At 42.7% G+C, this 56,699-nt stretch carries 59 protein-coding genes and 1 pseudogene (1 of these 60 running past the window's edge); 24 read left to right on the plus strand and 36 right to left on the minus strand.

Annotation, left to right across the window (positions count from 1 at the left end):
* Window positions 1-250: 250 nt before the first annotated feature.
* The gene (locus BMX56_RS27810) at window positions 251-880 is read right to left on the minus strand and encodes a hypothetical protein (protein ID WP_090652989.1); all 630 of its coding nucleotides are present in this window, start codon (window positions 878-880) and stop codon (window positions 251-253) included.
* A 93-nt stretch (window positions 881-973) separates the two neighbouring features.
* Between BMX56_RS27810 and BMX56_RS27815 the strand changes: the two genes are divergently transcribed.
* Window positions 974-1,480, plus strand: coding sequence for a hypothetical protein (locus BMX56_RS27815; protein ID WP_090652990.1), 507 nt, complete (start codon window positions 974-976; stop codon window positions 1,478-1,480).
* On the plus strand, window positions 1,480-2,013 hold the full coding sequence (locus BMX56_RS27820; RefSeq protein WP_090652991.1) for a GNAT family N-acetyltransferase: 534 nt from the start codon (window positions 1,480-1,482) through the stop codon (window positions 2,011-2,013). The genes BMX56_RS27815 and BMX56_RS27820 overlap by 1 nt, the downstream gene beginning before the upstream one ends.
* Window positions 2,014-2,128: 115 nt before the next feature.
* Here the strand turns inward: BMX56_RS27820 and BMX56_RS27825 are convergent, their stop codons facing one another.
* On the minus strand, window positions 2,129-2,707 hold the full coding sequence (locus BMX56_RS27825) for a fasciclin domain-containing protein (protein ID WP_177183947.1): 579 nt from the start codon (window positions 2,705-2,707) through the stop codon (window positions 2,129-2,131).
* A gap of 431 nt (window positions 2,708-3,138) precedes the next feature.
* On the opposite strand from BMX56_RS27825, the gene BMX56_RS27830 reads away from it, so the two are divergent.
* The 8 genes from BMX56_RS27830 to BMX56_RS27865 all read left to right on the plus strand — a co-directional run bounded on the left by BMX56_RS27830 (window position 3,139) and on the right by BMX56_RS27865 (window position 10,540).
* Window positions 3,139-3,534, plus strand: a complete 396-nt coding sequence (locus BMX56_RS27830; RefSeq protein ID WP_090652993.1) for a hypothetical protein — start codon at window positions 3,139-3,141, stop codon at window positions 3,532-3,534.
* 117 nt (window positions 3,535-3,651) lie between these two features.
* The gene (locus BMX56_RS27835) at window positions 3,652-4,032 is read left to right on the plus strand and encodes a hypothetical protein (protein ID WP_143065548.1); all 381 of its coding nucleotides are present in this window, start codon (window positions 3,652-3,654) and stop codon (window positions 4,030-4,032) included.
* A 63-nt stretch (window positions 4,033-4,095) separates the two neighbouring features.
* Window positions 4,096-5,235 carry a 5-(carboxyamino)imidazole ribonucleotide synthase gene (locus tag BMX56_RS27840; RefSeq protein ID WP_090652995.1) on the plus strand — a complete coding sequence of 380 codons (1,140 nt, stop codon included), beginning with the start codon at window positions 4,096-4,098 and terminating at the stop codon, window positions 5,233-5,235.
* Between the two features lie 129 nt (window positions 5,236-5,364).
* Window positions 5,365-5,715: a four helix bundle protein gene (locus tag BMX56_RS27845; RefSeq protein WP_090652996.1), complete on the plus strand. Its 351-nt coding sequence runs from the start codon at window positions 5,365-5,367 to the stop codon at window positions 5,713-5,715.
* A 33-nt stretch (window positions 5,716-5,748) separates the two neighbouring features.
* The gene (purE, locus tag BMX56_RS27850; protein ID WP_090652997.1) at window positions 5,749-6,246 is read left to right on the plus strand and encodes a 5-(carboxyamino)imidazole ribonucleotide mutase; all 498 of its coding nucleotides are present in this window, start codon (window positions 5,749-5,751) and stop codon (window positions 6,244-6,246) included.
* A 318-nt stretch (window positions 6,247-6,564) separates the two neighbouring features.
* Window positions 6,565-7,254 carry an ABC transporter ATP-binding protein gene (locus BMX56_RS27855; RefSeq protein WP_090653074.1) on the plus strand — a complete coding sequence of 230 codons (690 nt, stop codon included), beginning with the start codon at window positions 6,565-6,567 and terminating at the stop codon, window positions 7,252-7,254.
* A gap of 3 nt (window positions 7,255-7,257) precedes the next feature.
* On the plus strand, window positions 7,258-9,816 hold the full coding sequence (locus tag BMX56_RS27860; RefSeq protein ID WP_218152504.1) for an ABC transporter permease: 2,559 nt from the start codon (window positions 7,258-7,260) through the stop codon (window positions 9,814-9,816).
* 19 nt (window positions 9,817-9,835) lie between these two features.
* Entirely contained in the window at window positions 9,836-10,540 is a 705-nt protein-coding gene (locus tag BMX56_RS27865) for an arylesterase (protein WP_090652998.1), read from the plus strand.
* A 55-nt stretch (window positions 10,541-10,595) separates the two neighbouring features.
* On the opposite strand, the gene BMX56_RS27870 is transcribed toward BMX56_RS27865, so the two are convergent.
* From BMX56_RS27870 to BMX56_RS27880, 3 genes are all read right to left on the minus strand, one after another.
* The gene (locus BMX56_RS27870; protein ID WP_090652999.1) at window positions 10,596-11,693 is read right to left on the minus strand and encodes an IPT/TIG domain-containing protein; all 1,098 of its coding nucleotides are present in this window, start codon (window positions 11,691-11,693) and stop codon (window positions 10,596-10,598) included.
* A 173-nt stretch (window positions 11,694-11,866) separates the two neighbouring features.
* Window positions 11,867-13,147 (minus strand): serine hydrolase domain-containing protein, encoded by a 1,281-nt coding sequence (locus BMX56_RS27875; protein ID WP_090653000.1) that lies wholly within the window; start codon window positions 13,145-13,147, stop codon window positions 11,867-11,869.
* A 215-nt stretch (window positions 13,148-13,362) separates the two neighbouring features.
* Window positions 13,363-14,145, minus strand: coding sequence for a hypothetical protein (locus tag BMX56_RS27880; protein WP_090653001.1), 783 nt, complete (start codon window positions 14,143-14,145; stop codon window positions 13,363-13,365).
* 265 nt (window positions 14,146-14,410) lie between these two features.
* Here BMX56_RS27880 and BMX56_RS27885 point away from each other — a divergent pair, with 265 nt between their 5' ends.
* On the plus strand, window positions 14,411-15,718 hold the full coding sequence (locus BMX56_RS27885) for a PQQ-dependent sugar dehydrogenase (RefSeq protein ID WP_090653002.1): 1,308 nt from the start codon (window positions 14,411-14,413) through the stop codon (window positions 15,716-15,718).
* A 2-nt stretch (window positions 15,719-15,720) separates the two neighbouring features.
* Complete coding sequence (locus BMX56_RS27890; protein WP_090653003.1) at window positions 15,721-16,173, plus strand: c-type cytochrome; 453 nt, start codon at window positions 15,721-15,723, stop codon at window positions 16,171-16,173.
* A gap of 149 nt (window positions 16,174-16,322) precedes the next feature.
* Here the strand turns inward: BMX56_RS27890 and BMX56_RS27895 are convergent, their stop codons facing one another.
* The 6 genes and pseudogenes from BMX56_RS27895 to BMX56_RS27920 form a co-directional block, all read right to left on the minus strand.
* On the minus strand, window positions 16,323-16,844 hold the full coding sequence (locus tag BMX56_RS27895; protein ID WP_090653004.1) for a tetratricopeptide repeat protein: 522 nt from the start codon (window positions 16,842-16,844) through the stop codon (window positions 16,323-16,325).
* Window positions 16,845-17,419: 575 nt separating this feature from the next.
* On the minus strand, window positions 17,420-17,728 hold the full coding sequence (locus tag BMX56_RS27900) for a hypothetical protein (RefSeq protein WP_090653005.1): 309 nt from the start codon (window positions 17,726-17,728) through the stop codon (window positions 17,420-17,422).
* Between the two features lie 205 nt (window positions 17,729-17,933).
* Window positions 17,934-18,452 (minus strand): annotated as a pseudogene (locus BMX56_RS27905) (ATP-binding cassette domain-containing protein); the annotation flags it as partial.
* Window positions 18,449-19,318, minus strand: coding sequence for an ABC transporter permease (locus BMX56_RS27910; protein WP_090653007.1), 870 nt, complete (start codon window positions 19,316-19,318; stop codon window positions 18,449-18,451). The gene BMX56_RS27910 and the pseudogene BMX56_RS27905, both read right to left, overlap by 4 nt.
* Window positions 19,319-19,374: 56 nt before the next feature.
* A complete protein-coding gene (locus tag BMX56_RS27915) occupies window positions 19,375-20,349 on the minus strand; it encodes an ABC transporter substrate-binding protein (RefSeq protein WP_090653008.1) in 975 nt (324 codons plus the stop codon).
* 329 nt (window positions 20,350-20,678) lie between these two features.
* On the minus strand, window positions 20,679-21,125 hold the full coding sequence (locus tag BMX56_RS27920; protein WP_090653009.1) for an NUDIX hydrolase: 447 nt from the start codon (window positions 21,123-21,125) through the stop codon (window positions 20,679-20,681).
* 117 nt (window positions 21,126-21,242) lie between these two features.
* Between BMX56_RS27920 and BMX56_RS27925 the strand changes: the two genes are divergently transcribed.
* Together BMX56_RS27925 and BMX56_RS27930 are read left to right on the plus strand one after the other, a co-directional pair.
* Complete coding sequence (locus BMX56_RS27925; protein ID WP_090653010.1) at window positions 21,243-21,740, plus strand: SRPBCC family protein; 498 nt, start codon at window positions 21,243-21,245, stop codon at window positions 21,738-21,740.
* Window positions 21,741-21,829: 89 nt separating this feature from the next.
* Window positions 21,830-22,414, plus strand: coding sequence for a riboflavin synthase (locus BMX56_RS27930; RefSeq protein ID WP_090653011.1), 585 nt, complete (start codon window positions 21,830-21,832; stop codon window positions 22,412-22,414).
* Between the two features lie 197 nt (window positions 22,415-22,611).
* Here the strand turns inward: BMX56_RS27930 and BMX56_RS27935 are convergent, their stop codons facing one another.
* Complete coding sequence (locus tag BMX56_RS27935) at window positions 22,612-23,727, minus strand: tetratricopeptide repeat protein (RefSeq protein ID WP_090653012.1); 1,116 nt, start codon at window positions 23,725-23,727, stop codon at window positions 22,612-22,614.
* A gap of 148 nt (window positions 23,728-23,875) precedes the next feature.
* Here BMX56_RS27935 and BMX56_RS27940 point away from each other — a divergent pair, with 148 nt between their 5' ends.
* The gene (locus tag BMX56_RS27940) at window positions 23,876-24,166 is read left to right on the plus strand and encodes a hypothetical protein (RefSeq protein WP_090653013.1); all 291 of its coding nucleotides are present in this window, start codon (window positions 23,876-23,878) and stop codon (window positions 24,164-24,166) included.
* A gap of 409 nt (window positions 24,167-24,575) precedes the next feature.
* Here the strand turns inward: BMX56_RS27940 and BMX56_RS27945 are convergent, their stop codons facing one another.
* From BMX56_RS27945 to BMX56_RS27965, 6 genes are all read right to left on the minus strand, one after another.
* Window positions 24,576-25,589 carry a hypothetical protein gene (locus tag BMX56_RS27945; protein WP_090653014.1) on the minus strand — a complete coding sequence of 338 codons (1,014 nt, stop codon included), beginning with the start codon at window positions 25,587-25,589 and terminating at the stop codon, window positions 24,576-24,578.
* Window positions 25,590-25,611: 22 nt separating this feature from the next.
* A complete protein-coding gene (gene hscA, locus BMX56_RS27950; RefSeq protein WP_090653015.1) occupies window positions 25,612-27,468 on the minus strand; it encodes a Fe-S protein assembly chaperone HscA in 1,857 nt (618 codons plus the stop codon).
* Between the two features lie 238 nt (window positions 27,469-27,706).
* The gene (locus BMX56_RS27955) at window positions 27,707-28,075 is read right to left on the minus strand and encodes a hypothetical protein (protein WP_090653016.1); all 369 of its coding nucleotides are present in this window, start codon (window positions 28,073-28,075) and stop codon (window positions 27,707-27,709) included.
* A gap of 17 nt (window positions 28,076-28,092) precedes the next feature.
* Window positions 28,093-28,224 (minus strand): hypothetical protein, encoded by a 132-nt coding sequence (locus tag BMX56_RS30605; RefSeq protein ID WP_255369945.1) that lies wholly within the window; start codon window positions 28,222-28,224, stop codon window positions 28,093-28,095.
* A 430-nt stretch (window positions 28,225-28,654) separates the two neighbouring features.
* Complete coding sequence (locus BMX56_RS27960; RefSeq protein WP_090653017.1) at window positions 28,655-29,989, minus strand: dihydroorotase; 1,335 nt, start codon at window positions 29,987-29,989, stop codon at window positions 28,655-28,657.
* Window positions 29,990-30,128: 139 nt separating this feature from the next.
* Complete coding sequence (locus BMX56_RS27965) at window positions 30,129-30,545, minus strand: winged helix-turn-helix transcriptional regulator (protein WP_090653018.1); 417 nt, start codon at window positions 30,543-30,545, stop codon at window positions 30,129-30,131.
* An 84-nt stretch (window positions 30,546-30,629) separates the two neighbouring features.
* On the opposite strand from BMX56_RS27965, the gene BMX56_RS27970 reads away from it, so the two are divergent.
* Window positions 30,630-31,514, plus strand: a complete 885-nt coding sequence (locus tag BMX56_RS27970; protein WP_090653076.1) for an NmrA family NAD(P)-binding protein — start codon at window positions 30,630-30,632, stop codon at window positions 31,512-31,514.
* Window positions 31,515-31,653: 139 nt separating this feature from the next.
* The gene (locus tag BMX56_RS27975; RefSeq protein WP_090653019.1) at window positions 31,654-32,178 is read left to right on the plus strand and encodes a hypothetical protein; all 525 of its coding nucleotides are present in this window, start codon (window positions 31,654-31,656) and stop codon (window positions 32,176-32,178) included.
* Between the two features lie 273 nt (window positions 32,179-32,451).
* Here the strand turns inward: BMX56_RS27975 and BMX56_RS27980 are convergent, their stop codons facing one another.
* The 5 genes from BMX56_RS27980 to BMX56_RS28000 form a co-directional block, all read right to left on the minus strand.
* Window positions 32,452-33,825 carry a di-heme oxidoreductase family protein gene (locus tag BMX56_RS27980; RefSeq protein ID WP_177183948.1) on the minus strand — a complete coding sequence of 458 codons (1,374 nt, stop codon included), beginning with the start codon at window positions 33,823-33,825 and terminating at the stop codon, window positions 32,452-32,454.
* A gap of 8 nt (window positions 33,826-33,833) precedes the next feature.
* Complete coding sequence (locus tag BMX56_RS27985) at window positions 33,834-34,907, minus strand: imelysin family protein (protein ID WP_090653021.1); 1,074 nt, start codon at window positions 34,905-34,907, stop codon at window positions 33,834-33,836.
* Window positions 34,908-34,914: 7 nt separating this feature from the next.
* Window positions 34,915-35,337: a QcrA and Rieske domain-containing protein gene (locus tag BMX56_RS27990; RefSeq protein WP_090653022.1), complete on the minus strand. Its 423-nt coding sequence runs from the start codon at window positions 35,335-35,337 to the stop codon at window positions 34,915-34,917.
* 12 nt (window positions 35,338-35,349) lie between these two features.
* On the minus strand, window positions 35,350-36,615 hold the full coding sequence (locus BMX56_RS27995; RefSeq protein ID WP_143065550.1) for a hypothetical protein: 1,266 nt from the start codon (window positions 36,613-36,615) through the stop codon (window positions 35,350-35,352).
* Window positions 36,616-36,757: 142 nt separating this feature from the next.
* Window positions 36,758-37,441 carry a heme exporter protein CcmB gene (locus BMX56_RS28000; protein WP_090653024.1) on the minus strand — a complete coding sequence of 228 codons (684 nt, stop codon included), beginning with the start codon at window positions 37,439-37,441 and terminating at the stop codon, window positions 36,758-36,760.
* A 90-nt stretch (window positions 37,442-37,531) separates the two neighbouring features.
* Here BMX56_RS28000 and BMX56_RS28005 point away from each other — a divergent pair, with 90 nt between their 5' ends.
* Entirely contained in the window at window positions 37,532-38,017 is a 486-nt protein-coding gene (locus BMX56_RS28005) for a methylated-DNA--[protein]-cysteine S-methyltransferase (RefSeq protein WP_090653025.1), read from the plus strand.
* Here the strand turns inward: BMX56_RS28005 and BMX56_RS28010 are convergent.
* The 8 genes from BMX56_RS28010 to BMX56_RS28045 all read right to left on the minus strand — a co-directional run bounded on the left by BMX56_RS28010 (window position 38,006) and on the right by BMX56_RS28045 (window position 47,598).
* Window positions 38,006-39,949 (minus strand): hybrid sensor histidine kinase/response regulator, encoded by a 1,944-nt coding sequence (locus tag BMX56_RS28010; RefSeq protein ID WP_090653026.1) that lies wholly within the window; start codon window positions 39,947-39,949, stop codon window positions 38,006-38,008. The genes BMX56_RS28005 and BMX56_RS28010 overlap by 12 nt on opposite strands.
* A gap of 28 nt (window positions 39,950-39,977) precedes the next feature.
* The gene (locus BMX56_RS28015) at window positions 39,978-40,565 is read right to left on the minus strand and encodes a chemotaxis protein CheB (RefSeq protein ID WP_177183949.1); all 588 of its coding nucleotides are present in this window, start codon (window positions 40,563-40,565) and stop codon (window positions 39,978-39,980) included.
* On the minus strand, window positions 40,555-41,385 hold the full coding sequence (locus BMX56_RS28020; protein WP_090653028.1) for a CheR family methyltransferase: 831 nt from the start codon (window positions 41,383-41,385) through the stop codon (window positions 40,555-40,557). Before BMX56_RS28020 ends, BMX56_RS28015 begins: the two co-directional genes overlap by 11 nt.
* 3 nt (window positions 41,386-41,388) lie before the next feature.
* Complete coding sequence (locus BMX56_RS28025) at window positions 41,389-44,832, minus strand: response regulator (RefSeq protein ID WP_090653029.1); 3,444 nt, start codon at window positions 44,830-44,832, stop codon at window positions 41,389-41,391.
* A 97-nt stretch (window positions 44,833-44,929) separates the two neighbouring features.
* Window positions 44,930-45,355, minus strand: coding sequence for a hypothetical protein (locus BMX56_RS28030; RefSeq protein ID WP_090653030.1), 426 nt, complete (start codon window positions 45,353-45,355; stop codon window positions 44,930-44,932).
* A 135-nt stretch (window positions 45,356-45,490) separates the two neighbouring features.
* Complete coding sequence (gene gldC / locus BMX56_RS28035; protein WP_090653031.1) at window positions 45,491-45,820, minus strand: gliding motility protein GldC; 330 nt, start codon at window positions 45,818-45,820, stop codon at window positions 45,491-45,493.
* 123 nt (window positions 45,821-45,943) lie between these two features.
* Window positions 45,944-46,210: a hypothetical protein gene (locus BMX56_RS28040; protein ID WP_090653032.1), complete on the minus strand. Its 267-nt coding sequence runs from the start codon at window positions 46,208-46,210 to the stop codon at window positions 45,944-45,946.
* 32 nt (window positions 46,211-46,242) lie between these two features.
* The gene (locus tag BMX56_RS28045; protein WP_090653077.1) at window positions 46,243-47,598 is read right to left on the minus strand and encodes a DEAD/DEAH box helicase; all 1,356 of its coding nucleotides are present in this window, start codon (window positions 47,596-47,598) and stop codon (window positions 46,243-46,245) included.
* A gap of 196 nt (window positions 47,599-47,794) precedes the next feature.
* Here BMX56_RS28045 and BMX56_RS28050 point away from each other — a divergent pair, with 196 nt between their 5' ends.
* Together BMX56_RS28050 and BMX56_RS28055 are read left to right on the plus strand one after the other, a co-directional pair.
* A complete protein-coding gene (locus BMX56_RS28050; RefSeq protein ID WP_090653033.1) occupies window positions 47,795-48,436 on the plus strand; it encodes a hypothetical protein in 642 nt (213 codons plus the stop codon).
* Window positions 48,437-48,738: 302 nt separating this feature from the next.
* Entirely contained in the window at window positions 48,739-49,929 is a 1,191-nt protein-coding gene (locus BMX56_RS28055) for a carboxypeptidase-like regulatory domain-containing protein (protein ID WP_090653034.1), read from the plus strand.
* Between the two features lie 119 nt (window positions 49,930-50,048).
* On the opposite strand, the gene BMX56_RS28060 is transcribed toward BMX56_RS28055, so the two are convergent.
* The gene (locus BMX56_RS28060) at window positions 50,049-51,551 is read right to left on the minus strand and encodes an ATP-binding cassette domain-containing protein (protein WP_090653035.1); all 1,503 of its coding nucleotides are present in this window, start codon (window positions 51,549-51,551) and stop codon (window positions 50,049-50,051) included.
* A gap of 90 nt (window positions 51,552-51,641) precedes the next feature.
* Window positions 51,642-51,863 (minus strand): hypothetical protein, encoded by a 222-nt coding sequence (locus tag BMX56_RS28065; protein WP_090653036.1) that lies wholly within the window; start codon window positions 51,861-51,863, stop codon window positions 51,642-51,644.
* Window positions 51,864-52,779: 916 nt separating this feature from the next.
* Here BMX56_RS28065 and BMX56_RS29935 point away from each other — a divergent pair.
* On the plus strand, window positions 52,780-52,941 hold the full coding sequence (locus BMX56_RS29935; RefSeq protein WP_143065551.1) for a phosphatidate cytidylyltransferase: 162 nt from the start codon (window positions 52,780-52,782) through the stop codon (window positions 52,939-52,941).
* A 90-nt stretch (window positions 52,942-53,031) separates the two neighbouring features.
* Entirely contained in the window at window positions 53,032-53,487 is a 456-nt protein-coding gene (locus tag BMX56_RS28070; protein WP_090653037.1) for a PA2169 family four-helix-bundle protein, read from the plus strand.
* A 193-nt stretch (window positions 53,488-53,680) separates the two neighbouring features.
* Here BMX56_RS28070 and BMX56_RS28075 read toward each other — a convergent pair whose 3' ends face one another.
* The 3 genes from BMX56_RS28075 to BMX56_RS28085 form a co-directional block, all read right to left on the minus strand.
* Window positions 53,681-53,881 (minus strand): hypothetical protein, encoded by a 201-nt coding sequence (locus BMX56_RS28075; protein WP_090653078.1) that lies wholly within the window; start codon window positions 53,879-53,881, stop codon window positions 53,681-53,683.
* Window positions 53,882-54,055: 174 nt separating this feature from the next.
* Window positions 54,056-54,274: a hypothetical protein gene (locus BMX56_RS28080; protein WP_090653038.1), complete on the minus strand. Its 219-nt coding sequence runs from the start codon at window positions 54,272-54,274 to the stop codon at window positions 54,056-54,058.
* 185 nt (window positions 54,275-54,459) lie between these two features.
* Complete coding sequence (locus BMX56_RS28085) at window positions 54,460-54,651, minus strand: hypothetical protein (protein WP_090653039.1); 192 nt, start codon at window positions 54,649-54,651, stop codon at window positions 54,460-54,462.
* Between the two features lie 418 nt (window positions 54,652-55,069).
* Between BMX56_RS28085 and BMX56_RS28090 the strand changes: the two genes are divergently transcribed.
* Together BMX56_RS28090 and BMX56_RS28095 are read left to right on the plus strand one after the other, a co-directional pair.
* A complete protein-coding gene (locus tag BMX56_RS28090; protein ID WP_090653040.1) occupies window positions 55,070-55,639 on the plus strand; it encodes an RNA polymerase sigma factor in 570 nt (189 codons plus the stop codon).
* Between the two features lie 15 nt (window positions 55,640-55,654).
* Window positions 55,655-56,699 carry the 5' portion of a S1C family serine protease gene (locus tag BMX56_RS28095; RefSeq protein ID WP_090653041.1) on the plus strand. Its footprint extends 65 nt past the window's final position, so the window shows 1,045 of its 1,110 coding nt (coding positions 1-1,045); it begins with the start codon at window positions 55,655-55,657; its stop codon lies beyond the right edge, outside the window.

Consider the following 56,699-nt stretch of genomic DNA (forward strand, 5'->3'; position numbering starts at 1 on the left):
ATAGTTTTATTAGCCGCAAAAACTGCCGGCGAATTGATTATTGTACCCAACGCCCCGCGCTATGGGGTAATGTTTGATGCCGAAGATGTAAGGAATAAAGTGTTTGCCTGGCTGGATGAGTATTTGAAGTAAGATTGCTTCTGTAGAGGCGCTTAATTGCGTCTCCCACAGGACATTCAAGATTTGCAATATCGATTTGCATGTTCGATTTGCAAACGGTAGACTCAATTATGCGTCTCTACCTTTTTGCTTATGACAACATCACATTGCGCTCTTTAACAATCTCTTTCAGCAATACCTGTAGTATCACCGCGTTCCAGTCATTGGCGAAGTTTTTGCTTTTGCACTGCTTTTTGTTTTGGCAGTTGTAAATCATAAAATAGGTACTGTAACTGCTAATGGCTATGGTGTGCCAGGGTAAAATATCCTGCTGGTCCCAGCATATGCCTGCAAAATGGAAGCTGATGCCGCAAAGCTCAAAAGTCTGGTGAATTTTGTACAGGTCGTGGTAATAGTTAAACAGGTTTACAAAGTAGTTTTGCCATAATTGCTGGATAATATCATTCCAAAGCTTGCCATAAACTTCTTTACGGATGCCGTAATAACTGCCCAGCTTAATACGCGAAATTTTACGGTCGTCGGCTTGCACCTCCACAAAATACTGGCGGCCAAAAACAAACCGATAGCCCCTTACCCAGCTAACCCCATACCTGAAAGCTGCGATATTGGCGGCAGGCAAAAAAGCAGAAGAAGCTAACGGCGAAGCTTTTTGTATAGTAATGCCATCTGTGTTAAATACCAGCTTTTGGGTTATTTTTTGCGTAATAAGGCCCGGTATTTCAATTGTGTTAGCAGCATTCATCCGCATAAAAATAAGCATCAGTTTTAATATTTTTTTACAGATAAAAAATAAAAGGTCCGATACGTTTGGTTTTTATAAAAAGTATAACTTTATGCTATAAAATACACCGCCATGGCAGCACAAAACCAATCATCAAAGTTCAAAGATGCTTTGCCTACTATTTTCTGGCTTGGTTTTTTAACCGGCACGCTGGATGGCATGGCTGCCATTATCTGGAGCTTTATTACCAACCCAAAGGTGGGTGCCGATGTTATTTTTGAATTTATTGCAAGCGCCGTATTTGGCAAGGCGGCTTTTACCAGCGGCACTCAAATGGTAGTGGCGGGCGTGTTTTTTCATTACCTTATAGCATTTTTGTTTACCACCGCCTTTTACCTGCTTTACCCGTTTTTTGATAAGCTTATCCGTAATAAATATATTATTGCCGTTGTTTACGGCATTATAGTTTGGCTGGTAATGAACCTGGTTGTAGTGCCATTAAGCAAAATTGGTTACCATCACATTAAGGTGCATGTAGCTTTAACCGGGTTGGTTATCCTTATCATTTGTATTGGTATACCCGTTGCGCTTATTGCCGATAATAAATACTGGAAAGCTAAATTTTCTCCAAAAAAATAATGGGTATTGTTTTTCCATCAGCCGTTTTCCCGCAATTAAAAACTGACAGATTGGTTTTAAGGGAACTTGTAACCGCAGATAGCGGACAGCTTTTAGTTATCCGCAGCAATGAAGCTATAAACCGTTTTATAGGGCGCAGTAACGACCAAACTATGGAGGCCATTAATCAATTCATCGAGGCCCGCAAACAGGATAGGCTCGAAGGGAAAGGTGTGTATTGGGCTATCCAATTAAAAAACACTCCCGGCGTTATTGGCACCATTTGCTGCTGGAATTTTGATTACGACGCGGCAACGGCCGAAATTGGCTACGAACTGCTGCCATCATACCAGGGCAAAGGCCTGATGGGCGAGGCCATCAAAAAAGTTATCGCGTTTGGGTTTAACAATATGATGCTTAAAACTATAACCGCCTGGCCAATGCCGCAAAATGAGCCGTCGGTTAAACTATTGGAACGCAGCGGGTTTACTTATTCGGAAACGATAGACGGCCAACTGGTTTATAAATTGAACCATACCGGGTTGGTTGTTTAATAACACCAATAAAAAAGGGCCTGGCTTTTTATTGCCAAACCCTTTGGATTTAAAATTGATCATTAATCCTGGTAATTATACCGGGATGCCTTGCTTTAGGTGCAGCCCGGCTAAATTATTGCGGCATCAGCACGCCATTTAAGCCGTGGATAACGCCGTTTGAAGCCATAGTATCAAACGAGACAACTAATGCTGCATTCCCTTTGGCATCTACAATTTGTAAATTGCTTTTATCATTTACCGATAAGGTAAGGTTATCACCGTCCACGGTTTTTAACACGGCTTTTCCTTTACCGGCAGTTAAAGCTTTAATGATATCGGCTTTCGTGTATTTACCGGCAACTACATGGTAGTTTAGTACTTTAGCCAGTTTGCCATGGTCTTTAGTCAAATCGTCCATAGTAGGCTTTGGTACTTTGCTGAAAGCTACATCATTTGGTGCAAATACGGTGAATGGGCCGGGGCCTTTTAATTCAGGTTCCAGGTCGGCAGTTTTAACGGCCAGTGCCAATGGGGCAAAATCTGTAGTACTGCTTAAAACGCCAACTACATCGCCCGATGCGGCAGCAGGAGCGGCGGGTGTAGTTGCAGGGGCTGTTTTAGTTGTATCGGTTTGTTGGGTTTGCGCCATTACGTTGTTCGATAAAAATCCGATGCCTAACGCGGCCACAGCAATTAAAACTGACTTTTTCATGTTCATCTTTCTTTTTGATTTTGTTCGTAAATTGAAATGTAAATGAGTAGTAGTTTTCCTGATAGTTTTTTCTTTTAAGTTATATAATTAATAAATAAACACAGGTGTTATAACTAATAATTACATAAAAGGTTTTAGATTGACACGAATTGCACGAATTGAGGCGAATTTCACGAATTGGAAAAGAGCGTGAATTTCTTGAATTTGAGGAGGTTAAACCAGTGTAGATGTTGTGATTATTTTTTTAAAGAAATTTAAGCCGAGAGCACAATTGACTGTTGAATAAGGGGATGACAGGACGGAAAAGCTGCCCGAAAACGTGTTTATTCCGGGGTGGACACCGCGGTCTTTAATCAGTATTTCTATTTCGGCAATAAAAATGTAGTTTTAAAAAATTGCCGCTCAGCCTTCCGGGGGTTGTTATATAAGTTATGAAAATCTGGAAATTACTTTTGTTGCTGTACCTGTTTTCGGTGCTATTATCCATCGTACTCAGTTTTGTATTTATTCTGTTCACGGTTAAGGGCCAGTGGGATAATCACCTGGTGCCATCAACCCTGGTTGGCGCTTTAGTGCTTAATATCCCTATAACGCTTATTGAGATTCCGGGCCTTTTTATGTCCATCAACTTTAAAAATGCAAAAAGCAGGGCGTTTATCTCCTGTTTACTTACACCGGTGGCTATTTTGCTGTACGTGCTGTTAGGCACAAAGCTGCAAAATGACGATAAGCAATTTTATGCGCTCCATTTTGTAGCACAAATAATTGTACTTTGTTTCATGTTTTTCAGGAAGTTAACGCCCGATAATATTGTTGAGGAAGATTGAAAATAGTGCAGTGTAGTAATTTGTGACATTTATATTAAAGCTTTAAGCAAGCTATTGCATTATTTTGCACCTGCATACAAAACATGGCCTGCGGGCTATGCCCAAAAACATTCAACTATGAAAGTACTCGCCAGGCAACTATTTAAAACGGTTATATTTTCTGTAATTTTATCAATAGCTGTTAACAGCATTTACTACGCCATTACCCAAAAAGGGGCCGACTACTCCACCGCCCTGCCTAAAATTTGTGAAGGGATAGTGTTGCTCAACATTATCGTTTTTATAATGTCGTTGCCATCATTATTCCTGGTAAACCCGGCTTACTGGAATAACCTGCCGGTACGGTTGCCGTTGTATTTTGGCGGGCCGGTAGCGTTTATAGTAACTATATTTACCATGCCCCTGCCCCCGCAATATAAAGTAATTTACCTGGTAACCGGGTTCATATTTTTAATAGTGCACAGCGTTTTTTACTACCTGAGAGTAAAAAAAGGATAACAACCCAGATATAAAAGCAGGTTATGGGTTTTTGAAAGATTTCAGGTAAACTTGCAACATCAAATGAAAGCATTTTACGGAGATTTGAAATTAGGTATTTTAGGCGGCGGCCAGTTAGGGCGCATGCTGATACAACAGGCTATAAATTATAATGTTACGGTTAAAATCCTCGATCCCGACAGGGAAGCCCCCTGCCGCAAACTTTGCGACGAATTTACCGTAGGATCGTTAGGCGATTACGAAACCGTATACAACTTTGGCAAAACTGTTGATTTGCTTACCATCGAAATTGAGAAGGTAAATGTGGATGCGCTGGAGCAGCTGGAGAAAGAAGGTGTGCTGGTTTATCCCCAATCGCGCATCATCAGGCTGATACAGGATAAAGGTTTGCAAAAGCAATTTTTTAGAGAAAACGATATCCCTACCGCCGATTTCCAGATCATATCATCGCCCCGGGAATTACAGCAAAGCGTCATTCCTTTTCCTTATATCCAAAAACTCCGCAGGGATGGCTATGATGGTAAAGGCGTTTACAAGGTAGTTGATGAAAGTTACCTTACCAAGGCTTTTAAAGAACCAAGCCTGATAGAGCAATGGGTTGATTTTGAAAAAGAAATAGGCGTAATAGTAGCACGCAACGAAAATGGTGAGGTAAGCACCTTCCCACTGGTCGAGATGGAATTTAACCCCGAGGCCAACCTGGTTGAGTTTTTAATTTCGCCGTCGACCCTGCCATTTGAAATACAGCAACAGGCAGAACAGATTGCAAAAAAAATAGCCGAAAGCCTGAAAATTGTAGGACTATTGGCTGTTGAGATGTTTTTAGATAAAAACGGCAAAATATTGGTTAATGAACTGGCCCCCCGGCCGCATAACAGCGGTCACCAGACTATTGAGGGCAACGTGGTATCGCAATTTGAGCAGCATTTAAGGGCCATATTTAACCAGCCTTTAGGCGATACTGCCTGCCTTAACAATGCCATTATGGTGAACGTATTGGGCGAAGCAGGTTACGAAGGCCCGGCGGTTTACCAGGGTATTGAGAAGATACTGAAGGTGCCGGGGGTATATATTCACCTATATGGTAAAGCGTTAACTAAACCGTTCCGCAAAATGGGGCATGTGACGATAGTAGATGCCGATAGGGAGAAAGCTATTGAGAAAGCAAGATTTGTACAGAAGATGCTGAAGGTAGTAAGTTAAGAAATTGTTCATGGATCATAGTTGATGGTTCATGGATCATAGTTGATGGTTCATGGCAGCTGCGGATTGGTTATGGTATATGGATCATTGATTGGTGGGAATTTTAAAATATCGGTAAGTTGAGGTTTTATGGCATTTAGATTCGAGGATTTACAAGTTTGGCAATTGGCCATGGATTTGGATGAGCAAATTAATCAGTTGACTAAAACTTTCCCTAAAGAAGAAATTTACATTTTAACTTCACAGATAAAAAGAGCCGCCGATTCGGTAGTTTTGAATATCGCTGAAGGTTCCACAGGGCAAAGCAAAGCCGTCTTTAAAGTATTTTTGGGATATTCGCTCCGGTCGGCAATAGAGGTAGTAAGCTGTTTGTTTATCGCAAAAAGAAGAGGGTACATTGCCCAAGAGCAATTTAAGATATTATATAATGAATATGAGGTAATGGTGAAAAAAATAACTGCACTCAGAAATTCCATCTGACCATTTTTTACCATGAACCATGAACTATGAACTATGAACCAAAAACAACCAAAAGTAGCCATCATTATGGGCAGCAAATCCGATCTGCATATTATGCAGGATGCCGCCGATGTATTAAAAGAATTAGGTGTTGAATACGAAATTACAGTAGTATCGGCACACCGCACGCCCGACAGAATGTTTAGCTATGCCCGCGCAGCTGCCGACCGTGGTATTAAGGTAATTATTGCCGGCGCCGGTGGCGCTGCGCATTTACCGGGCATGGTGGCCTCACTAACCCATTTGCCGGTTATTGGCGTACCTGTAAAATCAAGCAACTCTATTGATGGCTGGGATTCGATACTGTCGATATTGCAAATGCCCAATGGTATCCCGGTTGCTACTGTAGCCCTGAATGCGGCCAAAAATGCGGGGATCCTTGCAGCACAAATCCTATCCACCGCCGACGAATACCTGGTTAAAAACCTCATCGACTTTAAAGAAGACCTAAAGAAAAAGGTTGAAGAATCGGCGAAGGAAATGGAGGGGTAGATTTTGCAAATGTGCAGACTACACATGTGCAGATGAGAGGGATTATTTGAGAATTTGAAGATTTGAGAATTTGAAAATGCCTTTAGCTCTGTTTATCGAGGGAACTTAACCAATACTTTGTTAATTTCTGAATGATCGGAAACAGGTAACCGTTCTAATCTTTCTTGGTGGCGTCATAGCCATTAAAAAACATGGCTATGTCATTAAATAAAAAAATGTAGCCTTTAGCAGCTATAAGCATGCTATTTCCCGGATATTTAGGCAAACCGATGTGGTAACAAATTGGTTGGCAATTTATCAAAGTATAAAAATTATCCGTTGGAAACTATTCTTCATATTCAAAATCTCAGTAAAACATACCAAAGCGCCGGGCGTACGCTTACTGTTCTCGATAATATCAACTTCGCGATAACTGAAGGCTCTACCAATGCCATTGTTGGCCCATCGGGCAGCGGCAAAACTACCCTGCTGGGGCTATGTGCGGGGCTCGACAGATCGAGCACCGGATCGGTGGAACTAAATGGCATCAGCCTGGGCAACTTAACCGAAGACCAGCGCGCGCAGGTGCGCAACCAGTATGTAGGCTTCATTTTTCAGAATTTTCAATTGCTTCCAACGCTTACCGCTTTGGAGAATGTAATGGTGCCGCTGGAGTTAAGAAACGAAAGAAACATCAAGGCAAGGGCATTGGATTTGCTGGACAAAGTTGGCCTCGCCGACCGCGGACATCACTACCCTTCCCAATTGTCCGGCGGCGAACAGCAAAGGGTTTCACTGGCGCGGGCATTTTCAAACGCACCCAAAATTCTGTTTGCCGATGAGCCAACCGGTAACCTGGATGCCGAAACCAGCGAAAAGGTGATTAAACTCATCTTCGACCTGAACAAGGAAGCCGGTACTACCCTGGTTGTAGTAACCCACGACCTTGACCTGGCGGCCAAAACACAACGCATCATCAGGATAAAAGGCGGCAAGCTGGTATCCGACGAAAAAACAATTAACGGGTAAGTTATGGACACCAATCCGGTTAATTATAAACGAAAAACAAACGTTGCCTGGCTGTTTAACATGGCCTTGCGCGATAGCAGGAAAAACCGGTCGAGGTTGTTCCTGTTCATATCTGCCATCATATTTGGTATTGCCGCGCTGGTGGCTATCTACTCGTTCAGGTACAATGTGCAAAACGACGTAAATGGCCAGGCAGCAACGCTCATCGGTGCCGATTTGCTGATATCTGGGAATAAACCTGTCGACCCGAAGCTGAAGAAGATGCTTGACTCATTGGGCGATAACAGATCAACCGAGCGGAGTTTTGCATCGATGGCCTATTTTCCAAAAAGCAAAGGCACCAGGCTTGTACAGATAAGGGCTTTGCAGGGCGATTATCCTTATTACGGCGCTATAGAAACCACGCCCGAGATTGCCGGCACCTCCTTTAAACAAGGACAAACAGCCCTGGTTGATAAAACGCTGATGCTGCAATTTGGCGCCAAGGTTGGCGATTCGGTACGCATAGGCACCGAACATTTCCTGATAGCCGGCGCATTGGACAAAGCCCCAGGGCAAAGCGGAGCCATGGCAGGTATTGCCCCGGTGGTGTACATCCCGATGCGATATCTGGAACAAACCGGCCTCATGAAAACAGGCAGCCGCGTAAATTATACCTTTTACTACAAGTACGACCATAAAGTTGATATGGAAAAGCTAACCAAAAAGCTCGACCCGATATTGGATAAAAATGGCATGAACTACGATACCATTGAAACCCGTAAGGAAAATACCGGCAGGGCATTTGGCGATCTGGGCAGGTTTTTATCGCTGGTGGGCTTTATTGCTCTGTTATTGGGCTGCGTGGGTGTGGCAAGCGCCATTCATATTTATGTACGCGAAAAGATAGCCTCGATAGCCATAATGCGCTGTTTAGGCGTAAAAGCATCCGAGGCATTTTTGATTTACCTGATCCAGATTGTTGGCATCGGGCTCATAGGATCTATAGCGGGTGCGGCTTTGGGTACGGCCATACAGCATTTGCTGCCAATAGTTTTTAAAGATTTTTTGCCGTTCACTATTTCTGTCGAGATATCGTGGCTGGCTATTGGCCAGGGTATTTTATTGGGGGTAATTATATCAATACTGTTTGCTTTACTGCCACTGATATCGGTGCGTAATATATCACCGTTAAACACGCTGCGCATGTCATTTGACGAGGCAGGCCGCAAACGCGACCCTTTAAGCTGGCTGGTTTACCTGCTTATTATCGCCTTTGTTTTAGGCTTTACCTATTTGCAGTTAGATAGCTGGCTGGGCAGCATCTTTTTCACTATCGGTATTTTAGTAGCTTTTATGATACTGGCCGCCGTGGCCTGGCTGCTCATGCGTGTTATGAAACTGCTTATCAACAGCGGCTGGAGCTATTTATGGCGCCAGGGCTTTGCCAATTTATACCGACCAAATAACCAAACTTTAATCCTGATGGTTTCAATCGGGCTAAGTACGGCCTTTATTTGTACGCTGTTTTTTATCCAGAGTATCCTCATCAGCCAGGTAAACTTATCAAGCAGCGGCAATCAATCAAATATGATTTTGTTTGATATTCAAAAAAGCCAGAAGGATGCCGTAGCCGACGTAACGCGCAAAAACGGGTTGCCTGTTTTGCAACAGGTGCCCATAGTAACCGTACGATTGGAGCAGATAAACGGCAAAACCGCCGCCGACGTAATTAAAGATACTACCATCAAAATTCCCCATGGTGTATTTGCCTGGGAATACAGGGTAACGTTTAGGGATACATTATCCTCATCAGAGAAACTGCTGGACGGCAAATGGATAGGCAAAGCCGAGCCAGGGAAAGACATCCCGGTATCGGTAGAAGAAAACCTGCAAAAACGCGCGCACCTTAAAATTGGCGATAAGCTGGTGTTTAACGTGCAGGGGGTACCGATGCCTGCCCATGTAGCCAGCGTACGCAAGGTGAACTGGGGTAAAGTACAAACCAATTTCCAGGTTGTGTTCCCTACCGGGGTATTGGAAGATGCTCCGCAATTCCAGGTGTTGATGACGCATGTGCCATCCAACAAAGTATCGGCGGCTTTTCAGCAGGCTGTGGTAAGGCAATTCCCCAATATATCAATTATCGACCTTGGACTGGTATTGAGCATCCTGGATGAGTTATTAAGCAAAATCAGTTACGTAATTCGTTTTATGAGCGCGTTTAGTATTATTACGGGTATAGTAGTACTCATAGCTTCGGTACGTATAAGCAAATACCAGCGCATACAGGAAAGCGTTTTATTACGCACACTTGGGGCAAGCCGAAAACAGATATTGGCCATAACAGCGTTGGAATACCTGTTTTTAGGCAGTCTATCGGCGTTAACAGGTATTTTGATTGCCGTGGCAGGTACATGGTTTTTAGCAAAATATAGTTTCGAGATACCTTATTCCGTTAGCTTTGTACCTGCGTTGATTTTATTTTTCATCATCGCTTTGCTAACGGTAATTATTGGTTTGTTAAACAGCCGGGGCGTATTGAACAAACCGCCTTTAGAGATATTAAGAACAAACGCCTAACCGCGTTGTATTTAGTTTTATGAACAAAGTAAAAATCTTTTTTATACTCATAGCCACATTTGCTTTGGCAAGTTGCGGCAGTGGCGATAAATCAAACGCCAACGCATCAGCACCGGCAGATACTGCCGATAAGGCTGCTGCATCGGCACAGGTGCAAACGATTTTATTTTTTGGAGATAGCTTAACTGCGGGATACGGCTTGGATGACCCGGCAGATGCTTTTCCCGGTGTTATCGCAAAAAAAATAGACTCGCTAAAGTTGCCTTATAAAGTAATTAACGCCGGGGTAAGCGGCGAAACATCGGCAGGAGGCAACGGCCGGATAGATTGGACATTAAAACAAAAGGTAGATATATTTATACTGGAACTTGGTGCAAACGATGGCCTGCGGGGCATATCGCCTGCCGAAACCACCAGGAACCTCCAGTCAATCATCGATAAGGTAAAAGTTAAATACCCTAATGCCAAACTGGTGATGCTGGGTATGCAGGTACCGCCAAATATGGGTGCCGATTATGTAAATAAATTCAAAGCAGTGTTCCCCACCGTTGCAGCCAAAAATAAGATGGCGCTGGTACCCTTCCTGCTGCAGGGCGTAGGCGGGCACCCAGATCTTAACCAGGGCGATGGCATCCATCCAACAGAAAAAGGCGCTAAAATTGTTGCGGGAAATGTTTGGAGTGTTTTAAAGGGCCAGTTGGATAATCCTAAGGCGGTGTATTAAAGCAAAAAAGCCAGGCAAATTTAAAATACCTGGCTTTTTTGTTCGGCACCTGGTATCAGGCTACTGTAAATGTTTGCGTGTAAGCTTTTACACCTACGCCTGTAACGGATAAAACCGGGCTGGTACCGGCAGCCCCAGCTGTAAAATTAATAACGATTGACGTAGCCGTCGGCTTACCTGTGGGTGCAATTGCCGTCCCGTCTATAGTTATATTTAGCGGCAGTTTGTCAAGATTTGTACCCGTTATAGTAATAGGGTTGGCAACAGAATGCTTTAGCGTGACTGGAGTAGCACCGGAAATTACGGGAACAACAATGCTATTTGATTTAAATACTACATCAAGTACATCTCTTAGCTTCCTTGTTACAACTTCGGTAAACAGGCCTGACATGGCCGATATAGCCATAATTCCAAACAGGTTTAAGTTATTTCCACCATCGTTAGTGCTCAAAAAGCCGGCCCTGAATGTAAAATAAACCACGATAGCAAGCGCCGAAGCCGTGAACGGTTTTACAAAATACCAAAGTAACCAGCTCTTTTTAAATTTTTCGAGACCTACAAAGGCGGTGAAAGACCCAGCCACATGGATCATATTGCCCAAAAAGCCTGCGGCCGCAACCAATATGAGCAAAATGGTGTTAAATTGAATAGTATCGTCAATATCGTAGATAGCCGCCTTCTGTACGGTATCGTTGTATTTTACCGATTTTACAGAATCGACCTTAGCCAATGCTTTTTTTGCTTTTAACGTAGAATCATCAACCGCCTTAGCATGTTTGGTTTGATCAGCCTTCAGCGCAGCTATTGTGCCAGAATCGGCTTTGGCTACCTTAGCCTGGCCGGTTTTGATCTTTTTAATCACACTATCCTGTTTATTTTTGAATAGTGCGGCAGCTGCAGTATCTTTTTGGCTGCCAGGTTGTTTAATAGCGGCTTTATCAAGAAGCATAGTAATATGACATTTATGATAATACCTTCCGTCATCGCCCGCCGGAGGTAACTTATCGGGCCAATAACTGATGATTGTATTCAAAGCTAATAATGTAAATAGCGCGAGTAAAATTCCCGCTGCTACTTTTCCCCAGGTAGAAATTTGATTTTGAGACCCGGTTTCTGTTGGGTCATCGTTTGATTTAGGTGCTGTTGTGCTCATGATTTATTTGCGTTCAGGTTAAAAAAAGGTTTGGTGGAAGGTATGGTGGGAGATTCGATGTGTTACAATAATTTATTATTTATTAATAACTTAAAATCAAACACTTACAAAAGCTAAGATAACTACCCCTTATGGATACGCCAAGCGTATTTTTACGGTATTTTACTATTTTATTAATCCGTAAGCGCCTGGTACACCATCGCCCTGAATTTATCCTGGAAGGCGTTGTGCGGCAACGGCCAGTTCTGTACAAACAACAGGCACACCAGGTGTTCTTTAGGGTCAACCCAATACAGGGTGCCAAAAAAGCCGCCCCAGGCAAATGAACCTTCGCTTATGCCCAGCTTTTTTGAACTTATGTCGGTTGTCAGGCCAAAGCCAAGCCCAAATTTTTCTTTATTGGGGTTGATGTAGAGGTCGCCAATCTGGTTGGTGGTCATCAATTCGACGGTATGCCGTGATAATAAACGCTGGCCATTATAAACGCCGCCATTCAGCATCATTTGCAAAAAAGTAGCATAATCTTTAATTGTCGAGCTTAAACCGGCTCCGCCCGCATAATAGGTACCATTAACGGTTGGGTAATCGGCGCTAAGCCCCTCAAAAGTAGATGCATTCCATTTAATAAGGTGATCTTTCTTATCGGGGGTGTACACGGTTACCAGCCGGTTTTGCTTTGCTGCCGGAATATAAAAGTAGGTGTCCTTCATCCCCAACGGGTCAAAAATGCGTTCCTTCATAAACTGGTCCAAGCTTTTGCCCGATATCTTTTCGACCAGGTAGCCTAAAACATCTACATTAAGGCCGTAAGTCCAGCGTTCGCCGGGCTGGTGCTCCAACGGTAATGGGCCCAGTTTTTTCATGGCATCGGCCAGTAGTATTTTATCACTCACAAAGCCGGCCGGGATATGGGCTTTGGCATAAATGGCATTCATGGTGGGTGAGCCTATCTGGGCATAGGCAATCCCCGAAGTATGGGTAAGTAAATCGCGGATGGTTATCTCCCTTTTGGCAGGAACAGTGGTATATGTTGTATCTTTAGGATTGAAGGTATCCACCACCTTTGGATGAGCAAACGCTGGGAGGTATTTGGAGATGGGATCATCCAGCAAAAACTTACCTTCTTCAAACAGCATCATTATGGCTACGCTGGTAATGGCTTTAGTTTGAGACGCGATGCGAAAAATAGCATCATTATTCATTAACTTTTTTTGTTCAACATCGGCCATACCGAATGATTTATAATAAACCATTTTGCCGTTGCGGGCTATCAGCCCCACTGCCCCATTGATATAGCCCGAATCGATGGTTTGTTCAATCACGTTATCGATGCGTTGCAGTCGTTCGGCAGAAAATTTTTCACCGGCCGGCGTACCTGCCTGTAAAGTATTACCCTGCGCAAAGGCATTGGCAGCCAGCGCTACAAATAGCAGTAAAGTAACGTTCTTTTTCATCCCGGGGAGAGGTTTACAATTTGGATACAAAGTAGGATTTTTTCGTTAATAAAAAGAAACGTAAAACGGTGCCGGGTAAAGCAGGTTGTCGTTATTGATTTTGGCGGCGGCTTTACTTTGGCAGGCACACGGCATAAAAAAAGCCGCCCACAAAAGGCAGCCTTTTCATTTATATATAGGGATTAATTAGTGTTACATATTACCGGTGTTCCGGCTTATTGCCTCATACCAAAACCACCGCGGTTTGCGGCAAATTCGCGTCCGCCGCCACGGTTACCATGGTCCTGGCCACCGCCATTGTTTCCGCGGTCATGACCGCCACCCTGGTTTTGGTTGCCATGGTCCTGACCGCCCCAGTTGCCATGGTTTTGGTTGCCGCCACCACGGTTATCATTGTTGTTGGGCCTGCCGCCCCAGTTACCATGGTTATCTCTGTTATCCGGCCTGCCGCCCCAATTGCCGCGGTCACGGTTATTATCTCTTCCCCTGTCCCATCCACGGTTGTTGAACCTGTTATCGCGGTTTTGGTAAGCATATCCTCCATCGTATCGTCTTTCAAAACGGTGACCCCAGTTGCCGCGGTCGCCGGCATAACCACCCCACCTTTGCCTGTATACATCGTGGTGCATATAAGGGCGGTTTCCACGTACCTCGTATCTTGTAGCGGTACGCCAGTCATAGTTGCGGTAAGCGCCTGGCAAGTAGGCACAGGTTACCCAGTCACGGCCATTATTATAGTAGTAGTAATGGTTAGAAACACTATAGTAAGCCTCTACTTCGGGTAAATAGTAATAATCATCACTATCATCGTTGTAGTTTACCTGGGCATAATCATCGTTATAAACCGGTTGCTCTTCAACCACAACAGGCGGAGGGCTTGGCACATAAACACGGTGCACAGGAACATTAAAACCTACATGTATTGATAATTGAGCGTTTGCTTTATTAGCTATTAAACCACTCATTGCTATTGCCGATAATATGAATAACTTTTTCATTTTGTTAAATTTTATATAGCTATGACCACTTGCAAAGGCAATGGTTTAATCCATTGTTGCTATATATGTTACAACAGCTATAAATCAGTACTTAATTTGTTAACGGCATCGATTGTGAGAAATTTAATTTGGCGGTATTACCTATAGCTCGTATTAACCGCTATCTGGAATGATTTCCGAAAAATCCTAATTGTCATACAATTACTACAAATCAGATTTCGGGATTCCCTGTATATTTATTTATTTTGATAATCAATCAGAAGCCATGAAAAAAAGAAACATCGTATGGACAATGCTGCCTGTTGCAGCTATTGCCGGTGCTATACTGTTTAACAGTTGCAAAAGCGGCAACACCGATAATAAAAATGGCAGCGACACTACCGGCACAACAGCAACTACAGGCAGTGCCGGTCTTAAGCTTCCTGCAGGTTTCAGCGCAGCCGCAATTGCCGAAAAACTGGGCGGGGCAAGGGAAATAGCCATTACGCCGCAAAATAACATTTATGTAAAGCTTAATACCGTAAAAGATGGCAAAACCATTTTGTATTTAATACAGGATGGTGATAAAGCCACATTGAAAACAAGCTTTGGCGATTATAAGGGCACCGGAGCATATGTAAAAAACGGCTATCTGTATGCATCGTCCGACGAAGAAGTTTTCCGTTATAAACTGAATGATAATAATGAAGTAATAAGCCCTGATCAGCCTGAAAAAATTGTAACAGGCCTGTTAAGCCGCAATGAACACGAGGCCAAAGCCATTACACTTGATAACGATGGCAACCTGTATGTTAACATTGGCGCGTATTCCAACGCCTGCCAGGTAGCCGATAGAAAAAAAGGCTCGCCGGGCCAAAAAGGCTGCCCTATTTTAGATTCGGCAGGTGGCATCTGGCAGTTTAAAGCCGATAAGCTTAACCAGCACTATGGCGATGGCATACGTTACGCCACCGGTTTACGCAATGTGGTTGGTATGGATTGGAACCAGCAAAATAACCAGCTTTTTGTGATGCAGCATGGCCGCGACCAGCTTCATGACCTGTTCCCGGAATATTTCACCACCAAACAATCGGCCGACTTACCTGCCGAGTGTATGTATGCTATTAAAAAAGGAGATAACGCGGGTTGGCCATATATGTATTACGACTGGCAGCAAAACAAAAAAATATTAATGCCCGAGTACGGGGGTGATGGCAAAAAAGAAGGCGGCGAAACGGCCATAAATCCGGCGGCTGCATTTCCGGGCCACCTGGCGCCTAACGGCTTATTGTTTTACACCGGAAGCCAATTCCCCGAAAAGTATAAAAACGGCGCTTTCATCGCTTTTCATGGTTCGTGGAACCGTGCACCAGAGCCGCAGGCCGGATATTTTGTAGTTTTTCAACCTTTTAAAGATAGCAAGCCAAGCGGTGCATATGAAGTTTTTGCCGATAATTTTGCGGGAAGTACCGAAAAGGCAGCCAAAGGTAGTGCCGAGCATCGCCCATGCGGATTGGCGCAGGGACCAGATGGCTCACTGTATGTAACCGACGATAACCAGGGAACCATTTACAAAATCACGTATAAAAAATAACAATGGACTTAAAAAAAGCCCTCGTACTAATACCATTAATTACCCTTTTTACCATTGCCGGATTACAGGCACAAACCAAAAAACATAAGCCGGTTAACAAAACAGCTAATGCAGCAGCATTAAAAGCAGCCATGGACGCCGGCAGTAAAGTATTTATGGAGTACTGTGTAACCTGCCACCAGGCCGATGGTATGGGCGTGCCCAATATGAACCCTCCGCTGGCCAAAACCACCTACGTAACCGGCGATAAAACACGGCTGATAAAGATTGTGCTAAACGGTTTTAGCGATGATGTGGATATTAACGGCGAACGCTACTCCAACACCATGGCCTCGCACGATTTTTTGCAGGATAAAGAAATTGCCGATGTACTCACTTATGTAAGGAATAGCTTTGGCAACAAAGCATCGGCAGTAAGCCCGGCTCAGGTTAAGGCAGTAAGGGCAGCGAAATAGGCGAAAGGGGAAAGGTCAAAGGTGAAAGATTAAAACTGAAAAGGTATTAAAAAAGGTATACTGTTATACAGTATACCTTTTTGCTTTTGTCCTTCTATTCCGGACCTTGGGATCTTTCCCCTTTGACCTTTCCCCTTTGACCTTTCACCTTACTCCGTTATCTGGTAAGTATAAGCCAGCGTGTGTTTCATTTTTGAGCGGATGCGTTTGATGCTTTGCTCAATATCAATTTTGTCGTTATGGTCGGTTACTTCCATAAAGGCTTTTTGATAATTTATTAAGGCTTTTGTCCAGTCTTTGCTTTTTTCGTGGAATAAGCCAAGCAGGCTGTAAACTTCGGCGGTATCAACTCCTGGGGTATTCAAGGCTTTAACAGATACGTTGTTTACCAGTTTTTCCATATTCAAAAACACAAGCAAATCAAGATAATGTGTATAGTTATCCGGAAATGAAGGTTCCAGTTCCATACAGGTTTTAAAATGGTAGCCCGCGGTTTGGTAATCTTTAACTTCGTAATAGTACAACATACCCAATTGGTGATGGGCACGTGCGTATAAAGGATCGTTGCTGATAATTTCGTTCAGTAATTTAAGCCCTTTGGTAGTTTTACCATAAGAGAGTTTATCCACGGCCTGCAAATACTTTTCTTCGATAGTATAATAAGTGTCCATAAATTTTGTATTGTATAAAATTGTGCTAAAACTCAGCACTTGTTGTAATAAATAATGATGCGTAATAAAAATGTTTCGGTATAAAAAGTATGGTTACTATACCGGGGTGGAGATGCGTATGATTGATGCATAACCCTTCTGCTGCGACACCATGGGCCACATTATAGTTTTACAGAATGAATTTTTAAACAGCATCATTTATTTTTTTACAAATTTACAATTAAAGTGGGAATTTGCAAAATGGAGAGATTTCCAAATAAGAAGATTATTTTCCTCGGGGAGCGAACACATTATGTCATACGAGTATCCATCAGGTAAAACCTAAATAAAACGCTATGACCTGCTACGGATATAGTTAAACCAATGTTCTAAACTACCGTCATTGCGAGGTACGAAGCAATCCTGAACAATGTGAGACTTAGCATGTAGGGGATTGCTTCGTGCCTCGCAATGACGGACTTTAAATACTGACAGTCAACAACTTAAAAACACGTCATGATAAGATCGAATATCATAACATCGTCTACCTCAAAGCCAGATTTTACCACGCGGCATGATGAATCCGTCACCGGCAATTACGCCGCAATAGCTGTATTCGCCTTACCTGCCTCTATCATAAAATTGTTTTTCAATTCCCTTTCAGATACCAGTACGCTAAAATCGTCGTATCTAACGCCGTGATCAAGCGGGTAAAGGGTATAGCCACGTTTAAGGGCGTCATAGGTTCCAAGCTCGAAAATTTCGTCCTGTTGTTTTCCTTTTATTTTTGCGCCGGCTACCAACTGGTAGGCGTCGAAGATATTTTCAAAATTATTGTTTTTCATGGTAGCAGTACCATTACAATTATTTTGCCAGTTTTTAAGCAAACCAATCAAAAAGATCATTTTGTTTCAATACGGTCTTTTCTTTTTGATTTAAATCATTGATTACCAACCCCTCTCCCATTTGTATTATTCGTGTGCCATAGTTGTAGGCGTCTTTTAAATTATGAGTGATCAATATGGCGGTTAGTTTAAAATCGCTGATCAGCTTATCTGCCGTACGCATCACAACATCGGCCGATCGGGGGTCGAGCGCTGCCGTAGGTTCATCAAGCAGTAAAACCTTACAGCTATCCATTACACTCATTAATAGCGTAAGGGCCTGCCTTTGTCCGCCAGAAAGCGTGCCCATGGATTGCTCAATTTTATTTTCGAGCCCCATGCCCAGGGAGGCAATCTTATCTTTTACTTCGTGCTTAAATTTATCATTAATGCCGATAGATAATCCTTTAGGCCTGGTACGAATAGCTGCCAGCCTGAAGTTATCCAGGATGCTGAGGTCTGATGCCGTGCCACTCATCGGATTTTGAAAAACTCGGGCTATCCACTGGCTGCGTTTATAGTCGGCCAGTTTGGTTACATCGTTATCATCAATAGCAATTGTGCCGCTATCGGGCATAACGCTGCCTGCAACCAGATTGAGCAGCGTGGTTTTGCCCGATCCGTTGGAGCCTACAATCACCAAAAACTCCTGGCTTTTAATTTGCAGCGTGATACCATTAACCGCGTTTACCTGGTTGGCCATCCCCTTATTGAAAACCTTATGTACATTGTTTACAGCTATCATGAGGCTTTATTGAATGATAAACGGGGAAGACTAACAATTAACAATACAAACGCGGCGGTAACCAGCTTAAGCAAATTGGCATCAACACCAATGGCCAATACAAAGGCCAATACCAGCTGAAATATCAGGGCCCCTGCCAAAACCAGGGCCAAACTAACCCATACTTTGGTAATACGAAACCAGTTGATGAGCGTTTCGGCAATGATCACCGAACCTAAACCTACAATCACTATCCCGATGCCCATGCTGATATCCGCGAAACCCTGGAATTGCACGATGAGGTACCCGCTGAGTGCCGTAAGCGCGTTGGCCAGTGCCAGGCCTGTAATTTTCATCCTATCGGTATTAACACCCAAGGCACGGATCATTGATTCGCTGTTGCCGGTTGCACGCATGGCTATGCCGAAATCTGTTTTGAGCAGGTAGCCAATAAGTAAGGTTATTATTGCCACGAAGACAGAGAGCAGGATAAATGTGTTCTGGTTAGGATCGGCCACGATGCTTAAAAGCGAGAACAACGAAGCCGTACCTATAAGCGGCACATTGGAGCGGCCCATGATAGTAAGATTGACTGAGTACAAGGCCGTCATGACCAGGATGCCGGCCAGTAAAGCATTTATTTTTAGCTTGGTATGAATAAGCCCCGTTAAAGCCCCGGCCAGGCCGCCCGCTATGATCACCGTAGGTAAAATAAGGTACGGTGATAAATGGCGACTTAGCATTACAGCCGTAACAGCACCGCCCAAAGTGTAACTGCCATCGGTGGTGATATCAGGAATATTAAAAATCTTCATCGAGATATAAATTCCCAGCGCAATTGCCGAAAAGCACAATCCCTGCAATAAAGCGGTAAGGTAAAAATCCATATTTTGGAGCTGAAAGCTTAATGCGTAAAGCTGAAAGCTAATTTACGGTAAAGTGATTATTTAACAGCCTCGAAGTTTGATGGTACAGTAATGTTATATTTTTTTGCCGCAGCGGGATTGTATACCCTCTTCCTCACTTTTACCATTTCCCATTTCAGCCCGTCGGTTTTGTGCGTTTTTAAGTATTGAGCTGCCTGTACGCCTGCCTGGTATCCCCATTGGTAAATATCGGCACCAAAAGCGGCTACAGCGCCGCGTTGTACTAAACCTGCTTCGCTGGTAAAAATGGGAACATTTTTTTCATTACAGCTTTTCAGTATTGTTTCAAAAGATGCAAAAACCGTATTATCTGGGTTGGCAAAAAAGGCATCGATATTTTTGCTTAACAGCGATTGCGTAACCAGCTGGGCATCTGCCGATGTGTTTACCGGCAAGGCTACAATCGTTACATTTTGTTTTTCGGCCAATGATTTAATCCGGTTAAGGGCATCTGCCGATTGTGGTTCAGATTGATTATAGATCATCCCGATAACCAATTTAGCCCCTTTAGGCTTCAGCAATTTGGGGATGATAGAGAACGAGGTATCGATATAATTAAGATCCTCCAAAGCACCAAACAGGTTTGCAGGAGCCTCGCCTTTATCATTCAATAGCTTCATCCTTTCGGGTACAGGCGATACCATTGCAAAATCGGGAATGGTTTTGGTATTTTGCAGGGCTGTTACAGTTGCCAAAGTGGTGCAGGTAGCCAGCAGGTCAACCTTTTCGGATACAAAGTAATTGGTGATCTGGGTAAGGGTGGGGATATTACTTTGCGCGTTACGGTACTCTATCTGTACAGTTTTCTTGTCTTCGCTAAAGCCCTCTTTTTTTAAGGCATCGGTAAATCCCGAACGGGCCTGGGATATGGTTGCATCTTCAAAAGCATCAACAAAACCTACAACCGGGATATTTACTGCCTTTGGTTTGGGCTTACATGATGCTATGGTAATCAATAATAAAACGGCGGGAATGTATTTGAAAAACTTCATTGTACTAAGTTAAATATTTGAGGCGAAAGGTAAAAGGATAAGGGCAAAAGGTAAAAATTGTTTGATGGAGGGGGCAATCCATTTTCATACAAAGTTGTAAAATCGACAAAATTCCGAAAGGAAATGACATACTAAAATTAAAGACTGTCATCCTGAGGTACGAAGGATCTATTCGCGAACTTTTCTGTCGGTCATGCACAGCTGATAGATCCTTCGTACCTCAGGATGACAGGAAAATTGCCTATGTCATGCAGAGTAGTAAAATTTACGAAATCATGAAAGGCGAATGACGTATATCGCATATTGCTGCAAAATCATTTATTAACTATTTACGCCAACTCCACCACCAACCCCACCTGCCCCGCATTAATCTTTACCCTCGCTTCGTCAACAGTAAACCACCCTGCCCTATCCACTTCGGGAAACGACTGCATTTTGCCAGTTTTTGGTGGCCATTCTATTTCAAATAAATTGCTCTTAATATTGTGGGCATCTATATCTCCTTCCACCAAATATGCCTGCACTATTTTGCCGCTTTTTTGCTTGATGGGCTTCAGGGCAATAAATTCGCCATCGATAGATTGCCCGGTTTCTTCGTAAAACTCGCGTTTGGCAGCTGCAAGCGGGTCTTCGTCGCTCTCATATTCGCCTTTCGGGATTGACCATGCACCGTCATCCTTATTTTTCCAGAACGGGCCGCCCGGATGAACCAGGAAAACCTGTAATACATCGTTAAATTTGCGGTAAAGCAGTATTCCGGCACTTTGTTTGGGCATATTTTTTTAGGGGTTATAGCTTTCGGCTTTTTGCCTTAAGCTTTCAGCATTTATTATACAAGCGTAAAGTAATATTGTTATTTTTATATCCAACTACAACCTAAAATAATTAAACCCATGGCAGACGAAAGATGGAGTAAATTTAAAATTACTGCGGATTTTGACACCGATGTACGCAGCATTTATGAGGCATGGGCCACTTCGGCCGGCCTCGAAAAATGGTTTTTACGCAAGGCCGATTTTTATGCCATTGCCGGCCGCCTGCGCGAACCCGACGAGTTTATCAAAAAAGAAGATACCTATTCCTGGTACTGGCATGGTTTTGATGATACCGCTGTAGAGAACGGGCAGGTACTTGAAAACAATGGCTCCGATTTGCTAAAGTTCACTTTCTCGGGCGGCAGCATTGTTACCGTTGATATCCAAAGCAAGTATGGGTTAACCGTTCTCGAATTAACCCAGGAAAACATCCCGGAGGAAAGCGACCCGTCAAAAAACCTGTTTGTACAATGCCAGATAGGCTGGACATTTTACCTCGCCAACCTAAAATCTGTTATCGAAGGAGGCAACGACCTTCGCAATAAGCGACTGGATGTAGCCAGTAATTTCAAATAAATTCATTTTACACTGACAAACAAACCACTGTATAATTATAGCTTTGCCAATCAAAAAATTCCCCCTTCAGGGGTTAGGGGACTTCGCTTATGTTTACAGGCATTATAGAAACTTTAGGAAAAATAGCCGATCTGAAACAGGATCAGGGTAATTTACATATCACGGTTGAGTCGGCCATTGCGCACGAGTTAAAAATAGACCAGTCGGTAGCGCATAACGGCGTTTGCTTAACGGTAGTGGCCGTAGCCGATGGCCTGCATGTGGTTACCGCTATTGAAGAAACGCTGAATAAAACCAGCCTGTCGCACCTTAAAATTGGCGAACCGGTAAACCTGGAACGCTGCATGCAAATGAACGCCCGCCTGGATGGCCACATTGTACAAGGCCATGTTGACCAAACCGCCGTTTGTACTGCATTTAAAGAGCTTGACGGCAGCTGGGAATATACCTTTGAATATGATGCCGCCATTGGCAATGTAACCGTTGAGAAAGGTTCTATCTGCGTAAATGGCATCAGCCTTACCGTTGTCAATTCGCAGGCCAATAGCTTTTCGGTTGCCATTATCCCCTACACGTTTGAGCACACCAACCTGCACAACGTGCGCGAAGGATCGGTAGTGAACCTGGAGTTTGATATTATAGGTAAGTATGTGGCAAGGTTGATGAATAGGTAGTAGATACGCGCTTTTTTTTTATTCCCTCCCGACGGGAGGGGTGCGGCCGGCAATGAGCGCAAAGGCAGGGAGGGGTTTTGCAGAGCGACGAATTGCAAAGTTGCTTGAACGACTGATTTAACCCCTACCTCCCCTTCCCCAAGGAAGGAATCGCACAATTTCCCTGCTCTTTTTGCTGAAGGATATTAAGCAAACCCCTACCGCGATAGCTCTGTAACCCTTGCCATGGCATAACTTACATACTTTTGCTGTTTTCCGGTTGGCTTGCTGGTCATGAATTTTTTGTAGTACTTAACGGCCATTTTTTTGTTTTTGAGCGATCCATCGTACATCGTAGCCATTAGGTAGTAAATTATCGGCTTCTCATCAAATTGAAGGGCTTTTTCATAGGCCGCTATAGCCGCTTTGTATTTTTTTCGCACGTCATAGCTGTCGGCCATTTCGGTATAATAATCACTTATATTGGGCGATATGCCTGCTTCAATAGCTTTGCCCAGGTTTTCAATCGCCATAGGCTGATCTTTGAGTTCTTTATAAGCCAGCGCGGCAATATAATAGCTGGTTTCTGATTGGCTTACTTCCGGGATCCGTTTAAAAGCATCAATACTGCATTCATATTGCTTCAGGTTGTAATAGGCCGATTCCAGTTTAGTCAATACCAAACCATTATCGGCCCCTGCTGCTATCAGTTTCAAACAGGTGTTTTTTACTACATCATATTTCTTTTCGGCGTATGAAAGTTTCAGCAGGCTTTGCAACAGCACAATGTTCTCGGGGTCCTGGCTTATTGCTCCATCCAGCACCTTTTCGGCCTGGGTGTTAAGCTTTAGGTTCACGTACATATCGCTTAAGTCCGATGCCACATCGGCGTCGGCAGGGTTTAGTTTATTGGCTTTTTGCAGGTACACGGTCATCTTATCCAGGTCGTTTTTATCCTGGCTAATTTTTGCCAGCTGTTTAAAAACATAAAAATTGGTCGAATCTTTTTGAGCCAATACCTGGTAGTACATTAACGCCTTAACATTATTACCTCGCCTTAAATTGATAGAACCCAGGCTATAAAGCACCGCCTTACTGGTCGAATCTATAACATACATGCGTTGGTAATACCCTTCGGCGTCGGGCAGTTTACCGGCCATTTGCGATGTGTAGGCCAGTTTGCCCAGTATTTTTATATCGGTTACAGGTTCGGGATAGGTTTGCTTTAACAAGTCGGCAGCCTCGGCAAATCGCTGGGTTTGGTAGTAATCTAATAGTAACGCATCACTTGCAGCAGTGGATTGTTGGGCAATGGCAGGTTTAATTAAGCACATCAACAATAGGCAGATTATTATATTCTTCATATCAACTAACACATTAGTTATTTTAAACTAAAATATTAGTTATATATCAAATATCCAAATGGTAAACAATTTTTGTTATTTGAGGTTGAGTAGATATAACAATTAAAAAACACGACTTATGGATAAGCTAAAGAAATTCGGACTGATGGAGAAAATTGTCCATGAACTGGAAGATTTAAAAAACAGCCAGCAGGCAATCATCACCAAACTGGCTAAAATAGAAGTAGATAACATCGACCTTGGCGATAAACGCCTGGAAAAAGATTTGCCCGACATGCACCAGCGCGTTGCCGATAACCTGGACACCATTGCCAGCATCCTGCAAGACTTTGCCAGCCAAACCGAAAGCTACAGCGATAAAAATAACATTACCGCGCTAAGAGAGCAGGAAGCCATTGGCAAATTGTAAAAAGAAAATCCCCGGAAACGGGGATTTTTCATGAACCTATCCGAAAATATCAATACCAATATCCTGCCGGAAAGCATTTTTGACTTTTGAATTTTAACTTTTTAAGGGCGATGCCTTCGGCCCGGGCTAACCGCTCATACTGCACAGGCCTTATTCACAGGCCGGTATCCGCTTTTATCCCTATCGCGGCTGTCAGAATCAGGATTTACAGAATTTTAGAATAAGCAGAATGCCTGGTAATTTCAGCTGAAAGCTGAAGCCATGGTTCACCACGAGGTAAAACCTCGCGGCAGCTAATGTTGAAAGATTTGGATTTTGACTATATTAACCGGCCCATTTCCATGAACCATGAACCATGAACCATGAACCATGAACCATGAACCATGAACCATGAACCATGAACCACTCACTACTGATACTGTATATAAACAGGGCTCGGCCTCAATGCCAAAACCTCTTTAGGCGTTAGCATACGTTTAGGGCCGTTTTTGATATCGTTTTTATAAAACAGTTTAAAGCCGGTAAATTGTACAGGCTCGGCAGCAATAAAATATTTGTAAGTTCCTTTTTTAAGGTCGGGACCACCCCAGCCGTCCATATCCATCACCAACTGAACTTCGCTGCTTAGTTTGATGTCTTTGTAGTTGGTTACCATGCGTTTGGTAAAGCGGTGTATGATAAAAATTTTAGGCGGCAGGTTATTTTTCTTAACCAGACCGGCAAGGTATTTGGATACATAGTTAATATCGTCGGCATCAAATGTGCCAATGCGCTTGCCGGGCACACTCCCCTCTTTCATACTAAACTCCGGATCGATGCCTAAATGCACGTTGGGCATCAGCAGGTATTTTTCAAGTTTGGGAATCTCGGTTTGTACAGTGCTGAAACCAACCTGCAGATCAAGAAAAACAAGGGCGTTCATGGTTTTTGCCATGGCTATTACTTTATCTATCTGGCTAAAAGGCATTCGCAGGTTATGCAAGCCATTACGGCCGGCATCGGCCTGGGCAGTTACGCAAATGTAATGCAGGGCGGGTATTACGGGGGTAAGGGTATCGGCCTTTTCCCAAACCTTGCACTCGGCCTTTAGTTTATCCATCATAACTTTAGGCTCGTACTCGCCTAAAACACCCATATTTTTGGAGTACATATTGCCGTAATAAGCTACTACCCTATTAAAAGGCAAAATAGCGCCAGGCAATGGCAATGGTGCGTTTTTTACAGGCCAGCGCCCCGTTTTGTCGCCATTGGCCATCCGCTTCATCAATGAATCGTAACGTGCGGTATCAAGTGCGGCAATATTTTTTATGGTGTCTTTTGTGTTCCGGATTATAAAACCGGCGGCATAAACTTTATTAAATGAACCTTGTAAAAAAACAGCCGCCAGGGCCAAAAATGTAAGTACTGCTGTAATTCTTCTCATCTATAAAGTGTCGTTCTGTATATTATTCAATACTCTTGCCACGCATCGCAGTGCTAATTGCCTGATCCATCAGACGTTCGGCAAATGGCCGGGTAAACTCATTTACTTCGTCTATACTTTTCAAAATGAGGTCTTTATCTCCGGTAGCAATGGCATTTTTCAAAGCGGTTATATAACTGATTGTTTGTTCAGTTTCCTCTGCCGATACATAGCTGCCGTTCTTTTGCAAAAACCGCTCCACGGTGTAAACCGTCTGTTCGCCTTCGGTACGGGCTTCTATCAGCATACGCTCGGCCACATCTTCTTTGGCGTGGGTAATGCTATCCATTAGCATTTGCTCTACCTGTTCGTCGGTAATGCCGTAGGTGGGTTTTACCTCTACCTCCTGTTTAACGCCGCTGCGCAATTCAATAGCTTGTATAGTCAGGATGCCATCGGCATTCAGCAGAAAGTTGATATCTACTTTTGGGAAACCGGCGGGCATACTTGGGATGCCTTTCAGGTTAAACTCGGCCAGCTTGCGATTTTCTTTGATCAGGTCGCGCTCGCCCTGGTAAACGGCAATTTTCATATTCACCTGCCCGTCTATCGATGTGGTGTATTGCCGGCCGCCTTTGGTAGGCACCTTGCTGTTGCGGGGGATAATTACATCCATCAAACCGCCCATTGTTTCGATACCGAGGGATAATGGGGTAACATCAAGCAATAAAATATCTTTACGGTTACCGGCCAGTATATCGGCCTGTATGGCCGCGCCTAATGCAACCACCTCATCGGGGTTAACATCATCATGTACAGGGCGGTTAAAAAACTTCGCCACCATTTTTTTAACCAACGCCGTACGGGTTGATCCGCCTACCATGATCACTTCATCAATTTCTGCTATGGTCAGTTTGGCATCTTTAAGCGCGTTTTGGCAACTGGTAATGGTTTGCTGTACTTTGGGCATAATCAGTTCCTCAAACGTGTTCCTATCCAGCGTACACCATATTTCGCCTATTTTTTCGTTAAACAGGCTTTGATGAGCAAATGCTTTCTTGGCTTCCTCTGCTTTAAGGCGCAATTGCTGGGCAAGCTCATTATTGGCTATTATTTCGGCTTTATCCAGATTGTTTTTTTCAATCCAGTAATCAACAATAATGCGGTCAAAATCATCGCCTCCTAAAAAGGTATCGCCATTGGTGGCCAATACCTCAAAAATCCCGTTCTGAATTTGCAGTATCGATACATCAAACGTACCGCCGCCCAGGTCATACACGGCTATGGTTTTTACTTCTTCGGGATCAAGGCCAATCCCGTAAGCTAAACTTGCTGCCGTTGGCTCGTTTACAATGCGTAAAACATCCAGCCCGGCCAGTTTACCGGCGTCGCGGGTGGCCTGGCGCTGCGAATCGTTAAAATAAGCGGGTACTGTTATTACCGCACGGTTAACCGGGGTTTTAAGGGCATGTTCGGCACGGGCTTTCAACTCTTTTAGTATCAGGGCCGATAGTTCAATAGGCGTATAAAATTTATCGCCAACCTTTATTTTAACCAGGCTCTCGGTATCATCATCAATAACCTTGTACGAGAAAAAATCTTTATAATTTTCGATATCATGATAGCTGCGCCCCAATAAGCGTTTTACCGAAAAAACGGTATTTTGCGGGTCGGTTATCAAATATTCTTTAGCCTCATTACCTACCAAAACATCGCCTGTAGGCCCAAAATGGACTACTGAAGGTACCAAAACGCCTTTACCCGTATCATTTATAACATGCGGTTGCTTATCGGGATTAATAAAAGCCACCAGCGAATTGGTGGTACCCAGATCGATACCCACTATGATATCCTCTTTTTGCAGCGAGCCTGTCGCCAGGTTGATAGAAACTTTAGCCATTACTTTTACTTAACAAACCGCAAATGTACTCAGTTTTGGCAGATGCTGTGTCTTTTCAATCTCTAATTATCAAAATCAGGCAAACAGACCTCCCGAACCTCAGTTAGCTGGGTATTATTTCTCATAAATACCTATTTCGGGGTATTTCATAAACCTTATATATAAGCTATGTTTGTTCAACAAAACCTGTTGTAAACTATAAACGCTGAGTAATTAGAAAATATACGACCTTATCACATCATTTTCTGAGGGGGAAATAGTTATAGTGAGGAAGCCCGTTGAAGTAATTCATCGGGCTTATTTGTTGAACACGATTTATGGATTTTATAGGATTAACAGGATTTGAGCCACTGTCATCCAAACAAGGATGCCAGCCAAGATTTTTTTTAATAGAAATCAAAATATTAACTACATCGTCTACATGCCTTCGATCTGGAGCTATTGAACAAATAAATGTAGCAAAGATGAAATTCTGCCCATCGGATATATGCCCGATTGAAGCGTAAGGAAATTGAGGATTAGAAAATTGTGCATAGCCAAAGATACCGTAACCACATTTTCCGGATATTTCGTTTTGTAATTCTCCAAAATCATTTTTTACTCCCATATTCTTTGACAGCTCAATTAAATTTGCAACACCCCTGAATTATCAATTGTATCATCGATAAAGGTTGGAGGGCCGTTAGGATTGTTTTCAGATATATCATTCCAGTTATCGGGTAACTTAATTTCCAGGTTTTTCAATCGCTTATCCATTAGTTAAATTTAATTAAAAATCCAATATCAGTGAATACACTCTAATTGACTTTCATTTTTTGCATACTAAATCAAAAATATTGAAGGATGGATTATAGAACCAAATTTTGCCATTAGCTTCAAATCAGGCAGAAAAAGGTTCGAAATTTGTACAGGCAGAGCGACTAAAGCGATATCAATCAGTATCAAAACCCTGTAAATCAGTAAAATTATCGATTTTTTTGATTTCAGAGCCCTCTCCCTAAAATAACGAAATCCCACTGATCCGATTTTACATTACAAAGAATACTTTTTTATCCCCCAACAAAAATTCTGCGTGATCCGTTTTTTGTCTATCTGAATCAAAATTTTTAGAATTTAAGAATGTCCAGAATTTACCATGGCAGCTTTTATCCTGTTAGTTCTCTAATTCTGTAAATTCTGATTCAGACTACCTGTTAAAATTCAGCCGTTTACCGGTTTCACCTTCCACCAGGGTTCCGTTAGCATATACAACATTGCCAGATACCAAGGTGTAAGCTATCCGCGAGCGGAAGGTGGTGCCTTCAAACGGGCTCCAGCCACATTTGTATAAGATATTGGCCTTGTTCACGTTCCAGGGATTATTGAGGTCGGCTAAAACCAGGTCGGCCCAGTAGCCTTCGCGGATAAAGCCGCGCCTGTCAATCTGAAAGCAGGTAGCAACGTTATGGGCCATTTTTTCGGCTATTTGTTCAAGCTTAATTTTGCCGTGATGGTAAAGTTCCAGCATAGCAGGCAAGGCGTGTTGCACCAAGGGGCCACCCGATGGGGCCTGCAGATAAGGCTGCGCTTTTTCTTCGATGGTATGCGGGGCGTGGTCGGTGGCAATTACATCTATGCGGCCATCTAAAACAGCCTGCAAAATAGCGTCCCTGTCGCTTTCTTTTTTTACAGCCGGGTTCCACTTAATCAGGTTGCCTTTTGTTTCGTAGTCGGCATCGGTGAACCATAGGTGATGTACACAGGCCTCGGCAGTAATGCGTTTATCTTTTAGCGGGATGGCGTTGTCAAAAAGATGAGTTTCAAGCCCGGTTGAAATATGCAATATATGCAGGCGCGTGTTATGCTTTTTAGCCAGCTCCACCGCCAGCGACGACGACAGGTAACAAGCCTCGGCGCTACGGATCTTCGGATGAAGTGTCACGGGTATATTATCGCCCAGCAGCTGTTTGTAATGGTTAAGGTTGCTTTTAATAGTGGCCTCATCCTCGCAATGCACCGCTATCAGCATAGGCGAGTTAGCAAAAAGGTTATCCAAAGTTTGCGGATTATCTACCAGCATATTGCCCGTTGACGAGCCCATGAAAACTTTAACACCGCAAACGTTGGCTGCATCGGTGCGCAGTACCTGTTCCAGGTTGTCGTTAGATGCGCCCATGAAAAATGAGTAGTTAGCCAGTGAGTTACGCGATGCTATATCGTATTTATCTTGCAGTAGCTCCTGTGTTAATGTGTTGGGTACCGTATTGGGCATTTCCATAAACGATGTGATGCCGCCCGCTACAGCTGCCCGGGATTCGGAATGAATATCGGCCTTGTAGGTAAGCCCAGGTTCGCGAAAATGTACCTGGTCGTCAATGCAGCCGGGGAAAAGGTAAAGGCCCTCGGCATTTATAACTTCATCTGCATGGGCATCAATTTGTGGGGCTATCCGGTCAATCAAGCCATCTTTCACCAACAAGTCGGCTACAAATTGCCTGTTTTCGTTAACTATTGTTGCTGCTTTAATGAGGATAGTTTTCATATGATTTGGGAATTCGGATGTTCGATGTCGGATTTATTGATGGGCAAATTTAGAATTTATGACGACATAATAAGGCAAGAGCAAAATCAAGGATTAAATTTGGGAAATGCAGGGTGTCTTGTTTATTACAAAAGCTGATCTACCCCTCAACAAATTCTGCTATACCCGGAAAAGTGCCCATATTTTTATAAATAGCAGTACCGTTAGCTTCGCTGTCTTCAACCGCCCAGGTTGCCATGGCATACATTACCGGTCTCAGGCCCTGGCCCGACGGACTAAGGCTGTAGGTTACATACGGTGGTACCACCGCTCTGGCCTCCCTGACGATGATTTTATCGGCTTCCAATTGTTTTAAATGCTGGATGAGCATTTTTTCTGTTATGGTAGGTATTGCCTTTTTTAATTCGCTGTAGCGCTTGCTGCCGTTTAGCAGGTGAAATAAAATAATAGGTTTCCAGTACCCGCCAATGCGTTCCATTACATAGGTTACCGGGCACTCTTTAAATGCGGTTTGTTTATTTTCCTGTATGGTTGATGCTTCTTTGATCTGGGTCATATGGATACATACTTTAGGGTAAGTACTTGTATAAAAGTAAGTACAAATATAATTTTGCTCCCAACAAAAACAAAATTTATCATCATGAAAATCATCGTAACAGGTTCATTAGGCAATATCAGCAAACCACTGGCTACACAATTAATTGAGGCAGGCCACCAGGTAACCGTCATCAGCAGTGATAAAAATAAAATTACAGCAATTGAGGCTTTAGGCGCTGCGGCGGCTATTGGCTCATTAGCCGATACCGCATTCCTTGCAGATACTTTTACCGGGGCTGATGCCGTTTACGCTATGATACCACCAAACTTTGGAGCCGCTAACTTAAGGCAATACATGGTAGATACAGGCAAAAGTTATGCCGAGGCAATTCAAAAATCGGGTGTTAAAAAGGTTGTCGCTTTAAGCAGCATCGGGGCGCATTTAAACGATGCCACCGGACCGATAAAAGGCATTCATGACGTTGAAGGCATATTGAGCGGATTACAGGGAGTAGCTATCAAATTTATTCGTGCACCATTCTTTTACGTGAATTTGCTTAATGATATCCCGGCCATTAAGCACCAGGGAATTTTAGGATCAAACTACCCGGCAGATGCAAGGCTGATATTAGTACATCCACGGGATATTGCCGATGCTATTGCCGAAGAATTACAGGCTGACTTTACCGGCAAAAGTGTACGCTACATTGTGAGCGACGAAAGCACAACGGCCCAGGTAGCAACCGCTTTAGGCAAAGCCATTGGTAAGCCCGAATTGCAATGGACAGGTTTTAGCGACGAACAGGCGCTTCAGGGCATGCTGCAACACGGTTTGCCGCCCGAAATGGCCAAAAATTTTGTAGAAATGGGCACAGCTGTACGCAGCGGAATAATCTGGGAAGATTATGACCTTCATAAACCCGCCCAATGGGGCAAGGTAAAACTTGAAGATTTTGCCAGGGAGTTTGCCGAAGTTTATAACAGCTAATTGAAATCAAATAACCAAATGAAAAGCCGCATCACAAAAATGAGGCGGCTTTATGTTAACCGCGGAAATATTCAACAATATTCGTTAACCTGAACTGATATAAACTGTATCTTCCGGCCATTATCACTATTGATCACTTATGCCGGAAAAAATCATTCATATTCAATTTAACCGCGTACTTTTTGCGAGCGCGCAAAAAAGCCTTTGGAAATTTGCTATGCGGGGGGCTTTTAAGCAACATATTTATATGTCGGTAGTTGCGGCCATATTGACGCTGATAGAATTCGTGCCCGACAATAAAAACCAGTTTTCTGTTAGCAAAACAATCGCCTCTGGGTTTATTTTTTACGTAACTTTAGTGTGGATAGGTTTGATAGAACGATGGATAAAGCTCCAAAAGAGAATTAAAACCATTGGCGACCGGTTTGAAAAAGAAGGGATGGATTGCACCTATATTTTTAACGACGATGGCATTTTTTACGAAGACAAAGAAAAATCCATGAAGCTGAGCTGGCAGCTTTTTAAACCTTTTGAAGCTTATAAGGATAACATATATATTAAACAGAAAGATACGAGTTCTGTGGTATTTCACCTCAGCCGCCAGGAACTTGGCGATAAGGATTATGATGAGGTTTATGCCTTATTGGAAAAGAAAATAAGGTAAAGTTAAGCATAAAAAAAACACCTAATCAATTTGGTTGCACAACTGGCGATCAGGGCAATCGCTTTTGAAAGTTGATCCTGAAGAAAGGGAGCTCCTAAGGAGCAAAAAGGGTTGAACTATTCGTTTTCTACAAACAGGTAGCCTCTACGAGGCAACTTAAAAGTGTATTATCTTGTAACGGTTAACCGTTTGTAGCTGAAAAGTTTTTTTTCCTGAACTGGTGATTATCCAACCCTTATATACCTAAGAAGAAAACTTTATTTCAGGTTTCTCTTACAAACTTCCCAAAAACTTTAATACCAACGCCCTGTCAGACTTCGACAGTTTGGAGAAGTATACTTTAGAAGTTTCAGCTTCGCCGCCGTGCCACATAATGGCTTCCGTTACGGATCGTGCGCGACCATCATGTAAATAATAGCCTGGGCTGTTCACTTTTTCGAATAAACCGAGGCCCCAAAGCGAGGCTGTACGCCATTCCTGTCCGCCGGCCAAAAAGTCGGGGCGGTTATCGGCAAGGCCGGGGCCCATGTCATGTACAAGTATATCTGTGTAGGGGTGTATCACCTGGTTTGATAAAGGTGCGAAAGCTACGTTTACCTCCGTGGTAAGGGTTTGCCGGTGGCAAACGGCACATTTGGCAGCCTTAAACAGCGCCTCTCCCTTTTTGCAATCAGCGTCGGTAACGTCGCGCCGGGCCGGCACGGCAAGGGTAGCGGCATAAAACCTTACTGCGTTTAGGGTGCTGTCCGGCAATTCAGGGTCGTCCTTCAGTTCATCATCCTGAATTTGCCCAAAACTGCTTTCAACCGGGAATATCCGGTTGGTAACGCCGATGTCCTGGTTATATGCTGCAGCAACCTGCGTTAATATTGATGCCGTATTTGCTTTCCATCCAAACCTGCCCAACTGGCGCGATTGCGTGGTAACATCCCAAACATAATTGGCCTTACCTTTTATGCCATCACCATCTGCATCGTTAGGGTCGGCCATGGCAACAATTTCATTTTCGGGTACAGCCTCCAATAAGCCCAGGCCAAACATTGGGGGCGCCAGGCGGGGCGAGAGCAGGTAACTGCCGGATATAGCTGTATATAAATTGGTAAGGGTATAAGCGGGCGCCCTTAATTCATAAGTTTCGCCATCGGCAAAGCTGTACGTTGTATAAGTGTAGGCAATGTTTATTTTAGCCTCGGGCACCTGGCCAAATACCGCCTTATCCTGTAGTTGCAATCCATAGCCTGGTACGGGCAAAGGGCCGCCATGGGCATCGGCGCCAGGCAGGCTGATACGCACCAGCAGCGACGAACGCGACTCGCCCGCGGTAGGCAAACCAATACCATCATTATGATGGCATGATATACATGACGTGTTATTAAAAATAGTGCCTAACCCGCTGTTAATAGGTGCAGGCGCGGTAACAAATATTTTGCTGAAAGCCGCATCGCCAAAGCCATGTACCTTTTGATCATAATCTGACATGCCGGAGAACATATTACTGAACGCATGCGATGTGATATCAAATACCGTAGTTATCCCACCCGAAAGGCGCTCGTCATATCCTGTATCAGGAAACTGAGCCGCCTTTTGGCATTGTGATAAAATAAGTACTAAAAATGCTAATACGCCTACTACCGTTAACTTTTTCACTTGTATAATTAGTCTGTAATATTTGCTTCAATAAAAGCGTTCAAATCAACGCTCAGCGTGGTTTGTAATGTGGCTATAGCGTCTTGTGTAGCCTTGATCTGGCCGCGCTGGTTGTATATGGCTTTTTCAAAAGTTTGGGTTATGGTGCCAAATGATGCCAACACCGCGTTGTACTGCGTTTTGATTTTTGCATCCAGCGAAGCATTTTTTGCGGCAACCAATGTGCTTAGGCTCGCGGTGCCGCTTGTACCATTATAAGTGCAGGTGTACACATTCAGTATGCCCTTGATATTGTTTGTAAAATCGGTAGTGGAGTTATGCGAAAACGACGATTCGTCCAATGTACTATCACGGGCAGCATAAGGCTCTTCCATTTTGCCGGTGCCAACCTCTTCGCAGATATCCGACATGGCGCCAACCATTGCTTTAAAGAGGCTTTTCCGGGTTTTAAATACCGCGCTTCCTTTGCCTGCGGTTGTTACCGTTGCCGAGTAATTGCCACCTGTAGCCGCCCAACTGTCGCGTAACTGGGAGGTGGTATTAACGAGGCTTTGGGTTGTTGAGGCCAGGAACAGTTTTTCGCGTGCTGTAATATCGGTTGCCTTTTTGGTGCCGCCAACTCCGAATATGATATATTCAATAGCGTGAAACCCTTTGGCAGTGCCATCAAGCTTATCAATATCGGCAACAGCCAATGAGCCCGAACTGGCCAGCAAACCGTCAACATCCAGCTTGTTTAGCGGCCAGCTATCCATTGTGGGGTCGTAGTCATTGTCTTCAACCGGGCCAAACAAAAAGCCTTCGCATGCTTCCCATGGCGCGCGGGTGGCTTTCCAGGCATTTTGCGCAGCTAAAAGGTTGGCTGCATTTGGGGTAGCAATTAAAGCCGTAACAGCCGTTTGCAACACCACTGCATTTGCCTGTATCTGTACGTAGTTGGGGTTTGCAACAACGTTTACAAAATCGGTTATCACCTGGGCTTCCACGTCGGTAGTTACCGGTGCGGTTGTTGTATTGCTCTTGCTGCAGGCGCCCAAACCGAGCGCGGTTATGCAAACCAATGCGAGTAAGTTATTTTTCATAGGTAAGTTAAATTAGATGGATGATTACTTGATCTGATTGTATTTCTGTTTTGTACTTTTTTAACGGCCGCTCGGCCGGGCCGGTAATTACTTTACCTTCACCGTTAAAAGCGCTGCCATGCAAATCGCATTTATAGCCGTTACCGGTAGGCATTAACTGGTTATCGGCATGGGTACATTTTAAGAGCAAAGCGGTATAGCTGCCATCGGCCTCCTTTTTTAGGCCGATATTATAATACTGATTTTTAGGTTGGATAAGCTGGAAATTGGTTGTGCCGAAGATGGCAACCGGTACGCTTACCGCGTTATTGGCTACACCTGTTTTGTAAACAGGTAAAGTAGCACAACCAGATAAAGATGCCGTTATCATACCTGCGCCGACAGCTACACACAATGAGCACGACTGTTTGATGAATTTCCTTCTGTGCATATAAAGCCTCCTTTAAAATGAATATCCCACGCCCAGGTTTATCAGCGTGTTGCCGGTTTGATAAGGCCGTGCTACCGGGCTTGGGTTTATTACCAATGCCGGGTTTTGCACGCCTGTATGGGCCAGCCTTACGTCGGCTTTTACTACCACGTTGCGGAGCGGTAGATAGGTAAAGCCCGCAACTACAAAATTTTGGTTAAGCGTTTGGTCGGTTAACCCATTTGCAGGGATGCCCGAATTTAAATTGAGCTTTTCATCACGCACAAAAACAATGAGCTGGGCCGGACTAATTTTGCCGTAGTTTTGGCGAAAAAGCAAATCGTAGCCAATTTCGGCATAAGCGCCATACATGTTTTTCGGGGTATTGCTGGCATAGGCACGGTTAATCTTGTCTGCATCCGGGATAGATGCTATAGTGCCCAATACCTTAACCGAAAGGCCCAGGGAATTGTATTGAATGTTGCCTTCGCCCATAGCCACGGGTGTACCAAATATGCCCGAATTTAGGCCGAGGCTATCGGCCTCAGTTTTCCTGAGTCCCACGGTGCCGCCGTAGTAGCCCGATAGCTGGGCTTTAAAGCTACCCTGGTAATATTGTAAAGCGCCGGTTACGGCAAGATTGGTACCTGTAGCATTGCGCCCTTCAAAACGACCATCAACTATCCCTGTTCCGTGTGTAAAGCCGGCAGCGCTTAATCCATTCATTATCCCTACTGAGTAATTAACGGGCAGGTTATTTAAGCGGCCATAAAAACCGATGCCCAGTTCGCGCCAGGTAGCCGGGATAACCAATGTTTCTACATAGTTACGTTCGTTCCCATTAAAGGTAGTAGGCAGGTGGTTTTCGTTCAGGATGCCTATGCGTGGTAAAAACAAACCGGCCACGACATATTGGTTGGGATTAAGGCTAAATTTTAAGTAGGCCTGCTCGATGGTAATCTCGCCCCCGGGCTCGCCACCGTTAACTTTGGCGTCTTCTAGCTCAAGTTCAGAGAAAAACGAAATCCTGTCGCTAAACTTATGGCCCACAAAAAGCACAAAACGTTCCAGGTCAACTTTGGCGGTCCCATGATTGGAGTTGTATTGATAAAAAGCATTTCCGTAGCCGCCTATTGAAGTGTTGGTGAGGATAGCGCTTTTTGCGGTATTGTTATTAAGGGAATCTTCCGCTGTCGAATTATTCGGCTGCTGCGCTAATAGAGTGCCCGATATAAATAAAGATATTATGAATAACGTATAGTTTTTGCCATGCATCGTCGTATGATTCTTTGATGACAAAACTATATTTTAATTAGACTTAATCCAAATTAAGTTTAAAATCATTCTAAATAATATTATTAAAAAGTAAAGAATGATAGCGCTTATTGCACGGATGTATATTCAAAAAATAAGAGACTTGATAATGTAGATTTTCAGGGATTCAATCGCGCCACAAATAAGGAAAAAGCAATAACGCGGTAGTAATTACGATAGCGTTAATGGCGAACAAAACCCCGATATCGCCGTAACTCAGGCTCCGCTCTATGCCATCCATTGCCCTTTTACTCAGGCGGATAAGGATAAGTATCACTGGTATAATTACCGGGAAGCTTAAAATAGCCATGAGCGTGCCGTTGTTGCCGGCTTTTGATGCTATGGCCGATATCATGGTAAATACTGTTGAAAAGCTGATGCTGCCCATTAAAACCGCCAGCAAATAAAACCATAGGTCGCCAAGTTTATTGGTAAAAAAAACCTGGTATACCAGCAGGGCCAAAAAGCTGATGAGTGTCATCAGTAAAATATTGTATATGGTTTTTGAAAGTATAATAGCCTGCGGGCTGGCTATGGAGTAATAATAAAGCAGCCTGCTTTTACTTTCCTGCATAAAGCTTTTGGCAATGGCATTTACCGATGCAAACAGCATAATGATCCAGAACAGTACATTCCATACCAGTGGATAGGCGGTGGTACCGCTGAGACCCGAATTTTGGTTAAACGAAATATAGCAAACAAACACGGTGGATACCACGTACAGCAAAACCCCATTAAAAGCATATTTCGACCGCCACTCCAGCAAAATTTCTTTTTTTAACAAATGAATGGTTTCCTGAACAAGCTTCATGCGGCAAAGGTAATAATTTGTGATAAGGGATTTCAGGCATTTGTTTGATAGCCGGGATTACTTTAATTTTGATTACAATTAATAACCAAAATGCCCATAGCTTATTATCGTACACCTATCGGAATCGTCCGCATTACCCAGGATGGCGATTTTATTTCGGGGATCTCTATCCGGGACGAGGAATATGAGATAGAGCCGGCCTGCACGCCGCTCCTGCAAATGGCTATTGACCAGTTGCAGGAATATTTTGATGGGACAAGAAAGACCTTCGATTTCCCTATTAAGCAACCGGGTACCGATTTTCAGCAGCAGGTTTGGGAATGCCTTTTAAATATTGAGTACGGCACCACAACAACCTATGCGCAGCAATCAAACCAAATGAACAACCCTTTGGCCATTAGGGCCATTGCGGCGGCCAACGGAAAAAATCACCTTTGGGTTGTAGTACCCTGCCACCGGGTGATAGGATCAGACGGCAGCTTAACCGGGTACGCCGGCGGCCTTTGGCGCAAACAATGGCTGTTACAACATGAAGCCAATGTTATGGGCGTGGGGCAAACCAGGTTAAACTTTTAGTTTATACGTACCTGCACTTAAAAGCCTGCTCATTTTTTCGTGCAATTGATGCGGCTGAAATGGTTTCGACAACACATCATTCATACCGGCTGTTAAGGCCTCTTGCTGCTCATGGCCAAATGAGGCTGCCGAAAGTGATATGATAGGTATGCTCCGTTTGGGTTCCACAAAATCAACCCTGATGTTTTTTGCCGTTTCGTAACCATTCATATCGGGCATATGGGTATCCATCAGTATAATGTCGTAGTGGTTGGTTCTTAACTTATCAAGTGCTTTGCGGCCGTTATCAACCATATCCACCTGTACCTGCCAGTCTTTCAATATTTTGGATAGCATAAACTGGTTTACCATATTATCTTCGGCTACCAATACGCTTACATTAAAAAAGGGGGCGAGTGTTTTTTCTGGTTTCGCACCCGCCTTTTCAACCGGTTTGGCCGAAATTGTGTACCAGTTATAGAAACTGAAGTTGCTGCCCTCGCCTACTTTGCTGCTTACTGTAAGTTCGCCGCCTTTAAGCTCAACCAATCTTTTTACAATGGTAAGCCCAAGGCCTGTGCCACCGTATTTGCTAACGGTATCCTCATCGGCTTGCTCAAACGATTCAAACACCCGGTTAACCTTATCTTCCGGAATTCCTATACCCGTATCTTCAACACTATATTTTACCCGCACCTTATCGGCGTTCCTTTGTATAACCGATACTTTTAGCTTTACATAACCCCTTTCGGTAAACTTTATGGCATTGCTAAGCAAGTTCATCAGTATCTGGTTTAAGCGCAACGAATCAACCATCAGGTATGGGGGTAAGTCAGGATCTATTTCTAATAAAAACTCTATGTTTCTTTCGTCGGCCCTAAATTTCAGCAGGTCGAATACCGATTTGATAATATCGCGCACGTTGCCTGCCGTACGGATAATGTTAAACTTGCCCGCCTCTATTTTAGAAATATCCAGCACATCGTTAATAACCCCTAATAGTGATTTTGACGAAGTATCCAACAAATCAAGCATACCCTTCTGTTGTTCGTCTATATTGGTTTTGAGCAGCATACTGGTAATACCAATAATGCCGTTAACCGGAGTCCGCAGTTCATGGCTCATGTTGGCCAAAAAAGTTTCCTTAACTTTTTTAGTGTATTCTGCCTCCTCTTTTGATTTGATAAGTTGTTCCTGGTAGCTTTTTTGGGGCGATATATCGCTGATATTGATAAATATCATTTTATTATGGTACGACGCCCGGCACTCGCCCCATATTACCCGTTTATCAAAACGTTCAAACCGGCCTTCAAATACCGCGAAAGCCAGGTTATCTTTAATAATTTCGCCCAGTTTTTTCCGGAATGCAGGCTGATGCTCGGCAATGGCAAGGTTAACAACGCTTGTACCTTGTAATTCGCCGGGTTTAAAACCCAAAATATTTTCTACAGCAGGGTTAATATTTTCAATCCTCAGGGTTTGCGCATCAACAGAGCAAATGATATCTGCAGAGTTTTTTACAACTATCGAGTAGTTTTGCAACTCCTGGTTTTTGAGTTTTATTTCGGCCTGTGCACGGGCCAGGTGAACAAATGAATCAACTTTAGCCGATGTTATATATGGGTCGAGCGGCTTATACAGGTAATCAACTGCGCCGGTGCCAAGGCCTTTAACAGCGTATTTGGTTTCCTTTGATATTGCGGTAACAAAAATCACCATGATATCTTTGGTCCTTGGGTTCGATTTGAGCATTTCAACCAGCTCAAATCCATCCATTTCGGGCATTTGTACATCCACCAATGCTATGGCAATTTGGGTTTCCCAGGCTATTTTAAGCGCCTCGTTAGGGGATGTTGTAGAAAATATACGGATGTCATCGCGTTTTAATAAGGCCTCAAGCGCTATTATGTTCTCTTCTCTGTCATCAACAATAAGAATATTCACAGGGGTCATGTAATATTGATTAGTGTATGGTGAAATACTATGTGCTTAATAATTTAAAAATTTCGTCAGTATGTAAAATATATTCCGCGGCTCCAATGCTAATTGCCGCCGCCGGCATTTCGTCCATCTCTGCATCTTCGGGATGCTGGGCAATTGTTGTAGCGCCACTATTCCTTAATTTAAGCAATCCCTCTGCACCATCCTGGTTTGCACCCGATAGCAGTATTGCCATGCACCGCTCTTTGTAAACTTCGGCAGCGCTTTCAAAGGTAACATCAATTGATGGCTTTGAAAACCATACCGGTTCTGACACGTCAAGTGCAAATGTTCCCTCTTTTTCAATTAAGATATGATAATTCGCAGGCGCTATATAAATGGTATTCTTATTCAGAATATCCTTGTCGCCAATTTCGCGCATTAACATACGGCTGTTTTCTGCAAAGAGTTTTTCAATCTCGCTGAAAAAATTTTTCTTGCGGTGAATTACTATAATTACAGTTTTGTTTAGGTTGGGATCCAGCAATTTAACTATCTGGAACAAGAGTTTAAACGAACCGGCAGAACCACCGAGCAGCAGTATTTCGGCGGTTTTCCATCGTTCAACCAGGTTTTTATCAGGAGCCAATTTTTTGGTAAATATTTTCTTTTGAATTAATCACCTTAAACTTCTTTTTAAAAGTATCTGACCGGATTGTTTCCTTACTCCCCAGGCATAAATAACCCAAAGGGCACAAACTTTTATAAAATAGCTCCAGGATGTGTTCCTGCAGTTCAGTTTCAAAATAAATAAACACATTACGGCAACTTATAAGCTGAAACTCGTTGAATATACCATCTGAAACCAGGTTATGTACAGAAAACAACGTATTTTGCTTCAATTCATTGTGTATAGAAGCTGCATCGTACAAGATAGTAAAATGATCTGAAATGGAACCTTTTAAACCTGTAAATTGATAATTTTCGGCATAACTTTTTATGTTACGCAGGCTGTATATGCCACGGCGGGCCTCCCTAAGTACTTCGGTATTAATATCGGTACCGTAAATGAACGATTTATTGCTCAGACCTGCCTCACGCAGCAGGATTGCTATTGAATACACCTCCTCGCCGGTTGAGCAGCCGGCCACCCATATTTTTGAGTGCTGATAAGTAGAAAGGTACGGTATAACCTGGCTGTTTAAACCTTTGTAAAACGAAGGGTCGCGAAACATCTCGGTTACGTTTACGGTTATTTCTTCCAAAAACTCCTGGAAAAACTCAGGGTTGTTTACCAGGATATGCTTAAGGTCATAAAAGCTAAGCTTTTTAAGCTGCATAATCCTGCTAATCCTGCGCTTTAATGAGGCTTTTGTATAGCCCGAAAAATCAAAACCATGTACCTTTTTTACCAGGTCAATAAGTTCGGTTATCTGCGATGCCGTTATTGGTAGGTTAGTATCGGTCATAAATTAGCTTTCCAGCCACAATTGCATCAATGAAATCAGCCTGTCCATATCAACCGGCTTAGTAATATAATCATTGGCACCGGCGGCTATACACTTTTCGCGGTCGTCTTTCATGGCTTTTGCGGTTAAAGCTATTACAGGTAACTTGGCCCATTTGTTTTGCTTGCGGATATATCTTGTGGCCTCATAACCATCCATCTTAGGCATCATGATATCCATCAGCACTATATCAATGTTTGGCACCTCTTCCAGTTTGGCAATGGCTTCCTCGCCGTCGTTAGCAATTTCTACAACCAGTTCATAGCCTTGCAAGGCACTGCTCAGGGCAAAAATGTTGCGCATATCATCGTCAACTATAAGTACTTTTTTCCCCTTTATGGCATCCTTCCCTTTTGTTGGCAATTTAGGTTTTGATATTGGTGCCGATGCCTGCCGGGTGCCTGCCGATTCACTGATCTTGTTCAGGAACAGGTTTACCTCATCAATCAGCCTATCTGCCGACTTATTGGTTTTAACCACCATGGCATTAGCGTAAAGCATCAGCCTGTTTACCGATGCTTTATCCAGTTCCATTGCTGTATTTACAATTACCGGCAAAGCAGCAAAGCGGTCAACCTCTTTTATTTTATCCAGCAGGTCTAACCCCGAAATATCGGGAAGGTTAAGGTCGAGGATTACGCATTGGTATTCATTTTCATGCAGCATCCTGAATGCCGAGGCACCGTCAAAAGCCTGGTCTACGGTAATACCCTGGCCTTGCATCATATCTTTTAAGGCCTGGCTTTGCGCCCGGTGGTCTTCAACCAGCAGTATTTGTTTAAACCGGGTGCCGCTCTGCAGCATAATATCGGCAAACAGCTTATCCAATGTTTCGGTACTGATAGGTTTTTTAAGGAAGCTGATAGCGCCTTCCTTACGCACACGGTTGGCCGCAGCTTCGCCCGCCGACATCAGGTGCACTGGGATATGCATAATGGCTTCATCGGCCTTCAATTCTTTCAATATCTGCCAGCCATCCTTACCCGGCAGCATAATATCCAATATTACGGCATCGGGTTTAGCCTCTTTAATAATTTCAACGGCACGCATACCCTCATAAACCATGATCGATTTGTATCCATGATCGCGTGCGTAGTCCTGCAGTATATTGGCAAAGTTTTTATCGTCCTCCACTATAACTACCAGTGGGTCGCTGTTGTCTTCCCTTGTAATAACTTTAGCCGGTTTCAGAAAGTTGCTTTCGGCCTTAAAGGTTTGGGCGGTTGGTAATACTTCCTCGTTTATAACCGGCAGTACTTTGCCCTCAAACGGAATTGTCAAAACAAATTCACTGCCTATTCCGGGTTCGCTGGTCATGCTTATACTGCCGCCCAGCAATATTGCCAGTTCGCGGCTGATGGACAAGCCCAAACCGGTGCCACCGTATTTACGACTGGTAGAGCCATCGGCCTGCTGAAAAGCTTCAAATATAATCCGCTGTTTTTCGGCGGGGATGCCTATGCCCGAATCTTTGATAGCAAAGCTGATCGTATTTTCTTTTGCACCCGGCTTTACATTGATCGAAATTGAGCCATTCTCGGGCGTAAATTTAAACGCGTTTGAGAGGAGGTTTTTTATCACCTGTTCAACCCTTACTTTATCGGTAAATACGGTTGCAGGTACGTCTTTAATGCTGGTGGTATAGTTTATCTTTTTGCTGCTTGCTACTTCGGCAAACAGCATTTCCATATCGTTCACAATTTCGGATACGCTGATATCTTCATTTTGCATATCCAGCTTGCCCGATTCTATTTTGGATAAGTCGAGGATGTCGTTTATCAGTGTAAGTAAATCGTTACCTGCATTGAATATTACACTGGCGTATTTAATCTGATCTTCGGACAGGTTTGCCGGCTTATTATCCTTCAGGATACGCGCCAGCACCAGGATACTGTTAAGCGGCGTACGGAGCTCGTGACTCATATTGGCCAAAAACTCCGATTTATATTTGCCGGTAGTTTCCAATTCGTCAACTTTTAGGTTAATGGCCGCACGGGCTTCTTCAATCGCCTGGTTCTTTTCTTCCAGCAGGCTTGCTTTCTCTTCAAGTTCGGCGTTAATGGTGCGCAATTCTTCCTGTTGTACACGCAACTCTTCTTCTGATGCCTGCAACATTTCTGTTTTGTTTACCAGTTCTTCGTTGGTAACGCGCATTTCTTCCTGTTGAGCCTGCAGCTCTTCGGCCTGTTGCTGGGTTTCTTCAAACAGATCGTGCATAATGGTGCGGGCCTGGGCGGTGTTCACAGCCATGCCTATATCATTGGTAATGGCTAAAATGTAGCCACGATCTTTTTCTGCCAATTCGCCGGCAAAGGCCACTTCCATTACACCTTTTAGCTTTTTATCAAAAAAGAAAGGAACGATGAAAGTTTCGGTAAGCAATTCTTTAACTACCGACGAAGAAAGCTCCAGCCTATCGTTCAGTTTTCCCCTTACAACAGCTGCCTTTTCATCAGCGGCAACCTGGCCAAGCCAGCCCTCAGATAGCTGTATTTTTTTCTTTAACAGATCGGGATTATGGAACGCGTATGATGCATACAAATCAAGCAGATGATCCCTGTCGTCATATAAATAAAATGTGCCTGCGGCTGCCCCGGTATAAGTACAAACCTCGGCAAGTATATTGTGCGATAGCTCTTTTTCGCTTTGCTGGCCCTGCATTTTCTCGTTAAGGGTACCTGTGCCTGTAAGTAACCAGTTTTTGGCTTCGTTTTCGGCCAATACAAGGCCCAATTCGGTATTGGCTATTTTAATTTCGGCTTCAATTTTCTTTTGCTGCTCAAAAGCGCCCTGAATATAGCGGAACAAAAACAGTATAATGAACAGGAATATTGATGAACCTGCAACAATAACGATGATGGCCTGGTTTGAAGCTTTTTCGGTGTTGTTTTTGCGGGTACTGAGCAAGTTATTCTCGTTTTCAGTAATACGGCCAACCAATGCGCGTATCATATCCATATTTTGCTTGCCCTTTACAAACATATGGCTGGCAACCATAAATTCGAGCCCCCTGCCGTTGCGGGTTTCGATATTTTCTTTCAGGTAGTTACGTTGCGAATTAACAAAAGCGGTAAGCGTATCCAAACGTTTTAGCTGTTCGCCGTTATCTTTTGTGAGCGTTTTTAACCCTGCCAAATCGGCATCGATAAGCGGTAATGCTTCGTTATAAGGATCAAGAAGAACTTTATCGCCGGTAGCTGCAAAACCACGTACCCCGGTTTCGGCATCGATCATGTGCTGCAACAGGTTGGTTGACGATTTGATAACGTGCTGGGTATGGTCTACCCAGGAATTATCTTCTTCTAACTGGCGAATGCTTTTGTACGCTAAAACACCTACCACAAAAACCAGAACAATAGATATAGCAAAGCCGGTTGTTACCTGCTGGCGAAAGGAGAATTTAACCATCAATAGATCTTGTTTATCTGAATACAAATATGTTTAAAAAAAACATGTTTACGTAAAAGTACGCAGCAATAAACATATCAGGAATAATTTGGTTTTGTTAAACAGTTTCGGGCGGTTTAACAAAGCTTTTAGGCTTGCCGCTTAACGCACCAATGAGCGCCAACACCGGGCCTGCGAATAACACAAACCAACCCCATTTAAATTTAATTTGCCTGGTTAAAAGTGTATCAAACTTATGGAAAGGAATAAAACTAAAGGTGGTTTCAACCTTTATTACGGCTGCAATAAGCAACACCCCCACTAAAATAACCGATGCCCATGCACAGGCACGGGTAATTTTATACTGGTTTAAAAATGATGAAATAACACCGATAACTGCCACCAGCACAAGCACAATACCGTACGGCTGGTTAAGCTGATAAACGTTCCAGTTAAATAAATGAAACGGACGTAACAACGGGCAATAAGTACCGGCAAAAAGCAATACGAAGCCCACAAATGAAAAAATTGAACTAAGGCGCATGGTGAGTAGTGAATGGTGAGCGGTGAATGGTGAGCGGTGAGTAATGAGAGGTGAATAGTAATTTGTGAATGTTTGATCTAAAAATGCAAAATTCACAACTGACCACTCACCGCTGACTACTCACCACTCACCAACTTATTGTTTAATTTCCATTTTATCGGCAAAGTGGGCGCAATAATCGCGCAGGTCTTCAACAATGTTTTTTTCGCCGGTGGCGCGTAAAAAGCTGTCGCCCATGGTTTGCAGGGTTTCGTAAAAAAAGCGTTTCATTTCGTCAACCGGCATATCCTTGGTCCACAGGTCAATGCGCAGGGTATTTTTGTAGCTTTGGTCCCACAGGGCCAGCATGAACGATTTTACGGGCAATGCCTCTTTTGATTGCGAGTCGGTTGATTCCCACATAATGTTTTCGGGCACGTTATTATCGTCGAGCGTAACGGTCAGCTTTATTTCGGCAGTTTTCATTTTCTGTTTTATTGAAGTCGCAAAAGTAGGTTATTTTAAAGCGACCGGATTATAATGGGTTTGTAATTTTTGATTGAACATTCTACTTATCCACCATGTAAATTATGGAAATAAAGGGAGTGTTTATTTAACCAGGAAAAAGATTACGGCGATAAGGGCTATTACGCACAGCTCAATAATCCATAGCTTTTTAAGCTCGGCAAAAAAGTTGCGGAACATCAGGTCCATAAAAAACACCACCGCCGCAAATAACAGGAAGATCCAGCCTATGGTGCCGCTCCAGTTTTCTAACGGCCGGCCGGCAATGGCTGCTCCATTTATCCAGATATAAACAGCCACCACCAAAAAAAATGTGGTTGCAAAATTTAACGGGGTAATGCGCAATTTCATCTATTAATTTATGTTGAAGTGTTTAAAATCGGTTAACGTTTTTTTCGGGACGATGATGATCTGGTTTTTCCGCCGGCTGCCTTGTAGGCTTTGCCATATTTTACCTTGTTTTTGGCCTCGTCGAACTTTTTATGCTGATTTAGGGTTTTCTTTTCGTGGAAAGCGCCTTTAAAATCGGGATCGTCTTTACGCTTTTGCATATCAATTTCCTTCGCAATTTCCTGGCGCTCATCGTAGCCTGTCTCCTCAATAAAAACATCATCCGGAATGGCCGAAACCGGGATGGTTTGCTTAATCAATTTTTCTATCTTTTTAAGATAGTATTCCTCTGCAGGGCCGCAAAAAGTAATGGCCTCACCCGATTGCAGGGCCCGGCCTGTTCGGCCTATCCGGTGTACATAATCTTCTATTACAACAGGTACATCAAAATTAATAACATGGCTTACATCACTTACATCAATACCTCGCGATGCCACATCTGTTGCTACCAGTATTTTAACCTCGTCGTTTTTAAACGAGTTTATGGAGTTAATACGGGTATTTTGCCCTTTATTGGCATGTAGCACCTTAACCCCTCCTTCGCCAAATTTGCGCAGCAGGAATTTGTAAACGTCATCGGCCACAACACGGGTTTTACAAAATATCATCAGCTTGGTAATTTCTCCCTCGGCTTCCAATAACTTCTTTAGCAGGTGAATTTTGGTTTTCACATTGGGTACATAGTACAACTGCTGGTTTACCGTTTGCGCGGGCGTTGCCTGCGGGGTAACCTCAATAATGGTTGGATACTCCAGGAAGTTATTAGATAGCTCATGAATTTTATCGCTCATGGTGGCCGAAAAAAGTAGGTTTTGCCTTTTTACCGGTACAACTTCAAGCAAGCGGTTAATCTGGGGCATAAAGCCCATATCCATCATTTTATCTGCCTCATCAAGCACCAGTACCTGCAGGGTTTTGGTAACTATATGGCCCGCCAGGTATAAATCCATAAAGCGGCCGGGGGTGGCTACAATGATATCTACCCCTTTATTAAGGTTTTCTATTTGTGTTTTTGGGCCCAGGCCACCGTATAGTACTACAACCCTAAGGTCGGTGTTGGAGGCAAAGGTTTTAACGTTTTCCTCAATCTGCATGGCCAGTTCGCGCGTGGGCGAAATAATGAGCGCGCGGGGGACCTGGCCCTGGGCATATTTAAGCTTCATGATTATGGGCAACACATAAGCCGCCGTTTTACCGGTACCTGTTTGCGCTATGCCCATTACATCCTGGCCGTTCATGATAGGCGGGATGGCTTTTTGCTGTATAGGCGTAGCTTCGGTATAACCGGCATCGGCAATGGCGTTTAAAATTTGCCGGTTAAAATTAAATTCTTCAAAAGATACACCCATGGCGCAAAGATAGGCTTTTTGTTGATTAGGGCTATTGTTTGTTATATTGCGCCAACCTTTAGTATCACTTTTACGTTTAAAGCCGTAATAAAGGATGCATGAGATGTTAACCATATGCAGTACTTTACCTTATCTGTTTTATTGCCTGGTGGTTATATCCCGTTGCTTTCGTTTTTTACACCTATAAAATTCAGCAATGAAAAAACACTTATTTACACTTTTATTTATTGTGGCGGCCTCTTTTGCTGCAAAAGCTCAAATTGGCACGGGCCGGTATTATATTGGCGGCAGCCTTAATTACAATTACGATGGGTATGGCTATACCAACACCTATTCGTACGCAGCCGGTACTACAGTTTATACCAATCATGGTATATCTAACCTGCAAATTAACCCCGACTTTGGAATGTTCCTGTCAAAAAACTGGGCCATTGGCATCCAACCGGGCTATTCACGCACAGGTGGTACCGAAACATCTGTTTATACCGCGCTGGCGGGCAGTGGCACCACCAGTTATACCTATGATCGTAAGTATCATACTGATGCCCTGTCATTAGGCATCCACTTCAGGTACTATTGTATGCTGAATGATAGGATTGGCATATTCCCGCAGTTTGGCGTTACCGAAGCAAATGATATCAACAACTTTAAATCGGGCTCGATAAGTGTTGGCGGCAATCCCAACATCGTATTTTTTGCCACTAAAAAGCTGGCTGTAAACCTTGGCTTTGGTAATATATTGTATACCCATGATTATCAAACCAAAGCCAATTCATTTAACATAGGCCTGAATACCAATATTGGGTTTGGTGTAAATTATTATTGGGGGAAACAGTAGTTTGAGTGGTGAGTGGTGAGTGATGTCTGCCCTGAATAACGAAATCAGGGTAGGCATTAGTAAGCAAGCCTCATATAAATCTCCCCTGGTAGGGGAGAAATTAATTAAGTAGAGGATTTACTTGGGGCCGTTTCAAATAAAAGGCAAATAGAAAGAAATAGAGACCCGCAACACGCTACCCGCAACCCGAACCCCATTGTAAAAATCTTATATCAACAAATAAATACTTTGGCAATTCATGTTGTGTTCATAAAAAATACTTTTTTTAGTAGCTTGAATAATTATTTCAGTATTTTTAGTTAATGCGGCCAATCCGGATAGTTTTTATAGCCTTTGTTTTATTATGCCCCTTGTTTGTTTTGGCGCAATCCGCTACTATCACCGGTAAGGTGGTACATGGCGAAAGTAAATCGCCATTGGCCAATGCCAGTGTATTTTTAAATAACGCTACTTACGGCACCTCAACTGCCGAGGATGGCACGTTTACCCTTTCGGGTATTAAGCCCGGCCAGTATGATCTTATTGTTACAGTAGTGGGATATGAGGATTACTCGCAAACGGTGCAGGTAGGCCATGTGCCCTTAAAGCTCGATATATCCCTCACCCAAAAAGTATTGATGTTGCGCGAAGTTGTGATAAGCAGCAATGCCGACTGGAAAAAAAATTACGAACAATTCAGGAGGGAATTTATTGGCACCACCGAAAACTCTAAATTGTGCAAAGTGCTTAACCCGCGCGTGCTTAACCTTAATTATCACCGCAGTAAACAACGGCTGGAAGCTGATGCTGATGAGTTTTTGGTGATGGAGAACAAGGCTTTAGGGTACCGCACCAAATATTTACTTAAAAACTTTGTAAGTGATGGTATTGAGCATACCATACAATACTCGGGCAGGGCATTGTTTGAAAACCTGCCGGGATCGGCCGAACAAAAAAGAATATGGAAACACAAACGTGAGGAAGCTTATTATGGCTCGCCCCAGCATTTTTTCAGGTCGTTATATAAAGATAAATTAAAGGAAGAGGGTTTTGAAGCTCACGACTTTACCCGAGTCCTTAACCGCGAACGGCCACCAGAAGAACTGATACAGCAAAAAATAAAAAGATATAAAGAAACCAACCGCGACTCGGTTATGCACTGGTACAAACTCAGTAACCTAACCAAATGGAGCGACGAAAATGTGGTGAAGATTCCGTACCAGCCGATGGAAATTTTGCGCAGTACACCCGAGGCCGGCATTTACGCCATTACCTTTCCGCACTTTTTGTACGTGGTATATACCAAAAAGCACGAACTTACCGAATTTAAAGATGTATACCGCCCGCTGGATATGGAAAACTTTGAAACCAGCATTATTACCCTTTACGGTACTTACGCCTTGTTTGATAACAACGGCACCGTAATATCAAATCCCGCCCCTCTTTACGAGGGTACCTGGTCAAAAGCCAAGCTATGCGATTTACTGCCGGTTGATTATGAGCCGGGGGACTAATTAGTCATTGCGCTTCGTTGTCATTGGTCATTGTCGCTGCGCTTGTCATTGGTCATTTGTCGGATTTATTTGAGGTTTCAAAAACATTTTTTTTGCCCATCAACCTTGCCCCTAAATGACTAATCAACAATTTTCCCTTTATCGAGTGTTAAAACCTTGTTAACGCTCTCGGGGATTTCATGCTGGTAATGGGTTACATATATCAATGTTACATTGCTTAACCTGCAAAGGGTATCTACCAGGTTTTTAAAGTGAAGTTGCTGATGGTCATCCATTCCCTGGCAGGGTTCATCAAAAATAAGCAGTGCAGGATTTTTAATCAGCGCCCGAGCAAGTAAGCATAAACGCTGGGCACTTGCCGGTATGTTTTTTAAAAGTATCCGGGCATATTGGTCAATTTCAAGCGTTTTCATCCATTGCAAGGCAATAGCTGCCATTTGCTGGTTGCTTGGCCTAAATAGGCCCAATGTATCATAGTATCCCGATTCAACTACCTGCAGGCAACTGTTATCCGTAGGGAAATATTGATGCAGCTCGGGCGATACAAAACCTATTTTTCTTTTGATATCCCAGATACTTTCACCTGTTCCGCGTTTTTTATCAAATAAAACAATGTGGTTGGCGTAAGCCTGCGGGTTATCGCCATTTATTAAACTGAGCAATGTTGATTTGCCCGCACCATTGGGGCCAAGCAAAGCCCAGCGATCGCCTGTTTTAATTTCCCAATTTACATCATCCAGCACTACTTTGTCGCCGTATTGAATGTGCACGTTTTCCATTTTTACTATATGGTTATAGGTTACACGCGGTTTACCTGTGTTTAATAAACTGCTAAGCGCTGTTATGTCAATACTATCGCCGGCATTGGTAATAAACTGCTCCGGTTTAAAATCAGCCCTGGCAAGTTCATGAATAATCGCACCCGCATTTAGCACGGCCACGTTGGTAATGGCTTCCGGAATTTCATGTGGTGCGGTAGCAATAATTAAATTAATGCCCGATGCGGTTATCTGCCTGATAATATCATTAAACCCCTGCCTTGTTTTTAAATCAAGGCCGGTTAGCGGATTATCGAGCAATAATAAAACAGGATTTTTAAGTAGGGCAGCCGCAAGCATCAGGCGTTTTGTTTCGCCGTTTGATAATTTTATCAATTGTTTATCCTGCAGGGGATCAAGATTTAATAACAGCATTACCCTGGGTAAAGTCCAATATCCACGTGTAGCTTCGCCGACGATGTTATTTAAATAATGATTAACAGTTAAAGCATCCTCTGAATCGGACGAGTTATAGCGCTGTTGATAATAAAAGTCGGAAGTGTTTGATAAATTTCGGAAATGGTGCCTGGGCTCAACAATGGCAATTAATTTTGTTTTATTGCCGCTACCGCCGGTAACAGGCATTTTACCGTCAGGCTTGCTTTCGAAGTTGTAAGTAACGGAGCCGCCGGTAATATTAAAGCGGCCGGCTATAGTTTGTAGTAGCGCGCTTTTGCCAGACCCACTTGGGCCAACGAGCGCCCAGTTTTCGCCTTTATTGATGGCAAATGTAAGATTTTCAAACAGGGTGTTGTTCAAAAATCTTACAGTAGCACTGTTTATAGAAAAAATAGTATTAGCCATGAACTGCTTTAGTAGCCGGCAAAATTAAACATCTGCCCGAAAAAAGCGCTTAGGCATAGTGCTGTTTTATTTTAAATATTAACGAAAGGCTTAAGCAGTTTTCTTAAAGTTTTGGTTTGGCGTAATGTTGGCGTTACTCTTGTTTAGCCTGTTCCAACCTTCAATATTAACCATCTCATCTTTCACAAAATTGTTGCATTTTTTATTTGGGCAGGCAACAATCCAATATTTTTTTGATTGTTCAATGTGAGGCCTGGTTCCACATTTTATGCAATTTTCGCATTTAATATTTGGTTGTATTTCAAAAGTCATAGCAATATGTAGTTATAAATAGATAATTCAAAATTATGAAAATATTTCGGCATCAGCTAAAATTTAACCAAAACATGCACTATAAGTATGTTAATACCTGTGTTTTGATAAAACTAAATAGATTGGCACTTCTTCTTCTCTTTGTTGTAATACGCAATAACCGTTCCGTTTTGAAATTGTTTTAATATTTAATCATTGTTTTATATTTTATTTTTCAGGTTAAAAAAATCATCATAAATACCACCTCATTTAGCCTTTACAACGCACGGTTGATTAAAAAAAGGATTTTTAATCAACCGTGTGTAGGTTCTGCTATACACTTTTTATCAAACTTATGTACACTTGCCATTTTGCCCGCAGGCTTTCTTTATCGCCAGGAAAATTGAAGGTTTTTTATATTAGCAGCTGCCTAAATCTGATTTAGATTTTTTTCGTATTGTATAAAAATCTGCTCCGTTGCCTTTGGCCAATGGAATAATGACTAAAAAACAAGGGGCCAGCTGCTTTACTAATTGAGTCAAAGCCTCCAATAATGCTTCCTTTTACCGTCAACCTCCGTTAACGGTAATGAATAATTTTCGTTTTCAGACAACTCCTTAGGAGAAAATACTTCTGGCCGCCACGGCTGCAGGCCAGACAGCGGCGCAACTGCGTGCGGGCAAACAAAAGGCATTAAAGAAACACGATATAGTGCAACCCCTTAACGCCAAAAAGTATAATAGTTATAATTTAAGGTGGCTTTTTTACTTTATGCGGCTGATGAAGTTTTAAATATTTCTGCACCACATCAAAAGGAGGCATTGGCTGTTTATGCCCGACTTCGAAAAAAGGCGTGATTCTTGTTACCAGATAGGCTGGATGCAGAAAAAAATGCCTGCAATATTCTTTGGGTTATATACACTTATAAAAAAATGTTATGAAAAAAATTCATTTATTGATGATCGGGTTAGTCCTTTCTACACTAAGCGGCTGCTCTGTTATCACCGGGATATTTAAGGCGGGCGCCGTAGTTGGCGTGATATCAGTTATTGTTGTTGTTTTGGTTATCGTGTGGCTTATTTCACTATTTAGGAAGTGAACAATTATTTCTTAGTAGTATATTTTTTATCTATTTGATTAAACAATTTGATTTCAGATAGGTTGTACTTGTATAAAAACATAATTCATCATGGAAAATTCACAAGCAACAACAGAAGTTTTAAATGACCTGGTTCAGATTAATAACGACAGGATAAAAGGGTATGAGCGAGCCCTTAAAGATTTAAAAGATGGCGAAAGCGATTTGAGGATGCTTTTTTTAAGTTTGATTGACGCAAGCAATCGGTATAAAAATGAATTGGGCAAAGAAGTTGAGGTGTTGGGCAAAGATATTGACACGGGCACTTCAACCAGTGGTAAAATACACCGGGCCTGGCTGGATGTAAAGGCGGCCTTTACTGCTCATGATACGCACGATATTTTAGAAGAGTGCGAATTTGGCGAAGACGCTATTGTAAAAGCTTACCGGCAAGCGCTGGACGAAGAATATATTCCCGCATTTTTACGCGATATTATAACCAGGCAACAAGCCGAAATATTGGATGCGCACGACGAAATAAAAGCATTACGCGATAGTGTTCACTAAGAAATTAGTATCACGTATCAAGACCGGGTTGTGATGCCTTGGTTTGATAGGCGGCACTTCTTAGGTGAATATTTTACTGCCTGGCAAATAACCTTGGAACCTGATACTTGCTACTGATAAACAATTTGATACTTCATAAAAAAACGCACCTGAAAACCAGGTGCGTTTTTTTAGAAATCTAAAAAAAGTCAGATTACATTTTTTTAGTAGTGTCTTTCTTGGTAGTGTCAGTTTTAGCTGTATCAGTTTTAGCTGAATCTGCTTTAGCTGTATCCATTTTTGCAGTGTCCATTTTTGCTGAATCTGCAGCTGAAGATGAACCAGAACCTTTACAAGCAGCAAATGAAGTAGCGATAGCTAAGGCAACTAAGCCTAATTTGAATGAATTTTTCATGTTCAATTTTTTTAATGAGTGATTTAATAGTTTTTCTGTTAATACCTTAAACAAAAAAAGGTAACCCATAATTTTAAAATAAAATTACAGATTACCTTTTTTATTGTAAATAAACTAATAAATCTATAAAAAGGCATGAAAATTTATACTTCAGCCAGTTTAAAGGCTTAGTAATTATTTTTTAGCTGTATCTTTTTTTACAGAGTCAACTTTAGCTTCGCCAGCTTTAGCAGTTGAATCAGTTGCTGCAGTTGAATCTTTTTTCACTGAATCAACTTTCGCTGAATCTGCTTTAGCTGAATCTGCAGCTGAAGATGAACCAGAACCTTTACAAGCAGCAAATGAAGTAGCGATAGCTAAGGCAACTAAGCCTAATTTGAATGAATTTTTCATGTTTTGAGTTTTATAAGTTTTAATAATTTTTTGATCGTTCGGTTATTAATACAAATTAATGATAAAAGGTAACCCATGATTTTTTAAAAAAATATTGGTTACCTTTTTATCAAAAAAAACTATTAAACCATAAAAAGAATTGCAGGGAATACCCGGTATCTTTTTTATAGCACTATAGCAGTTAATTATTTTTTAACTGAATCTTTTTTTACTGTATCAACTTTAGTTGAATCAGTTTTAACTGTTGAGTCAACTTTAACTGTTGAATCAACTTTAACGGTAGTATCGCTATCACCTTTTTTAGCATCACCATTACAAGCTGAGAAAGAAGCAGCAATAACTAAAGCTACAAAGCTGGTTTTCATTAAATTTTTCATCGTTGTGTGTTTTAAAATGTTAGTGTTTTTTTAACGTTTACTGTTGTTAATACACTTAAATGAAAAAGGTAACCCAATAAATTAATTAAAAAGTAAAATATTATATTGCTATTTATCTTAAGGTAGTAGCGGTAAGTTTGGTTGTAAGTTTTTTTTTGCAGATTTGCCCGCTATAATATAATTTGTTCCAGGGGTTACTTATTTGCAATTACAGTATTAACATTTGAAGAGAATCAACAAGAATAAGAGTCCGGAATCAAGAAAGGAAAAAGCCCGGTTTGAATGTCCGGGCAGATAATTAAATTGTATCATTTTGTATTGAATTTAACTACTTTTAGTCAGTTTTGATTCTTGACTCCTAACTCTTGATTCTTTTTTTACACCGTTGGGTTACATTTTGGCATAAACAGTATTAAGAGTGAATAAAGACTTAAAAGCTTCGGCACCAACAGACAGCGAAATAGTTCTTGGGATACTTAACAATTCGGAAATAGTACTGAAAAGGCTATACACAACCTATTTCCCTATGATATTACAGTTAATTATCAACAATAACGGAAATGAGGATGATGCCAAGGATATATACCAGGAAGCTATTATTGTTCTTTATAACAAAATAAAATCGGGCGAGTTTGAATTAAGCAGCAAGCTTAAAACATACATTTACTCGGTTTGCCGCAGGCTTTGGCTTAAAAGGCTAAGCCAGATGAACAGGTACGGAGGCGATATCAGGGATTTTGAAGAATTCCTGCCTGTTGATGACGAGGTTGAAAAACATAATGACCGGGATATACAGTTTAATAAAATGGAGGCGGCCCTCCAATTGTTAGGCGAACCGTGTAAAACTATTATGGAAGATTTTTATATACATAACAGATCGATGCAGGAGATCTGCGAACGTTTTGGGTACACCAATGCCGATAATGCCAAAACGCAAAAGTATAAATGCCTGCAAAGGTTGAAAAAGTTATTTTTTCAGCAGAAGTAAAAGGAGTGTAAAGAGATGAGCGAGAACCTGATTCTGGAATTGATTGAAAGGTACCTTAACGGCGATATGACGGCCGCCGAACGCGCCGAATTTGAGATATTGCGTAAAAACGACGCTAATGTTGACAGCAAGGTAATAGAACACAAACTATTTGTAGGGCTAATTAAACAATACGGCGAACGCATTGAGCTGGAAAAACGCCTGGATGCTATCCACAACGAGATTGATGTGCATACTTTGAAGGAAGAGTTGATGATACACCCTAACTGGATAGTTAGCATGTGGAGGCATCACCATTCAAAAATATCGGTAGCTGCTTCTATAGCTATTTTTGCCATATTGAGTACTTTGTTTTTTACAGGGAAGCTGAATAATCATAATTCAAATGATGTTGAATTGTTAAGTCAAAAAGTTGATCAGCTCAACAATAAAACAGACAAGCTGGCCCAAAAGACTGATAATTTGGCCAATCAAAGAATAACAGATAAGCAGAAGAAACTTACCAACCCTGGTAATTTCAGGGGAACCGGGTTTGCGTTATCTTCAAATGGTTATATAGCAACAGATTATCACATCATTAGGGATGCCGATTCTGTATATGTACAGAATGCGGCCGGAGAGTCGTTTCATGCAAAAGTTATTTATACCGAGCCTAAATACGATATAGCTATTTTGCAGATAAATGATCCTGCGTTTAAAGATCTTGGAAATGTGCCTTACAATTTTAAGAAACCATTAAGCGATTTGGGCGAAGATGTTTATACCTTAGGTTACCCAAGCGGCGAAGAAAATTATGGTCCAGGTTCGTTAACAGCAAGAAATGGCCACTCCGGCGATACAACAGAATACCAGGTATCTATTCCCGTTAATCCCGGAAATAGCGGTGGTCCGTTGTTAGATAGTAAAGGAAATGTTGTTGGTATTATAAGCGGCAGACAGCCCGAAATGGCTGGCGCAGGTTTTGCAAAAAAATCGGCTTATCTGTTAAAAGCGATACAAAATATACCATCCGACTCATTGAGCAAGGATTTAACCCTAAGTACAAAAAACACGCTGGCAG

Origin of the sequence: Mucilaginibacter sp. OK283 (assembly GCF_900110415.1) — a bacterium.
Taxonomy (GTDB): domain Bacteria; phylum Bacteroidota; class Bacteroidia; order Sphingobacteriales; family Sphingobacteriaceae; genus Mucilaginibacter.

Bases quoted from the DNA above. Each gene is read 5' to 3' on its own strand.
- BMX56_RS27970 (WP_090653076.1), top strand. From the start codon at position 30,630: ATGAAAATCATCGTAACAGGTTCATTAGGCAATATCAGCAAACCACTG.
- BMX56_RS28065 (WP_090653036.1), bottom strand. From the start codon at position 51,863: ATGACTTTTGAAATACAACCAAATATTAAATGCGAAAATTGCATAAAA.
- BMX56_RS27930 (WP_090653011.1), top strand. From the start codon at position 21,830: ATGTTTACAGGCATTATAGAAACTTTAGGAAAAATAGCCGATCTGAAA.
- BMX56_RS28060 (WP_090653035.1), bottom strand. From the start codon at position 51,551: ATGGCTAATACTATTTTTTCTATAAACAGTGCTACTGTAAGATTTTTG.
- BMX56_RS27865 (WP_090652998.1), top strand. From the start codon at position 9,836: ATGAACAAAGTAAAAATCTTTTTTATACTCATAGCCACATTTGCTTTG.
- BMX56_RS28020 (WP_090653028.1), bottom strand. From the start codon at position 41,385: ATGACCGATACTAACCTACCAATAACGGCATCGCAGATAACCGAACTT.
- BMX56_RS27815 (WP_090652990.1), top strand. From the start codon at position 974: ATGGCAGCACAAAACCAATCATCAAAGTTCAAAGATGCTTTGCCTACT.
- BMX56_RS27935 (WP_090653012.1), bottom strand. From the start codon at position 23,727: ATGTGCTTAATTAAACCTGCCATTGCCCAACAATCCACTGCTGCAAGT.
- BMX56_RS27825 (WP_177183947.1), bottom strand. From the start codon at position 2,707: ATGAAAAAGTCAGTTTTAATTGCTGTGGCCGCGTTAGGCATCGGATTT.
- BMX56_RS27910 (WP_090653007.1), bottom strand. From the start codon at position 19,318: ATGGATTTTTACCTTACCGCTTTATTGCAGGGATTGTGCTTTTCGGCA.
- BMX56_RS28050 (WP_090653033.1), top strand. From the start codon at position 47,795: ATGAAAAAACACTTATTTACACTTTTATTTATTGTGGCGGCCTCTTTT.
- BMX56_RS28045 (WP_090653077.1), bottom strand. From the start codon at position 47,598: ATGGGTGTATCTTTTGAAGAATTTAATTTTAACCGGCAAATTTTAAAC.
- BMX56_RS28025 (WP_090653029.1), bottom strand. From the start codon at position 44,832: ATGGTTAAATTCTCCTTTCGCCAGCAGGTAACAACCGGCTTTGCTATA.
- BMX56_RS28075 (WP_090653078.1), bottom strand. From the start codon at position 53,881: ATGAAAAATTCATTCAAATTAGGCTTAGTTGCCTTAGCTATCGCTACT.
- BMX56_RS28085 (WP_090653039.1), bottom strand. From the start codon at position 54,651: ATGAAAAATTTAATGAAAACCAGCTTTGTAGCTTTAGTTATTGCTGCT.
- BMX56_RS28040 (WP_090653032.1), bottom strand. From the start codon at position 46,210: ATGAAATTGCGCATTACCCCGTTAAATTTTGCAACCACATTTTTTTTG.
- BMX56_RS27845 (WP_090652996.1), top strand. From the start codon at position 5,365: ATGGCATTTAGATTCGAGGATTTACAAGTTTGGCAATTGGCCATGGAT.
- BMX56_RS27830 (WP_090652993.1), top strand. From the start codon at position 3,139: ATGAAAATCTGGAAATTACTTTTGTTGCTGTACCTGTTTTCGGTGCTA.
- BMX56_RS27875 (WP_090653000.1), bottom strand. From the start codon at position 13,147: ATGAAAAAGAACGTTACTTTACTGCTATTTGTAGCGCTGGCTGCCAAT.
- BMX56_RS27915 (WP_090653008.1), bottom strand. From the start codon at position 20,349: ATGAAGTTTTTCAAATACATTCCCGCCGTTTTATTATTGATTACCATA.
- BMX56_RS28005 (WP_090653025.1), top strand. From the start codon at position 37,532: ATGCCCATAGCTTATTATCGTACACCTATCGGAATCGTCCGCATTACC.
- BMX56_RS27975 (WP_090653019.1), top strand. From the start codon at position 31,654: ATGCCGGAAAAAATCATTCATATTCAATTTAACCGCGTACTTTTTGCG.
- BMX56_RS27940 (WP_090653013.1), top strand. From the start codon at position 23,876: ATGGATAAGCTAAAGAAATTCGGACTGATGGAGAAAATTGTCCATGAA.
- BMX56_RS27985 (WP_090653021.1), bottom strand. From the start codon at position 34,907: ATGAAAAATAACTTACTCGCATTGGTTTGCATAACCGCGCTCGGTTTG.
- gldC (WP_090653031.1), bottom strand. From the start codon at position 45,820: ATGAAAACTGCCGAAATAAAGCTGACCGTTACGCTCGACGATAATAAC.
- BMX56_RS27885 (WP_090653002.1), top strand. From the start codon at position 14,411: ATGAAAAAAAGAAACATCGTATGGACAATGCTGCCTGTTGCAGCTATT.
- BMX56_RS27860 (WP_218152504.1), top strand. From the start codon at position 7,258: ATGGACACCAATCCGGTTAATTATAAACGAAAAACAAACGTTGCCTGG.
- BMX56_RS28000 (WP_090653024.1), bottom strand. From the start codon at position 37,441: ATGAAGCTTGTTCAGGAAACCATTCATTTGTTAAAAAAAGAAATTTTG.
- BMX56_RS27810 (WP_090652989.1), bottom strand. From the start codon at position 880: ATGCTTATTTTTATGCGGATGAATGCTGCTAACACAATTGAAATACCG.
- BMX56_RS27900 (WP_090653005.1), bottom strand. From the start codon at position 17,728: ATGATCTTTTTGATTGGTTTGCTTAAAAACTGGCAAAATAATTGTAAT.
- BMX56_RS28055 (WP_090653034.1), top strand. From the start codon at position 48,739: ATGCGGCCAATCCGGATAGTTTTTATAGCCTTTGTTTTATTATGCCCC.
- BMX56_RS27990 (WP_090653022.1), bottom strand. From the start codon at position 35,337: ATGCACAGAAGGAAATTCATCAAACAGTCGTGCTCATTGTGTGTAGCT.
- purE (WP_090652997.1), top strand. From the start codon at position 5,749: ATGAACCAAAAACAACCAAAAGTAGCCATCATTATGGGCAGCAAATCC.
- BMX56_RS27880 (WP_090653001.1), bottom strand. From the start codon at position 14,145: ATGAAAAAGTTATTCATATTATCGGCAATAGCAATGAGTGGTTTAATA.
- BMX56_RS27965 (WP_090653018.1), bottom strand. From the start codon at position 30,545: ATGACCCAGATCAAAGAAGCATCAACCATACAGGAAAATAAACAAACC.
- BMX56_RS27925 (WP_090653010.1), top strand. From the start codon at position 21,243: ATGGCAGACGAAAGATGGAGTAAATTTAAAATTACTGCGGATTTTGAC.
- BMX56_RS27870 (WP_090652999.1), bottom strand. From the start codon at position 11,693: ATGAGCACAACAGCACCTAAATCAAACGATGACCCAACAGAAACCGGG.
- BMX56_RS27835 (WP_143065548.1), top strand. From the start codon at position 3,652: ATGAAAGTACTCGCCAGGCAACTATTTAAAACGGTTATATTTTCTGTA.
- BMX56_RS29935 (WP_143065551.1), top strand. From the start codon at position 52,780: ATGAAAAAAATTCATTTATTGATGATCGGGTTAGTCCTTTCTACACTA.
- BMX56_RS27890 (WP_090653003.1), top strand. From the start codon at position 15,721: ATGGACTTAAAAAAAGCCCTCGTACTAATACCATTAATTACCCTTTTT.
- BMX56_RS27895 (WP_090653004.1), bottom strand. From the start codon at position 16,844: ATGGACACTTATTATACTATCGAAGAAAAGTATTTGCAGGCCGTGGAT.
- BMX56_RS27820 (WP_090652991.1), top strand. From the start codon at position 1,480: ATGGGTATTGTTTTTCCATCAGCCGTTTTCCCGCAATTAAAAACTGAC.
- BMX56_RS30605 (WP_255369945.1), bottom strand. From the start codon at position 28,224: ATGGATAAGCGATTGAAAAACCTGGAAATTAAGTTACCCGATAACTGG.
- BMX56_RS27920 (WP_090653009.1), bottom strand. From the start codon at position 21,125: ATGCCCAAACAAAGTGCCGGAATACTGCTTTACCGCAAATTTAACGAT.
- BMX56_RS27955 (WP_090653016.1), bottom strand. From the start codon at position 28,075: ATGGGAGTAAAAAATGATTTTGGAGAATTACAAAACGAAATATCCGGA.
- BMX56_RS27960 (WP_090653017.1), bottom strand. From the start codon at position 29,989: ATGAAAACTATCCTCATTAAAGCAGCAACAATAGTTAACGAAAACAGG.
- BMX56_RS28010 (WP_090653026.1), bottom strand. From the start codon at position 39,949: ATGACCCCTGTGAATATTCTTATTGTTGATGACAGAGAAGAGAACATA.
- BMX56_RS28030 (WP_090653030.1), bottom strand. From the start codon at position 45,355: ATGCGCCTTAGTTCAATTTTTTCATTTGTGGGCTTCGTATTGCTTTTT.
- BMX56_RS28070 (WP_090653037.1), top strand. From the start codon at position 53,032: ATGGAAAATTCACAAGCAACAACAGAAGTTTTAAATGACCTGGTTCAG.
- BMX56_RS27945 (WP_090653014.1), bottom strand. From the start codon at position 25,589: ATGAGAAGAATTACAGCAGTACTTACATTTTTGGCCCTGGCGGCTGTT.
- BMX56_RS27840 (WP_090652995.1), top strand. From the start codon at position 4,096: ATGAAAGCATTTTACGGAGATTTGAAATTAGGTATTTTAGGCGGCGGC.
- hscA (WP_090653015.1), bottom strand. From the start codon at position 27,468: ATGGCTAAAGTTTCTATCAACCTGGCGACAGGCTCGCTGCAAAAAGAG.
- BMX56_RS28080 (WP_090653038.1), bottom strand. From the start codon at position 54,274: ATGAAAAATTCATTCAAATTAGGCTTAGTTGCCTTAGCTATCGCTACT.